This is a genomic window from Endozoicomonas sp. (assembly GCF_051008435.1).
Lineage (GTDB): Bacteria > Pseudomonadota > Gammaproteobacteria > Pseudomonadales > Endozoicomonadaceae > Endozoicomonas_A.
The window spans coordinates 1-41,410 of record NZ_JBPCXO010000358.1; the positions used below are offsets into that span (position 1 = coordinate 1).

Sequence of the window (41,410 nt, forward strand, 5' to 3'; positions counted from 1 at the left end):
GCGTCCCTGTGTAGCACCTTGCAAGTGCATTGTTATTAACACAGGTATTTTGCCTGAACAGCACAGAGGGCGCTCCTTTCAGTTCATTCTGTCTTACTTCTTCAGATCGTTAAGCGGGACTTAAGGGCAAGCCAGCCCGAGACAGACACCTCTATCCAAATCAGCCGGGGAAAGAAACCGGGTATTGTTTTTGAAATATTCCTGGGCTTGCTGCGGGTTCTCTTCGGCTTGGTACGGGCATTCGTTGTCGTCTGAATAGGTTGAACGACCAAAATCAGAGGCTTGCAGAGGCACGTTATGAATCAATACAAAGGCGGTTGCGATCAAGCATTGAAAGAGTAAATTGAAAGAGTCTTTGGAACGCTTTGATTGACTCACAACTTGTTTTCCCTGAAAATTCGAATTGAATCAACGCTTAAAAGTAGTCAGGGAACTCTGGAAAGCAAGGTAGGGTTTTCTCCTGTTATTCTTCCTCTTCCTCTTCCTCTTCCTCTTCCTCTTCTTCGGATCGCTGAAGAGGAATAACGGCCTGATCGATAATCAGCGCCTGTTCTTCTTCCGTCATATTGTTGAAGTCAGGGTTTTCTTTCAGTTGTTGCTGGAAGCGGGCTACCCGGAGCCTTTCAACTTCTTCCATTTCTCTACCCTGATCTTCCAGTCGGTTAGCTAATGCAGTACTCATCTGATCAAGGCTGATCCTGCTGCGTTTGCCAAAGTCTTCTTCCACTCGTTTTGCGGCAGTATCCACAGCCAGGTAGAGCCTTTCGAGAGCGGCAGACGAAATATCCCGCTCCAGGCTGTTGTGAAGTTTACTCATGACACTGTTTTTGACCGTTAATAAGTCATTACGGCTCAGAGGATTCAGAGAAACACTACCATTATCGTCTAAAGCTCTTTTGATTGGCCGGCCCAGAGCCGCCATTCTCAAAAGATAATGACCCCTGATTGTCTGTCTCAGTGTTTCTTCCAGCGTTGACTCAATCGCAGACTGAGTCATCCCGGGATTAGGGGTTCCACAATGACGCGTAATAGCCAGAGGGATCTCAAGTAACTGATCCTGAATGTAGTAGCCGATTCCCCGGCTAATTTCCGGAGGCGTAATCCCCACCTCCTTGAGCTTTCTCTTGAATGTGTTAAAAGTCCTGCGATTTTTAATCAGTGTATCGATTCGGTCTTTATAACTCTGAAAGATCATCAGGGCTTTTTGTTGTTTCAGAATTTCTTCTGCCAGTTCTTTTCTGGATTCAGCAAATTCACTGACCTCCTGTTCAACACCGGCGTTAACAGAGTCGACCAGGTGTTTGTCTTCTTCTGTTTCAAGCCACTGGCTCCATGGTTCCCAGTATGTATTGGCCACTTCTGCGGTGATGGTTTCTCGCAGGTACTGTTTAAAAGGACTCTGGGCCGTCATCTTGGCCATCATTCGCCGAGACGATTCCATGCAATGAGCTTCAATACGGGCTCTTTCATCGGTCCCTTCAGGCAGTAGTCTCTGGTAATACTGATAAACGTCTTTGGCTGAATGGACCAGGGCCTCTGTATGATCTAAATAGTTCAGAAGTCGGCTGATGGCATTGCCAGCTGTCAGTGTGGTGACAATAAAGCCTAAGCTGGACGTGGCTATTGGCCATAATGCTACCGCCAGTAAACCTCCATAGAAGGTGCTGCCTGCAACCAGAGCTCCGGCTGCCGCTGAACCTCCCAGCACAATCAGACATTTTGCACCTTCAACGGCCAGGCGACCAAACGCACCGGCTTCCCGGTTGTTATAGGCACGAATGGCTTCTGTTAATCGGTTATATCGGAACAGAATGGGGTTAAAGCAAACATTAAAGACACTTCTGGCCAGGCCTTCTTTTTTGGCAACGCCTCTGGCAATCAGAGCCAGTTCATCCATGGGGCTGGATGCATGGGCAAAGGCAGGACCATAGTTGATCAACCGGTTCAGGGCTCTAACCGCACGACCATCCAGTTGGTTGACGCCTTCACGAATGGCAATGGCTCCGGTTGCGTTAGCGGTTGCGGTCGCAATGGCTCCCACAAATCCGCCCACGGTCCAGCCCACTGCACCCCCGGCTGGGCCTGCAATCAAGGTTCCGGCCGTTAATCCAATCACGTTGCCCAGTCTGGAGCCGGCGGTATTACTGGACAGATCCATAAAGAAATTCAGGGCAACAGACCCTTTCAGGGCCAGGTCAGAGACATTCAGTAGAAATTGAAACTGTTTCAGCAGTGCTGCCTGATCCGGATTGTTGGCGTAGTCGAACTCTTCTATCAAGGCTTCATCGCCTGCAAAGTAAGAGGCGGCCGACTCAGCCGACAGCCTTGCCTGAAGTTGTGTAACCAATCCAGCATTTCTGGCTCCGACCAGTATTTTTAACTGTTCAATAGTCTGGGCAGAATCGCCTATCAGGCGTCTGAACAAACGGGGGTTTCTGTTGGCAATTTCGAGCACACCCGACAAGGTTTCAGAGGCTTGTCTTTCAAGTTCTGCATAGCTGCCCTGGACTCCGGTCAGAATACTCCAGGCACTGCCTTTACCGCTGTACCAGTCCTGTATCTGACTCGCGGCTGGCTGAACGATGCTGGAAACCCGGTTCATAATCCCTGCCGTGGAGCCAGGAATGGCTTCACAGGTTTTCAGCAGTTCTTCCCTGAACGAGTAACCCACGGCTTTCAAATCTTTCAGATGCTGGAGCTCGGCCAGTTTGTCATTAAGCGGTTTTCTGTCTGGCCAGATAACCTGATACCCGACAGCCATGACAGCTTCTTTACCTGAGTTGACTGGCCTGACAGGCGCTGTTTCCTGAAGTGCCTGATCCATAACTCTCAACAGTTTTATGTTTTCCTGATAAGTACCGGGAGTCATCACGGAGGGCGTGTCAGGTTGCTCTATCCATGCTCTGGTCTCAGCCATCACCTGTTCTTCCTGGGCCAGCCTGAGATCATGATGTTTCTGTTGGTATGCGACTATTGATGAATAGCTTGGATTTTGGTGATAAGCCTTCAAATGATCACTGTAGTGATCAATGGCACGATACAACTTCGTTTCTACATCATCCTTGCCGGCATTCAGCTTTGCCATCAGATGCGAGGTAGAAGGCGGCTTCAGCATAAAAGTTCGTTCTGAGAGTGGCTCGTCCTGCTCCAGTTTCATAAAACGAGTCAACTGAATGGCATGATCGAAATGCCTTAACTGTTTCAGAATCTCGGCACTAAAGTCTGCGGGTAACTCGGTATGCCCTTCCAGAGCCAGCATATAGCCTACTTGCTGCTCTATATCATTGAGTTCGTCAATGGAGAGTTCCGATAGCTCAGTCGCTACAAGGTATTGATAGCGCTGTTTGAAGTAGAGCTTGCGACATTCAACTTCCAGATACTCTCGAACCTCTGCATGATCAGGGTTCTGGATGAACTCAGTCAGGTTTTCCGGTGTGCAAGGCATCACCGCTATGAACTTGAGACGGTTTGATAACGACTGCAGTTGTTGGCGGCTTTGCCATTGCCCGGAGCGCATCTTTTTTCGAGCGTCATTGATATCAGAGCTGCAACGATCCAACAGCAAATCATGAACGATTTGCGGTGTTTTCCAGGTCATTGTCTCTGTTAACTGAGAGCGCTTGTTCCAGTCTCCGGGTGGGGGCAAATAAAGTCCCTCCAGAGCCTGTTGAGAGTTCATTTTTTTCAGCTGAAGGCTTTGAGTCAGGCTCTCGGCGGACGGGTAGGCACCGGCACTCTCTAGTTTGAACGGATCTGTAGTGATGTTCTGTACAAAGCATTCATGAAGAACATGATAAAAAGGCGCTTTGCCATGGAGGGTTTCAAATTCAAGCAACCCTTCCAGCAAAGTGTCGTATTGATGGGTTTCCAGTTGACTGAACAAAGCTTCCAGTTTTTTTCTGGCTTCCGGTTTACTGGAGGTAATGCCCCACCAGTTTTTTTCTACATCAGTCGCCAGGGCCAATAATCGTGCTTTCAAGAGGGCAAAGCCACTTTCAGGGCACTCATCCAGAATCAGTTCCAGGATGCCGTAAGGGTGCATCATGGATATGACTTCTGCATCCATGCCATTTTGTCTGAAAGTATTCAACAGGTCGGGATACTCATTAATCAACGTTTCCCGCTCGTGGCTGGAGAATTGCCAGTGATCTTTTTGAGCGGCTGGATGATGTGCCGCCGCTTCTGCCAATCTGGCATCGTAATCCTGCACCCAGTCTGGATTCTCGTCAGCATCAACAAAGGGATCGTCTTCATCACCCGAGTCACTTTCTGTGACTGGCAGAGGAGTTGTTGTTGTTGTTGTTGTTGTTGTTGAGCTTACAGAGTGGAATTCTATTGAGTCCTCTGGCCGTTCCGAACCTGGGGTCGCGGTATCTGAGCTGGAATCTTTGTTTTCAGCGTGAGTAAAGTCTGTTGTTTTGCCAACAATCACTGCGGGCAATGATTGGGTCACCGCATGTTCAGAGATGGGATTATTTAAGGGGGTCGAGTCACTTCTGGTCTTTTGTCCAGACAAGTAAGTTCGCGCAAGGCCTATAGGGGTTTGCAGAGATTTCAGGCTGCTGTGAGGACTGCCTGTACAATTGTCTGTACATCGGGTACCTGCGGGAAGACTTCCCATCACGACTTCTAACATGCTTGGCCTCCTGCCAATATTGGATATGGGGGTCCTTTGTGGTTTGAGACACTTTCTGGGCTCACAAATTGCCATTTTGGTCAGAATGACTGACTGTCTGGTTAGGTATATAGAAGCAGCGGTCATAAAAACCATGAGCAGTACTGGTTTTCAGGATGAAGCCGCGTATAATTTCGCGGGTTTATCTGAATTATCCGGGGCTTTTCATGTATCAACTGGGCCGAAAGTTGTTATTTTGTCTCTCTGCTGAAAATGCACACGACGTGGCATTAGAGATGATAGGCGCAGGCCAGCGGCTGGGTCTGACCAATGCTTTTGTGCCGACAGTACCTTCTCGTCCCAGAGAAGTGATGGGACTGACATTTGAAAACCCTGTGGGTCTGGCCGCAGGTCTTGATAAAAATGCAGACTGCATTGACGGACTGGGCAGCCTGGGCTTTGGTCATATTGAATTGGGGACAGTGACGCCCCGCCCTCAGCCAGGCAACCCTAAGCCTCGTTCTTTCCGCATTCCGGAACGTCAGGCTCTGATCAACCGCATGGGTTTCAACAACAAAGGCGTTGATCATCTGGTTGAGAATGTTCGCAAGTGCAGTTACCAGGGCATTATCGGTATTAACATTGGCAAGAACATTGATACTCCCGTTGAAGAGGCTGAAAGCGATTACCTGACTTGCTTGAGGAAGGTCTATCCTCATGCCAGTTATATTACGGTTAATCTCTCATCGCCCAATACTCCGGGACTGAGAAAACTGCAGTTTGGTGATGCCCTGAAAAGCCTGCTGGATGCTCTGAAGAAAGAACAGGCTTTGCTGACGGACAAATACGGTCGCAAAGTACCGGTAGCCATCAAGATTGCACCGGATATGAGTGAAGTGGAAATTGCTGACATTGCCCGTGAACTGGTTGCGTATGAACTGGATGGAGTGATTGCTACCAATACCACACTGTCCAGAGATGCGGTGCAGGGGTTGCCAAATGCCGAGGAACAGGGCGGATTAAGTGGTGCGCCATTAAGTGACAGTTCTTCAGAAGTCATTAAATTATTGTCTTCCGAGCTTTCCGGAAAACTGCCTATCATTGGAGTGGGTGGTGTTATGGATGCTAAAACAGCGGCAGATAAAATCAGAGCCGGTGCCAGCCTGATTCAGTTGTATTCAGGCTTTATCTACAAAGGGCCTTCTCTGATTCGTGAGGCAGCAGAAGCGGTTTACTCTTGTGATCATGGCTGAATACTGAGTCTTCTGAGAGACACCATGAGGTGTTCAGACTCAGAATGTTTTGCTCAGCTCATGACCACTTGTGGTAGGAAAGAAGCCCCGGATATCCGGGGCTTATAGGCTCCAATAATAGGATTAGGGTACTCAGAGGAAGGGGGCTTTATTGGCCCGTTGCAGGCCGGAAATACCAATTAAGCCTTCCCAGTTGTCTACTCGACCTTCCCGCCAGCCCGTAAGCCAGGCCTGACGAAGTTGAGGTTCCGTATGAGGGCAGATATCCTTCGAACGTCCAGACGCACCTGTCTGATATCCTTTGGTAAAGGCTCTGTCTGTCATATCCCTTTTTTGTCTTTTCATCATGTGGTACTGCCTCTTGCTGGTTCGTTTATCAATGCCTCCCTGGCACCCTGTTACAGCACTCGGAAAATTCCCTGGTCCGTTCCGGTGTGATAGCTCCGGAAAGCTCCTCGGGTTTCCTGCAACCGGGGAGCTGGGAATAACCCAGAGAGCATACATACAGGGAAAGACTAACGATCTAAGTTCTAACGAAGTTTGATCTGACTGTCGAGAAATCAATCCTAATAAGGATTGAGTTTTTAAATGATTTTGGAATATAGGTTATGAATACGCCTCTTGCTGAGCATTCTCTAGAACTCTTTGCCAGCTGCCCCAAGGGGCTGGAGATATTACTGGCCAGAGAGCTATCCGACATCGGTGCAGAATCTGTCCGGGAAACTGTCGCTGGCGTGAGCTTTACGGGCAGCCTGGAGGTTGCCTATCGCAGTTGTCTTTGGTCTCGGCTGGCCAGCCGGGTTTTGTTGCGGCTCGGTGAAATTAAATCCGATACTAAAGACAACCTTTACCAAGGTGTTGCAACCTTTGAGTGGGATGAACACCTGGATAGCCAGAGCAGCTTCAGAGTTGATTTCACCGGCTCCACACCTGATATAAACCACACGAAATTTGGTGCTCAGGTTGTTAAAGATGCCATTGTTGATCAGCTAAGGAATGAGCATGGCTGGCGGCCTTCAGTGAATGCAGCTAACCCTGATTTGCGCATTAATGTTCATGCCCGTGGGAAAACAGCTTTTGTATCGATTGATCTGTCCGGTCAGAGTCTTCATCAGCGTGGCTATCGTCAGGAGTCTGGTGAGGCGCCATTAAAGGAGAACCTGGCCGCTGCCATTTTGGTGCGTGCAGGATGGCCGGAAATGGCAAAACAGGGCAAGCCCTTGATGGATCCTATGTGTGGAGCAGGTACCCTTCTGATCGAAGGTGCCATGATGGCTGCAGACATTGCGCCGGGATTGCTTCGCGCCCGTTTTGGTTTTGATCGCTGGATGGGTCATGTGCCCAAAGTATGGATGACCGTGCTCGAAGAAGCCCGTGAGCGTCGTCAGCAGGGGCTGGCGGCAATGAACTCTGACATTATTGGCTTTGAAGGTCTCGGATCAGTGACTCATCGTGCCAAGTCGAACTTTGAAAGAGTCGGGCTGGCGAAGCGGATAACCCTACGACAGCAAGAGCTCAAGGATCTGGAAATGGATTCTGCTATAGAGCCTGGTCTGGTGGTTTGTAACCCTCCTTACGGTGAGCGTATGGGAGATGAAGCCAGCCTGGTTTATCTCTACAAACATCTGGGTGAAAAGCTGAAGCAGAGCTGCCCGGGCTGGGAAGCAGGCATTTTTACGGGTACGCCCAATTTAGTGAAAAGTCTCGGCATGGGGCCAAAAAAGAGTTATTCACTCTTTAACGGTGCGCTGCCCTGTAAGCTCTTTCTTTACGAGATACGCAGTCGTGAAGCGAGAGAAGCCGTTTCAGAAAAGCAGGAAAGAAATCAAACAGAGACCCGGTCCGTTACCTTTATCTCTGAAGGCGCCACCATGTTTGCCAATCGCTTGAAGAAAAATCTTAAGCAGATGAGCAAGTGGGCCAGAAAAAACAACATCGAGTGTTATCGACTCTATGATGCGGATATGCCCGAATACGCTGTGGCGGTCGATGTGTATCGTGACTGGGTGCATGTTCAGGAGTATGCAGCCCCCAAAACCATTAATGAAGAGAAAGCTCAGGAAAGGTTAATGGAAGCCCTGGCGGTGACGCCTGAGGTTCTAAGCATACCGGATGAAAATATTGTACTGAAGAGACGTGAGCGTCAATCCGGTTCCAATCAATATGTCAGGCAGGCTGAGCAGCGTCAGATGATGGAAGTCGAGGAAGGCGGCTGTCGTTTATTGGTTAATCTACATGATTATTTGGATACAGGACTGTTCCTGGATCACCGACTGATGAGAATGAGACTTCAGAAAGAGGCTGAGGGTAAGCGCTTCCTCAACCTTTTCTGCTACACCGCGACGGCAACGGTTCATGCTGCCATGGGTGGGGCGGTAACATCCACCAGCGTGGATCTTTCTAATACATACCTGGGTTGGGGGCGAAAAAACCTGGCGTTGAATGGTCTGAGTGAGCGTCGCCACCGTATGGAGCGTGAAGACTGTCTGAAATGGTTGGAAAAGGACACCAACGAGTACGACCTGATCTTTATGGATCCACCTACTTTCTCTAACTCCAAGAAGCTGGAAGGTGTTTTTGATGTCCAGAATGACCATTTTCGGCTGATAGAACTGGCAGTAAAAAGACTGAGTGCAGGCGGTATTCTCTATTTCTCTAACAATTTCCGAAAATTCAAACTGGATGAAAGAGTTGAATCAGAATTTGTTGTGGAAGAGATCACCCGTCAAACCATCGATCGTGATTTTCAGCGCCGCAAAGGTATTCATCGAAGCTGGAAGATTATGCAAAAGTAACTAGCACGATCGTGTAGGTGTTAGGCTTCTGTCGTATTTCGGTATCCCCTTGTCAGAGTGTGCGAATTACAGGTATTGGAACGGCTCTTAATAGGACTTAATAAAAAAGGTCTTTATTTTGACCAACCAAAGAACGAAAGGGAGAGCTCTCAATAAGCTTATGAATAACAGAATATGTTTCTATAAACTTATTGAAATCTCCCCCGCCCTGGGTCTGTCGGACAATTGATTTTGAGTATCAGTCCAACAGATTCCTAAAGATCAGGAAGATCGAAATATACCAGGGATACAGTCATTGACCGTCGCACTCGGAGCAAGGGGATAGCCTTTATATGTCACAATCTTTGAACGTACTAAAACAGCCCAGGCCGTTTTATCTGATTTTCTTTCTTGAGCTATGGGAGCGTTTTGGTTACTACGGACTTCAAGCCATTCTGGCCGTTTATCTGGTGCGTGAGCTGGATATTCCGGAGTCTGAATCATTCATTATCTTTGGTGCCTTCAATGCTCTGGTTTATGGCCTGGTAGCCATTGGTGGCTTCCTGGGGGACAAAGTTCTTGGCACCAAACGAACCATAGTGTTCGGAGCAGTGGTGCTAATGGCCGGTTATGCCATCATGGCCATAGCAGGCAAGGACATCCAGATGGTTTATCTGGCTCTGGGTACGGTTGCTGTGGGTAATGGTCTGTTCAAAGCGAATCCTTCCAGTCTCCTGGCTAAATGCTATGAAGAAGGCGACAGCCGTCTGGATGGAGCCTTCACCATGTACTACATGGCGATCAATATAGGCTCTTTTATTTCCCTGCTGGGTGTTCCTTATGTAGCGGATCATTATGGCTGGAGCGTTGGCTTCATGGTCAGTGCCATTGGTCTGCTGGTGGCTCTGGCTAACTTCTTTATGATTCGTCACTGGGTGGCTGATTACGGTTCTGAGCCAGACTTCAAACCTGTTGCTTTTCAGAAGCTGGCGCTGGTTTTTGTGGGCGTTGTAGCAGCCTGTTTTGCCAGTGCTTTTGTCCTGAATCATCTGGTGATTGCCAATATTCTGCTGGCCATTGTAGGCAGTGGCGTGGTACTGATCTTTCTCAAGGAAATTCTGGCTTCTACCGGTGTTGAGCGTGGCAAGATGATTGTTGCTCTGGTATTGATGCTGGAAGCCATCATCTTCTGGATCATGTACTTTCAGATGCCGACTTCCCTGAACTTTTTCACCATTAACAATGTTGAACATATTGTTTTTGGCTTTGAAATCAATCCGGTCTCTTTCCAGTCCCTGAATCCATTCTGGATCATGGTGGCCAGTCCGTTATTGGCTTACCTCTACAATCGCAGCGGTGTCACCGGTAAAGCCATGAGCATGCCCGTGAAGTTTGCTTTTGGTATGGCTTTGACGTCTATCAGCTTCCTGTTGATTCCTCTGGCAGCTCAATTTGCCAGTGCCCAAGGGATGGTTGCTCCGGGCTGGATCGTGGGTACTTATCTGGCACAGGCTCTGGGTGAGCTGCTGATCAGTGGTCTGGGTCTTGCCATGGTCGCGCAACTGGTGCCCAAGCGTATGCACGGTTTTATCATGGGTGCCTGGTTCCTGACCTCTTCAGCAGCTTCTGTTGTAGCGGGCTATGTGGCAGGTTTCACAACTATTGAGGCTGGTCATGCGGCGACTGCACTGGATACTCTGCCTGTCTACAGTCATTTCTTTGAGACGATGGGGCTGATTGCGGCCGCTGTGGCTTTGGTTATGTTTGTGACGGCGCCCAGGCTGAACAAACTGATGACCTCTGAAGAAGAAGGTCAGGCTGCGCTGGTTACTGCCTGATTGACCTGACCGTTTAGTGATTAGAAAAGGCGACTGTTGAGCACGACAGTCGCCTTTTTTGTTGCCCATTAAAAAGAGTCGTCCTTAATCAACAATCCTCCTCAATTTCTCTGCTCCCAGCCAAAATATGAATAGTCTGTTCTACTCTAATGACTCAACAGCAGAGCCAAAGAAAAGTGGATCCTCCTCTATGTTTGTTCTGCCAATCCAACAGTTAGGTGAACAATGCCCAGATCGTCTCTTCATCTGTCTCTGTTTTTCTGGATTTTGTGCAAATCTGTAGAGGTGCAGGGCACTTCCGTTGAACTTCTGTCTGTTCATTCCGGGGTAATGCAGCATACCCTGGCCATGACATTGCTTGTCGGTCTCGGTGGCTTCTTCCATTCAGACTCTGATGATCCATTCAATGAGAGAGGTGAAGAGACCTTTGGTGAGGACCTGTCCCTGGTCTTGGCTGAACAGGGACATCAATCCATTCAGGTTTCTGTGATAGTTTGTCCCTCTGGTTCACAGACCGGGAGTTCAGAGAAAATTAGGGGAGTGGAGGTATCCTCGGAAGGTTCAAACAGAGGCTCATGCCCTTCCTGTGGTGATGCAGTAGCAGGGCGTTGTTCGGGTATAGCAGGTGCTGGTGGTGAGGAACCTCCTGATGACAATGATAAAGGGGATAAGCCTTTGTCAGCGGATGAGTTCGATGTTCCCGATTTGATCTGTGTTATTTGTGGAGAGGCGTGTCAAAGAAACGGTTTGAGAACCTCTTGCTGCGATCAGCTGGTCTGTGAAAAATGCAGAAATCAATGGCATGAAAGCCGGTGTATGGTCTGCTGCAGCCGGAATAAACCAAAAAGCTATTGTGGTATCAATCGATGTCGTAAAGAGCTTACCGGGTTAGAGCCTGATCAGGTCCAGTCACACCTGTTGCAGGCACATTCACAATCGATTGCCTGTGTGCAGCCATGCTGCCAGCATGTGCTTCCCCTGGGGCAGTCGCTTCCACCTGATCACGCCTTTACTCATCATTCTCATTCGGTGGTGACCGGTCTGGATCATAACAGTGTTGTCTGTAGTTTGAGTTACTGCTGGATGGTGAATGTTCCTGTCAACCAGGTGCAGTCATTACCGGCTGGTGAGCCTTTACCTCAAGGTGCCGTGATGCTTCAGCCTATTGTCGGCATGCTTCAGCCTATTGTCGGCATATTGCCAGTGCAGCACATTGTTTTTGTTTGTGACCTCTGCCAGTTTGTGAGTTATAGCCCTCAGACTCATTCATTTCATATGTACCTGCATATGTTGAATGTCTACAGTCAGGCTTTAGTGATTACCTGTCCCCATGATGACTGCCAATATCAGACTGGGAATATCATGGGGCTGGGTCAGCATTTTCAGAACCACCATATGCTATTTATTTGTCCATTCTATGGTTGTTCCGCTGCTTATAATCAGGAACGTCGTTGTCAGAACCACTTCAATCGATGCCATGGGAAATACGTGGGAGAGGACTAAATCTTTCTGCCTTTGATCCCAGGTGGGCGTTTGTCTTACCCACTTTCTTCTCAGCTATGAGACAGTCCCGGTTTTTTTATCGAACTCTCGGAGCAGCAGGGTGAATACGGTCTTCAGACCCTGCTGATGTGTCTTGTGGCAAGCCGAATGGAACTCATAATTTCATGAGAGTCATCCCTTAACGCTCGCATCGGTGTTCAGTGTCAGTATGCATATAAATATGAACTATTATTTCAGCTCTTTATTCAATAGTTCTGACGTATGAAACCGATTCGCCACTCATTGTTTTCTGCCTGTCTGTTGTTCAGTTGTTGTTTGTTTTTCGCCAGTTCAACACTGGCGGGTCATCTGGAGAGCCTTCAATTCAAGCTTCAAAGAGCCGGGTTGACTGAGCAAGGCAGGAAGATAGGGGAGTTCAAATCTCGATTCCCTGGATTGGTTCTGGTCATCGATCGCTGGTTACCTGCAAGCGTTTCCCCTGAGATCGAAGCTTTACTGGCTAATCTGGTTCTCTATATGGTCTACATGGACAGTCAGCACGGGGTTTTGTCAAGCAATGCGGCCTCACTTGAACAGATTGCCCACGAACAGCTGGTTGCTATTGCGGGAGATAGGGAGTCCAGGCAATTACCAAAAATGACTCAGTTGGAAATATTGTTTGAATTGTTTTTTGTTATCGAATCCTATCGGCTGAGTATTCATAGTCCGGCAGAGAAGGTGGATGACGAGGTATTTAAAGTAGCTTTGGAAAGTTATTTATTGGACAAACCCTACAATCGAGCTCCCTTTGTTGAAATGGAGCAAGAACGCTCTCTGGAACAGATGACGCAACGTTTTAATCTGTTGTCATTGTTGATGATGCTGGCAGGAAGTGGGCGTTCAAGCACCAATGCTCAATTGATTCTTGGTGCTATCAAGTCATTGACTCCTTCGCAGCAGCACACTCTGAGCCAGCGAATTCTGGAGTTGATCATTCTGAGAGGTGATTCCCTTCATGCCTTCCAGCGTTGGCTTGAGTCCCAATTGGAAGCGGGGCGAAGCAGTGGCGATATTTTCTCACAACTACTGGACAACGATGGATCGGTCGAAGGTTTTGAGGCAACCCCGGAAAAAATAATGCCGGATGTCAGGTCTGACTGGCAAGGCCCCAGAACCTATATCCAGCCGTCCTTGATGAAGGATCCCGCCGGTTACGGACGATATCAAAGACCAGCAGAGTCAGGTCGATGGCAAATACCGGATGCTGAAAGTCAGGTTCGTTCCAGAATCCATAAGTTAAAACAGGAGCGTGATGCGCTGATTCAAGGGGCAGATAAAGAAGAACCCGATTGGTTTCCGGGAGCAGTACCCGTATCGAACAGAGCGTTGATGGATGAAATCATAAAAATCTTGAAGTTTCTGGAGAGCGGAGAGGTGAAAGGGGATCCTGGCAAGCTTCATGGTGAGTTGCTGAGTCATTTAGAGCGACTGAATCAGGCCTATCCATCGAAGCAGAAGTTCAGCGACAGAATTAATGCCGTAACAAAAGCGGGAGCTAGAAAGCGTTTTACTGAAAAGCAACAGGTTTATAGCAACAACAAGGACGATGCTAGACAGTCAGCAAGGGATCATTCTGCGCAATATGATTATGAGTTAGCGCTTCTGAGAATAAAGCTGACAGCAATGCGGCTACAGAGAGGGCAAGGTCGTGTGGTGGATCTGAGTGAGACCCAGCTCTATGCCCAGGATTTGAAATCTTTGAGAATGCAGTCGCAGCATCATGGGCGTCGTTTTGGAACATTGACGGCTCAGCAAGAGAGAGAAATCTCGGAGCTGTGTACCCATTGCAGAAATATAATGAGGACAGAAGAGGGTCAATATCTTGATCTTCGAACAGAGCAGTGGGAAACATTACCTGAGCCATACCGTGAAGCTGCAAGCAAGATAATGGACTATATCATTCAGCGTTTTAAACAACTGCCAATGCCTGAACGTTCTGGCCAGGCTGCAGAAGCCCCTTTTCTAGAAGATCAGACAGCAGATAAGTCTGTTTTTACTGAGCCCCATTTGCTCAGTGATGCATTCAACCGGCTTAAACGATCTGATACGCCTAATGAACCATCTTTGTTGCCCGCTGGTGTCTGCCGTTGCCCTGTGGCCAAAGATAACTATTGCTTTTACCAGGCTCTGACAACAGCCATGGAGCTGGGAATAACGGGAGAGGCTCTGTTTCAGCAAATTGTCCTGCTGGCCCAGAATACACTCACTGAATTTCCTCAAACCCTTTCACTACTCAATAGTATTCTGGCTAATAGTATGAGTACTGTGGAGGAGCTGGCGGCCCTCGCATTTGTTGAGTATGCAGGGGTTCAGATGTGGGGGCATACCGGTATGTTACCGTTAATTGCCTGGTGGTTTGGTTCATCTGTGCTGGTCACCACGCCTGCCACCTGGGAAGGTAACGGAGCACTGCTGTTTCTGGCTGATGGTACCTGGGAGTTTGTACAGACTGAAGCGGGAGGGGGATTACACACAGTAGAAATACTTCAGACCATGTTTCCATCCCTGGCTGTGATCGAGAACGCCGACAATCACTGGAGTGTTCTCAGGGTAGAGAATGTAGCCAGATACCGGCGTCGCTGAATTATTGTTTGCTGGTGGAGTCAGCCGCTACAGCAGTTGGCTCTGCCTTTTTGAGGTTAGGATGAACAACGGTTCGGAGCACCGTTTTGTCTTCAAAATAAACTGTCATGTCCTGGTATCTCCATTGGGTGATGACAGGCTTGCCGACAGTTTCAGTCACATCCGGTGCTCCCAGACGATCCTTGACCGATTGCATGCTCTGTCCTCTTTCCGGCAGCAAAACAGTACTTCGCAGCTCAGCCGACTGACTGCCAACGGGCACAGAGAGGGTGTCACCTTCGACGGCAGAAGCTTGCAGGCTGAGGCTTGAGAGACCCACTAAGGTCATGGAAAGGGTCAGAATCGGTGCTGATAATAAACGGTTCATGGCAGTCATACTTTCTTCTTCTCATGGACTTAATGCAGAGCGCTATTCTTGCTCAGGCTCCTGCAGAGTTCAGCTCCGTGGCTCCTGTTATAGTTATTGGAGACTGTGGCTTTTGCAAGAAAATGCAAACAGCCTTATTCGTACCGGGCTGTTGGGGTTATAATAGCGGACTTAGCAACCATTGACTCCTTAAAAATTCTAAATGTTCAGACCATTACCGTTTTTTATCGGCCTGAGATATACCCGGGCTAAACGAAGGAATCACTTTATTTCCTTTATTTCATTAATGTCGATGGTGGGGTTGACCCTGGGCATCTGCGTTCTGATCATTGTCATGTCGGTCATGAATGGTTTTGACCGGGAATTGAAACAGCGAATACTGGGGATGGTTCCCCATGCCACGATTACTTCAGCGTCCGGTGGAATGCAGGATTGGCAGGACATTCTTGATCAGGTTTCTGAGCAAGAAGGTATTGTTGCTGCGGCTCCTTTTGTGGATGGTCAGGGTATGCTGGCCAGTGGCAGTCAGGTTCGGGGTGCCATGGTTTATGGTATTGATCCGGCCTTTGAAGAAAAAGTCTCTATTGTTAACCAGCATATGACTCAGGGATCTCTGGAGAATCTGAAACCCGGAGAGTTCGGCATAGTGCTGGGTGAGCTCATGGCTCAGTATCTCGGAGTCACTGCAGGTGACAAAGTCACCATGGTTCTGCCCGAAGCCAATGTGAATCTGGCTGGCGTTTTCCCCAGACTCAAGCGTTTTACTGTGGTTGGCATCTTCTCCGTTGGAGCTGAAGTGGATGGCAGTCTGGCTTATATCAACATTCAGGATGCCGCTCGGTTTATGCGAGTATCGGAAGGTGTTGAAGGCATTCGCTTGAAAATGGAAAACCTGTTCGAAGCGCCGAAACTGGCCTGGGATGTTGCCACCCAGCTGCCCGGGCGTTACTACGTGCAGGACTGGACCCGTACTCAGGGACAACTGTTTCAGGCTATCCAGATGGAAAAGACCATGGTAGGCCTGTTGCTGACATTAATTGTTGCTGTTGCTGCTTTCAATATTGTTTCTACCCTGGTCATGGTGGTAACCGACAAGCAGTCTGATATTGCTATTTTGAGAACACTGGGAGCCAGTCCAAAAACCATTATGGGCATCTTTATGGTACTGGGCTCTTTGATCGGTGTAGTGGGAACATTATTGGGGGTAGTGCTGGGTATTATTGCCGCCTTGAATGTTTCTGAGATTGTTTCTGGCCTTGAGTCCCTTCTGGGTATCCGGTTCCTAAGCCCGGACGTTTATTTTATCAGTTACCTGCCTTCTGAGTTGCAATGGCGCGATGTTGCTGTCATCAGTATTGCAGGTCTGTCCATGAGTTTCCTGGCGACCCTGTATCCAGCCTGGAGAGCCTCTAAAACCCAGCCAGCAGAGGCGCTTCGTTATGACTGACACCATGAAAGCTGTTTTGGAATGCAAAGCACTTGCCAAGAATTTTGATGAAGGCCCTGAAAAGCTGCAAGTACTGAAAGACGTCAACTTACTGGTTGGGCCCTCGGAAAGGGTGGCGGTTGTTGGCAGTTCCGGTTCAGGAAAAACCACGTTGCTGCAATTGCTGGCAGGTCTGGATAGTCCTTCTTCGGGTGAGATCAGAGTCTGTGGTCATGAGTTGGCAGCAATGAAAGATGCCCATCAGAATGAGCTGAGGAATCGTCATCTTGGATTCGTTTATCAGTTCCATCATCTGTTGCCTGAGTTTACTGCTCTGGAAAATGTCTCCATGCCCCTGTTGCTGAGGAAGAAAACTTCCATCAAGCAGGTCAGGGAAAGAGCCGAGCAACTGCTGGATGCGGTCGGACTGGCGGCAAGAGCTCGACATAAACCGGCAGAATTATCAGGAGGGGAGCGCCAGCGTGTAGCCATAGCCAGAGCCTTGGTTTCAGAGCCTGACCTGGTATTTATGGATGAGCCTACGGGTAACCTGGACCCTACTACTGCAGAAAGGGTGCATGGTTTGATGGAATCCCTAAGTAAAGAGTTAACCACCAGCTTTATTGTGGTGACTCATGATATGAATCTGGCCAGGCAGATGGATCGGGTATTTCGTCTGGAGTCAGGCACACTGATCATCGATTCCTGATTCCTCTGATTACCTCTATCAGCCGTCTTTTACTATAAAGGGCGGCTGTCGTTTTCTGCAGAGTTACTTCCTACTGCGGCTTTTCCAGAAAGTCCTTTTCGATGCTGTCTCCTCTTGAGGTGCTGGAACTTGATTCCAGTACCAGTGGATCGCTCTGACTCCTCTCATGATATGCATGGGTGGAAGTTGAGGGAAGGAGTGGGCACGTCATACCTGGAAGCAGTGGTAACAGTGGCACCGTAGGGCATGTGTCTGTAGAAGGTTCAATGGTATAAACGGTTTGATCCTCTCTTTCCATAGAAAGATCTCTATGTGGGGATCTTCTCAGGCTCCTGTGGGAGTTTTGTGCAATAGCCATTGGGTAGCTAGGTAATACGGCTCCGGTAGGATATTGACGTGCCAATTCATTGAGAGCGGTATCTGACATTGATCGGGAAAACCTTGGGGGGGTGGGATCTGCTTCCAAATGGACGGATGAGCGTTCTGAAGGGGTATTTTCGTTACTGTTTAACCGGATCAGGGTAGCCAGGGCCTGTTCCCAGGTTATTAATGGGTTTTCCGGGGAGTCCGGCTGGCCATCAGGCATCTCCAGCGCCTGCATCAGGTCAATGTTATCTTCTTTAATATCGTAAACCCAGGAAAGGCCCGTTGCTCTCCAGATTCTGTCGGTGCCTTGAACAAACTGGCCCATGACCCAGAGGCCTCCGATGCTGGGTCGCTTCCTGGAAGCAACATCACCCATTGCCCAAGGAGGAGGTGCAAATTCGGGGAAAGGAGACTCATAAATAAAGTCCACTTCAGTTGAACCAATGGTACGACTGAGTAGTAGTCTAACGTCTTCCTGAGACGCAACGGCATGTTCCAGTTCACTCTCAAGATTATTCATTATGAAAGTGTAGGCGTCATTGCCCAATGCCTGGGTGGAGGCGAAGGCAAGGGACTGGGCCAGGGCCGGGTTAGCAGAAAGATAGAGGTCCACATAATCCAGAAAGCCCTGAATCAGTCGGTACTGGGCCACACTGTCCATACTGGTATCAATGCTGTTGGGTCGGGCTTTGGGTTTGCTGTTGAAGCGTAAGCTCTTTGATCTTTCCCGGGTTAATGGCTTGCTGCCAGCTGGGGTTATATCGATCAGGTGAGACCGGATGGAAGAGATGGCCTTCTTGTTGTCATAAAAGACAATAGTCTTGTCTCCAACCGTCACACTGAGAAACAGATTCGATCGAATCAAATCTCTGATGATCTGTCCCTGCACTTTTTTTTGTCTCTCTGTCTGTGCTGCAGATGCCTCTCCTGTCACTGCGAGACTGTGTTCTGGATGAGTCAGGACTCTCAGGTCGTCGGATTTTTCCAGGGTATCCTGCAGAGATGCTCCCAGCGCCCCTGTATCCTGGTGTGGTTTTGCTGCGGTGGGTTCCGATGGTGTCTCAGTGACATCAGAGGAGCACAATAAAACTTTGTCATTTTGTCTTACCATGCAGCGTATGGGTGTTGAGGGGCCGTTATCAGCATGGCTAATAAAAACAGTGACGCCATTCTGTTCCAGTTCTCCCTGTGAGGGGTAGCTCACTCTGTCTGCGGGTGAATGATGGCGGCCGGACTCAGGCTGATTGCTTTTGAGATGCTCGAGAATTTGATCAAAAGTCTCCACTGGCAGGTTTCTGGCCAATTGGGTTACCAGAAGCCCCGGGCGATCTTCGAAGACGGTGTAGTCTATGAGTTGCTTCAAGAGTGCCAGCTTGGCCAGCGCAACTCTGCGATTGAAATCATCCGGAATGGGACCTGCGATGGGTGTGTTGAGCAATTCAAGATAAGCTTCTCGCAAACGCTTTAATGTGGTGAACATGATCAGAGTCTGGCTGGGGACTCTCAGGGAGAATGGAGGTTCGCGTATCGACTGGTGAATGGCCTCGTAGCAGTTTTCAATAAAGGTGCTGAGGCTCTCTGGACCAATGACGTCTACGAGAAAGTGCCTTAACATGCGGTATAAATTATAATTTGGTGTTATGCCCATCAACAATCTGGCCATCTCATAAGTTTCGGGTCTGTGACGGAAAGATTGACGGGGGTCAACCATCACAGCATTTGTGGCTTCTGAGTGGGGTGGTGGAGGCGTGTCCTGGGGATGTTCCTGTCTACGAGCGTTTTCTTCGTCTTTGTCATGTTTGTTGGATTTTTGACTGGATTGTTGACTGGATTGTTGACTGGATTGTTGACTGGTTTTTGTTTTTTTCGTTTCTTGGCTACTGCTGAGTTTGGTGGGTTCTTTTGAATCGTCTTTGTCGGCATCAGAAGGTTCCGGAAAAGACCCTGTCGTAACGGACTGAGAGGAATTAAGAGCATCTGCCAGCACCCTGGCTTCATTCATTTCCAGTGCAGTGGAAAGGATTGTCTGTAACTCTGGAAACGCCTCAACCTGGATCTGTTGGCCTTCTGCAAATGGTTGATTGGGATCAACGACCTCAATGCTATAACCCTCATCTCGTTCCTGAATCCGCAAATATCTGCGGATCAGGTAGTCAGTGCGATCAGCGATAAGGTTTTGTCTTCTGACCTGTTCTATTTCTTCAGGCGTGGGCAGCCTGCCAAATTCTCCAAGATCATCGGCCATCAGGATGGTCACCAAATCTATGAGTATTCTTCGATAGTCGCCTGATGCATTGGCAGCCATGAATTGTAATTGCATCAGTTCTGCATCTCTCTCGGCTTTAGTGGGCTGAGTGTGAATATCAGGCAGCAGATTCAACTGTTCCTGTAGCCAGGGGTCTTCCAGCATGCTCTGGGTCAGATTGCTGATATGGATCTGGTCTTTGATCGAGGTTTCTGCCAGGAAAAAGTGAGCCGCTTGCCCCTCATTTTGAGTGAAATAAATATGAAGGCTAACAGGAGTGCTGACGGGGTGGCTTTCTTCGTCCTCATGTTGTTGGGCAGGGTTTTGCAGAAAAGGAGGCTGTATTGCGACAAGGAAATCCGTCATTAATAAGGCGAAGTTTGAGCGTGGGTTGAGTTTCACTAGGAGTTCATTGGGGAGTTGATAACGCTGAGTTTTGATAGGGTTTTTCCAGATGTTTGGTTTGAGGCGTTTTGGACCGGGGTTGTCAGGTGCATCAGGTCTGCTGCCTGACTTAAATGGCTTTAAATCTTTCGGTGAGGGTTTGAAGTCAGGGCTGACAGGTTTTCGGCTTACCCTGATTGAGTCAGCTTCATTGGATAAATCAGGTCGGAGGGGGTAGGGAGGTGATTTGAGGCACAGCAAGCTGCTTTTGGAGATCAGGTCCATGATCAGAAAAAGCGATCGACCCAGGTAGACTTTCAATGGAGCCGTTTGACGATCAAGGTAGTGTTCTTCTGGCTGGGTCATGAGCAAGCCAGATTTTCGGCATTCATAGTGTTGAGTTTCAAACAGACTTTCACTCAATGCTGAGTGTGCGGGGAAAGAAGCAGTAAATGATAGGCAGGAAAGGAGAACTATAAGAGACCAAACGGCACATAATCTCATGCTGCTTCTTGCCTTAGGTAAAGGTAAGGACTCATTAATATAGCAGTGCTTTCAACGCTTTCTTTTTTCTTGCAGCAGAAACATCCATTTTAAGTATACGGGGGAGGGGAAAGGGTCTTGCAGAAACTGCACTTCCATAGAAGTGCAGTTCTGAAAGTACATATCAAGCGTCGTTCATATACTGGCTTGGATCAATGTAGATTCCCAGCGAGCGCTTATCGATACGCTTTTCTTTACCCTGTTCTTTATAGCGGAAGATGACAGTGTCTCCTTCGCTGACATCGAGCGTCTTGTCGGCGGAGAGATACTTATATTCATCGCCAGATACAGTCAATGTATGAATGTAATAATCGGGCATACCCAGCCAGTCACTGTGTGGGCCTTCGGTGCTGATGTTCTCAAGCTCACCGCGACCTTCCAGCTTTGGCTTGCGCTTTTGGAAGCTTCTTTGCATGGCAGTATTTGGATTACCGAGGATTCTAAAAGAGTTTTTCGAAAGGTGAGCGCTTTAACTCATTCCGACAACTATAGGAAGACCGCGTCCTCCTGTCCATAGCAATAGAATGAAAATGTCGCATTTCGAGTGAATTTCAGTCATTAAACGCTATGAACAGGTTTGTAGTCAAAAAGTTACTGGGTTGGAATAATAAAAATTAATACCCACGTTATGAAAGGTAAGCTTCTCAGTAGTGCTAAGACTTCTTGCAAAGTGAGCGTTTTCGACGCTGCCGCCAGTGATGAATGACATTCCATCGCCAGTAAAGTCTGATCAGCAGATAACCAAGAAAACCGCCAATAACACCGGTAATCAATGACCCTAGATACAGGGGTTTCCAGATTCTTGCCAACTCAACACCAACACCATGCACCGTGAGCTCGAAGGATGTTTCGCTGACAGGAACGTCCAGAATGTAACACCCCACCTTATAGGTGAAGTAAAAGATGGCTGGCATGGTGACCGGGTTGGTGATCCAGACCAGTGCTACGGACAGGGGCAGGTTGCAACGGAATATGACCGCCATAGCCGCAGCGACCACCATTTGAAAAGGAATGGGGATAAAAGCACAGAATACGCCCACAAAAAAAGCGCTGGCTGCTGAACGTCGATTCAGGTGCCAGAGGTTGGCATCATGAATAGCACTGCCTAGAAACCGCAGGTGACGGTTACCCTTGATGGTTCCTGGATCCGGCAGGTAGCGTTGTATCAGTTTCCTCGCCATGTCCCTTAACTGTACTCTTTTCTGATCTGAGACTGATTTCAGTCTGCAGTGTAGAGAGGCCGTTCTACCGATAGTGAAGCCGATGTCATGGTTCACATCTGCAAAAAGGGTCTTCTCCGGTTGTTTTGATCAGGCAATCTTGTGCGCATTTATTATGAAAATGCTGCCAGTTTCCCGTTTGCTGTCAGGCAGCATGCTTTGTTCATGGCTACGTGAGAACAGTGTAGATTGTAATTCTCACTTCACAAATCACTCAGCCTGTCACAGCTCTGCAGGGTCAGCTGGTTGTTAATCATCAAACCAGCCTACCTGCCTGCCAGCATAATCCAAACTTGATGACTATGCTGTGAACCGGCCCTGCGAACCAAACTCACACGAGCCAGGCTTGTTCGCACTCTTTAAAAAGCTTGACATTATGCACTTATAAAATGAAACACACTATTCATCTTCCCACAGGCTACTGTAGCTACTTACTGGGAATAGTGCTGACTGTGCTGTTTCCGGTTATTCCAGGCGAAATGTCTATCAGGGTTATCGGCGTTTTGGGAGTGCTGTTGATTATGACAGGACTGCTGCCAGCCATCATAAAGGCTGAAACTGTCCAAGTCACTGTGTCAGGTGCATTAAAACAGCTCGATAGGTCGTGCAGATTTTTCTACAGCCATGGGAGACACAGTGGTGTTATGCCGGGTGGCAGCATTTTCCAGTGTCGTATTTCCATAATGATCCTGTTTTATCTGGGTCTGGTGCTGGTCGGAATCTTTACAGGACTTTTACATGCTGAAGGGCTTCAGAAAAGCTGGTTAAGTAAAACCTATGAAAGTAGGGCTATCACAGTAACAGGCTACATTTCTGATCTGCCTGGTTATCACCAGTATCTCACGCGCTTTGATCTCAATGTGAAAACATTGGAGGGAGGCCATCCAGGTCATCTGAAAAAGATTCGATTGAGCTGGTATCAGGCACCAGATATCCAGGCCGGGGAATTATGGCAGTTTCAGATTCGGATTAAACACCCCCAGGGGAATCGAAGTCCCGGTGCTTTTGATAGAGAGGCCTGGGCGGCACGGGAGCATATTCAGGCCACAGGCTATGTTAAAGCCGGTGAAAAAATAGCAGCGGCTGAAGGGGGCAGCTATTTCAGAAGTCGTTTCAGGGAGACTGTGCGGCAATGGCTCTATGAGCATTGCAGTGAGAACTCAGCTGGCTTGTTATCGGCATTACTGATAGGTGATAAATCTGGAATTTCTCAGCAGCAGTGGCAATGGTTGAATCAGTCAGGAACCACTCATCTGATGGTGATTTCCGGTCTGCATATTGGCCTTATGGCGGCATTGGGTTTCTGGTTGGTGATGTTGTTGGCGCGAGCTGGAGTGGTGCCGCTGCGAAAGATTATTTTACCCCGGTATGCTGCCGCTGCAGGATTGCTGTTTGCTTTTGCTTATGCCTTTACGGCGGGTTTTTCAGTGCCGGTTCAAAGAGCGCTGGTTATGACGGGCCTGACATTGTCAGGACCACTGCTGGGCATCAAGGCACGACCGCTTACTTTGTTTTTACTGGCTCTCTGTGTCGTATTGTCTATTGAACCTCTGGCAATTACCAGTGCCGGTTTCTGGTATTCCTTTTCGGCTGTGGGCATTTTGCTTTACGGTTGTTGTGGACGAGTTTTCATGAGAGCAGAAGACGAAGTCTGGATTGGAGATAAACAAAGGTTCTGGCTTAGACCTCAATGGCTGGTCTTTCTGATGCTGGCTCCGATGTTGTTATTCAATCAGCAATCGGTATCCCTGCTTTCTCCGCTGATTAATTTAGTCGCTATTCCAATAATGGGTCTGTTGGTAGTGCCTGCTGCATTTCTTGCCCTGGTGTTGCAGCCGCTGTACAGCCCAGCTTCTGCGGGGATACTTCATTTACTGGATGCAGCCTTCAGGTTCTGGGATCTGGGGCTGGCTGCCGTCTCGTCGGTGCCTGTCTTTATACCTGTTGTGAACATCGGGCTGATACCACTCATTCTTATAGCTTGTGCTGTATTGATTCTGGCCGCGCCTATAGCGCTTGGGTTAAGGATTCTCGTACCTTTTCTACTACTGCCTCTGTTTTTTCCGGTTAACTCTGATCTTGAAACGGGCGAAGTTAAAGTGGCCGTACTGGATGTCGGTCAAGGTGTGGCCGTTCTGCTGCAAACTCGTCAAAACACGTTGTTGTACGATACCGGGGTGGGCTCCAGGGGCCGTTTCAATTCGGCGAACGGGATCATTGTTCCTTATCTTAATCGTTCAGGGATTAATCAAGTTGATCGGGTCATGATTTCTCATGGGGACAGCGATCATTCCGGTGGGCTTGAAGAGATTCATCAGCGATATCCAGCGGCTGATGTTATAGCGGGTTCCAGTGTCGCAGGTTTTGAGGGACCAATGAGTCCATGTCTGCCTGGAATGAGATGGTATTGGGATGGTGTGGAGTTTGCTGTTTTGTCAGGCAGCCGGCTGGCTGTCTCTAATAATGAGCGTTCCTGTGTGTTGAGAGTGACGGCAGGTAATCAGAAGCTGCTTTTGACCGGTGATATTGGAAAAAAGACCGAATCCTATTTACTCAATCAGTCCATCAATCTTGAGGCTGATTATCTGTTGCTTTCTCACCATGGTAGCCGTTTTTCTGGCTCTGAGCGTTTTCTGGCTCAGGTGAATCCCTCGCAGGTTATTGTTTCAACAGGGTATCAAAATCCATTTGGGCACCCTGCACGGGAAACGGTTGATCGTATTGAGAATCTTGGGGCAGCATTTTATGACACGGCGACATCCGGCACGCTGAGTTTTGTTCTGGGGAGAGGGTTTAAGGGTGTGGAAAGGTATAAAAATCAACAGGCTAGATACTGGTGGCGCTGAGTTGTGATCAACAGCTCAATATTTGCACCAATCCCGATTGTTTTTGTATCGTTGTCAGCAATATTGCGGTTGATACGCATGTGTCCGTGGTCAAAAACCGATGCACTATGATACAGTCATTCCATCAAACAGCCTTAGGGGCTGTTGAGGTTTTTTTTGCGGCTCAGTGCTACCGAAAAGCGGTCATGTACAAGGCAAACCGAGGAAGGCGTAGTTTATCTACGTCAACGAGGTTTAACGTTGTACGATTGCATGGATGCAGGAGTTAGAGCAACGCAGGAGCAGTTGCCGGGAAGGCCGCTTTTCGGAGCATCCGGAGGACAGTTCCTGGAGCATCCATGACTGCGTTCCAGTAGTTTGAAAGACGTTAAGTATTCCCTCACTACTGCGCCTGGTCCTGAATGCTCCAGGAACTGCTGAGCGCGAAACAAAACCACAGCAGCCCCTAACAGAAGTACTCTGTACTGATCAGTTTTTCAGGCTTGGTACTCTCATAGAAACTTGGAAGGGAAGGTGCTGTGTTCGAGTTGGTGAAATCCGGTGGTTGGCTGATGCTGCCAATCCTGCTTAGTTCTGTCATTGCCTTGGCGATTATTTTTGAGCGTCTCTGGACACTCAGGCCGTCGCGTATTGCACCCAGAAATACTTTGTCTCAGGTCTGGAAGTGGATCAAGAATAATGATCTGGACAGCAAGAAAGTCAGTGGCCTGAAAGATGGCTCACCTTTGGGTGAAATCCTGGCGGCAGGTATCAGTAATGCCCGCTATGGGCGCGATATCATGAAAGAAAGTATTGAGGAGCAGGCCGGCAGAGTCATTCATGAGCTGGAACGTTATCTCAATACTCTGGGAACCGTTGCTGCCATTGCCCCTTTAATGGGTCTGTTGGGTACCGTTATTGGTATGATCGATGTGTTTACTGTGATCATGCTGGAAGGCACCGGTAATGCCGGAGTGCTGGCAGGTGGCATATCCAAGGCTTTGATTACCACTGCAGCCGGTCTGACGGTTGCAATTCCGACTTTGATCTTTCACCGTTACTTTACCCGTCGTGTGGATGAACTGGTTGTGACCATGGAGCAGGAAGCCACCAAGCTGGTGGAAGTGCTTCAGGGAGAGCGAAAGCTTAAAGACCGCGAGGGCAAGTGATGAAGTTTCGTCGCCAGTCCCGTGAAGAGGTCTCGCTGAACCTGACGCCGCTGATTGATGTGGTCTTTCTGTTGCTGATCTTCTTTATGGTCTCGACTACCTTCACCAAGGAGACCCAGCTGGCCATCGACTTGCCAGAAGCCAGTGGTGAACAGCGAGAGTCTGTAGAGAAAACACAGGTAGAAATTACCATCAGCCGAGAAGGCGATTTTGCGGTGAACGGCAAATCTCTGGTGAACAGTAGTCTGGATACCCTTAAGAATGCACTGGCCAAAGTCAGTGAAGGTGACTCCGCTTTGCCGCTGATTATCACTGCTGATGCCAAGACGCCTTATCAGTCGGTAGTGACTGCTATGGATGCTGCGGGTCAGCTGGGCTTTGCCAATTTGAGTATGACGACCCGAAAACCTGTAGAATCAGAACAGTAATGGTAAGCTAGCCTGTATAGCTTGTTACCTGAATCATGAAAATGACTACAGAGCCCGAAATGGCGGCATTTTCATAGTAAAATAAACGCAGTCTCTTTAGGCTGCGTTTGCCATTATATTACTGAGAGAGTGACTTACCCCTCATGGAAAGCAAGGAATCTCGTCGTTGGCAGACAGTACTCAGCGACTCGGTTCTCAACTCATGGTACGGCAGTGGGTTCTGGACCCGTATGCTGCTTCCCCTATCTTTCTTGTATGCCCGAATTGCCCGAAATCGTCGGGTAAAACTGGAGTGTTCAGAGCGCTGGCAATCTCCTGTACCCATCATTATTGTTGGAAATATTACGGTTGGTGGAACGGGAAAGACGCCTTTTGTTGCTAGTCTGGTCGCCCGATTACAGCAACAGGGCTTCAAGCCAGGTATTGCCAGCCGTGGCTTTGGGGCTGGAAAAGACATCCACTTGCCTGCCCAGGTGTTACCTGAATCGGATCCGGCTCTGGTCGGGGATGAGCCGGTGATGCTGGCTCAGCAGCTGAATATTCCGATTATGGTGGACCCGGATCGGGTTTCTGCGGCCAAAGCGCTGATTGAGCAGAAAGGCTGTGATCTGGTGATCGCTGACGACGGCCTTCAGCATTATAATCTTGATCGGCATATTGAGCTGGTGGTTATTGATGGCCAGAGAATGCTGGGCAATGAGCTCAGCCTGCCAGCAGGACCTTTGCGGGAGCCTCCTCAAAGGCTGCGCGAGGTGGATCAGGTATTAATAAACGGTGAGCCTTCCAGAAGGCTGGATTGCGATTTCGATAGTTTTTCCCTTAAGCCTGATGTGCTTAAACCTGTCAGTGGCCAGAATATCGGTCAGCCTCCAGCCTCAGGAAAAGTGCATGCCGTGGCAGGCATAGGCAATCCCGGTCGCTTTTTCAGAACGCTGGAAGGACTTGGATACGAAGTTATTCCACATCCTTTTCCCGATCATTATGCGTTTGGAGAAGAGGATTTTCAGTTTCGGGATGATCTACCCATTATCATGACGGCTAAGGATGCAGTAAAATGCTCTTCTTTCGCAGAATCCCGCTTCTGGTTTCTGCCGGTTCAGGCCAGAGTGCCTGAGGCGGTATTTGAACGAATTCTGAAACTGATTGAAACTAAAGGGCCGCAAAGTCGGTCAGATAAGGATACCCATGGACAAGAAGCTGTTTGAGATTCTGGCCTGTCCCCACTGCAAGGGCGATCTGAAATACGATAAGTCAGCGGCTGAGCTGATTTGTCGCCCCTGTGGTATGGCCTATCCAATTCGTGATGGTATTCCTGTCATGCTGGAAAACGAAGCTCGTACCCTGACTGCCGATGAGCGATTAGAGGGAGGCGAGGCGGCACCTTCCCAAGAGGAACCTTCTGCCTGATGAGTGTTTCCACAGCCCCGTTTACTGTTGTTATACCTGCTCGTTTCAGCTCCAGTCGTCTGCCAGGCAAGCCTCTGGCTGATATTTGTGGCAAACCCATGATTCAGCATGTGTATGAACGTGCCTGTGAAAGTCAGGCGACCCGCGTCATTATCGCTACTGATGATGAGCGTATCATCAAGATGGCTGAAAGTTTTGGAGCTGAGGCCTGTATGACTCTGGCGGGTCATCCCTCTGGAACCGATCGCCTTCAGGAAGTCACACGCCTTTATGACATGGGTGATAACGAAGTCATTGTTAATGTTCAGGGTGACGAACCTCTGATCCCGGCAAAAGTGATTGACCAGGTGGCCAGCAATCTTATGCAGGCAGAGTCAGCCGGTGCAGCAACACTTTCTGAGCCAGTTCGCAACCGGGAAGATCTGTTTAATCCCAGTGTGGTGAAAGTAGTGACGGATCGTGAAGGTTTTGCCCTTTACTTCAGTCGTGCTCCGATGCCCTGGGCCAGAAATGAGTTTTCCGCAGGTGGAGGTTCACTGCCGGAAGTTGATATTTTCAGGCGCCACATTGGTATCTACGCCTACCGTGTCAGTCTGTTGAATCAATATGTGCAATGGGATCAGAGCCCGATTGAATCGATAGAGTCGCTTGAACAGTTGAGACTGCTTTGGAACGGGCATCGTATTCATGTAGCTGATGCCATGGAAACACCGCCGCATGGGGTTGATACCGAAGAGGATCTCAACGCTGTCAGGGCCCTCATGGAAAGCAGACTAGCTGATATTTCCTGAGTGACAGTCAAACAAGGGTGAAAATGGAATGATTAAAGTACTCTTTGTCTGTCTGGGTAATATTTGCCGTTCTCCTACGGCTCACGGTGTTTTTGTCCATCAGGTTGAGCTGGCTGGCTTATCAGATCGGATCGAGGTGGACTCGGCAGGAACCAGTGGCTGGCATAAGGAAGCAGAGCCCGATGGGCGTTCCATGAAGGAAGCCGCCCGCCTCGGCTATGACTTGTCTTTTATTCGATCCCGCCAGGTTGATATCTCCGACTTTGATGAGTTCGATTATGTGCTTGCCATGGATGAGAGTAATCTCAGTGATCTGCTGGCTATGTGTCCGCCTGAGCACCGTCATAAAGTGCAACTCTTTCTGTCCTTCAGTAATGTTTCCGAGAGTGAAGTCCCTGACCCCTACTATGGTGGAGCGCAGGGTTTTTCGGATGTACTCTCCCTGGTTGAGCAGGGCGGGCAGGCATTGCTGGAGCACATTCAAAATCATGCCCAGAGTGAATTGCGGTAGTTCATGAGAATGCTTGAAAATTATTCCCTCGAAGCCCTGAATACGTTTGGTTTCAGGGTCAGTGCCCGCTATTTTGTTGAAGCTAATTCGGTTGAAGATCTTCGGGAGGCTATTCGCTTTGCCGCTGAGAAACAGGTTCCGATTGTACCTCTGGGTGGGGGCAGTAATCTGGTGCTAAGTGGTGATCAGGATGCTTTGTTTGTTCATGTGAATATCCATGGCAAAAAGATCACCTCTAGAAATGATGATCTTGTCTCTATAACCGCAGGAGCGGGTGAGAACTGGCATGAGTTTGTTCGTTGGACTCTGGGTGAGCAGGCTTATGGACTTGAGAACCTTTCCCTGATTCCGGGTAATGTCGGTGCAGCTCCCATTCAGAATATTGGTGCCTATGGTGTTGAGATCAAGGATTACTTCCACAGCCTGGAGGCTCTGGACCTTCAATCGGGAGCATTGAAAACCTTCACCCTTGAAGACTGTCAGTTTGGCTACCGGGATTCGGTGTTCAAACATTCAGTCCGAGATCGCTTTATTATTACTTCTGTCACGTTTTCGCTGGCGGAAAAACTGTCGCCAAAGCTCGATTATGGCCGTTTAAAGCAGGAAGTTGAGCAGCGCTCAGGTGAGTGTTCTGACGCTTTTACGATCAGTGAATCTGTCTGTGATATCCGCATGGAGAAACTGCCCGATCCGCTGGTGTTGGGTAATGCGGGAAGCTTCTTTAAAAATCCTGTTGTGGATGAGTGTCTGTTGAGAAAATTACAGACAGATTATCCGGATGTTGTGGCTTATCCCTTTGAGGGGCGCTGGAAGCTGGCAGCGGGATGGTTGATAGACCGTGCAGGTCTTAAGGGCTTCCGTCAGGGGGCTGTAGGTACCTTTAATAAGCAGGCGCTGGTACTGGTTAATCATGGTGGTGCCAGCCCGGATGATCTGCTGGGGTTGGCGCATCACATACAGAATGTGGTTCATAATCGGTTTGGTGTCGAGCTGGAAATCGAGCCACGAGTCTACTGACTTCCTTTTTACCTTCAAATGATCAGCAGAGTGCCGGTTTTCTGGCATTCTGTTTCCCTTCTTTTTGTAAAGAATTGACCTGTTTCAGGCTGTCTACTCTTAAGAAAGTACGAGATGTTTCCTGTTCGATGAAAGCCTGTCATGCAGTTAGGCTTGTACTGTATACGGAGTTTTCATGCGCTGTTCCCGGTTATCTTCCAGTGAAAAGCAGTTTGCCAGGTTATTTTTTACCGTGAAAAATGTTTTTCTTCGCATAGGGCCGTTTATGCCTGTGCGGGGCGTAAACTATTTTTCTTCACTCATGACGGTTTTGTCCTTCCTGTCAGTCAGCGTGTTGGCTACGGCAGTGTCTGCTGAAGACTGGCTTGCTGTTCCTTCTGAGCCCAGTTCCAGTGTGCAAATCAAAAGTGAAGGGCATTCTGAAGCGGCCTCAAGCCAGCAGTTAATCAGCTGGATGTCTACAGCTTCTCAGCACGGTATTGATATTCCCCAGAGTCAGTGGTTGCAGCTGGCCACGGATCCATCTGAACAGAATGTCCGAAAAGTGGCGTCAGAATTCGCTTCTTACCTGGATACCGGGCGGCTGGATAGAAAGGTTTATCAGCCTGGCTGGAGAATCGCAGACCGGCCTGCATTACCGGTGTTGCAGGAGCATATGGATTCCAATTCGCTGGATCTGATTGAGCCCAGATTACCTCAATATGAATTGTTCAAGAAAACACTGCAACGATTTAATACCCAGTTAGAGAAGGCCGGTGATCGTTTTCCGGCGGATATGGTGCTGGAAGAGGGGGATCGACATCCTTCGATTTTAATTCTGAATCAATGGCTGATTGATCTGGATCTGGCCGATCGTTTGCCGGCAGGACAGTACAGCCGAGCTCATATGTCGGTGGTCAAGAAGCTCCAAAAGCAGTACCGGATTCGTGCAGACGGATACTTTGGACAGCGAACTCGTCAGGCATTGGTGGCGCTGACCCTTGATCGAATCAAGGTGCTGAAGGTCAATATGGAGCGAATGAGGTGGATGCCTCGGTCGTTGCCCTATCCTCATGTGTTAGTGGATATAGCGGGCTTTAATGTTGCCTGGGTGACAGGGGAGGGAAGGCAGAAAGTTTATCGGGCTATTGTTGGTAAACCGTCCCGTCAAACCCCGGTTTTTCAGGAAAGTATTGAAAGTATTACCGTCAATCCTTATTGGCGGGTACCCAGCTCTATTTCTTCTACTTCGTTATTGAGAAAGGCTCAGAAAAATCCTGAGTTTCTGAAGCGGGAAGGTTTTACTGTTTATGCCAGTTGGAAGTCTGGAGCAAGAAAACTGGACCCTGACTCAATCAACTGGAAAAAATACAGTCGCAGAACACTTCCCTATCGGCTCGAGCAAAAGCCGGGGAAAGTGAATCGTCTGGGGAAGTACAAACTGGACTCTCCCAATGCCTATAGCATTTATCTTCACGATACGGATAAGCCCGAGCTGTTCAAGCGATCAGTAAGAACCTTCAGTTCTGGCTGTACCCGTGTAGAAAATATTGATCATTTGATTGGCAATATCCTGAAACATCAGGGAATGGGAGATGAGGTCAGAGCGTTGAAGACCACCCGTGAAACAGGCAAGTTAAAACTTAGAAAGGCGGTGCCTCTCTATTTTGTTTATTTCACCGCCTGGCCTGACAGTAACGGTCGTATACGTTTCAGAAAAGATGTCTACAAGTTGGATGATGCGCTACTGGCCAAGTTGTAATGGCCTTTTGAGTCTTCCTCAATGGGTGTTCGAAATTTCTTCGCTATGGGCAATTGAAGTTGGTATCCTGACTGAATTGATTGGAAAATCTCCATAGATTGAGTGCTCTGCCAGGCGCAGGGCTTTCTCACTGACAAGAGTTTTCGGATGACTGCCAAGACAGCCGCTGTATCTTCTATACCCCAGACCCATCGTCAGGAATTGATTGTTGAACTGATTCGTCAGCATGGTTTTATGACGACGGATGAGTTGGTGCAACATTTTAAAGTGACTGCCCAGACGATCCGTAGAGATTTAAATGAGCTTGATAAGCAGAATCTGATTTCGCGTCATCATGGTGGCGCGGGCATGCCGTCGAGCAGTACCGTGAATACCGCTTATTCTGAACGCAAGATGAGTCTGAGTGAAGAAAAGGATCGGATTGCGGCCGAGCTGGTCAAGAGAATACCCGATGGTTCTTCGCTGTTTATCAATATAGGTACTTCAACGGAAGCGGTGGCCAGAGCGTTACTGAATCATAAAGCCTTGAGAGTGGTGACCAATAACCTTTTTGTGGCCTCGATTCTATTACAGCGTGAGGATTTTACTGTTGTAATAGCGGGTGGTGAGGTCAGAAACAGGGACGGTGGCATTGTTGGTCAGGCTACCAGGGATTTTATTGAGCAATTCAGAGTTGACTATGCCGTTATGGGTATCAGTGGTATTGATATGGACGGCTCATTGATGGATTTTGATTATCATGAAGTCAGAGTGGCGCAGGCGATGATCGGTAATGCCAAACAGTGCCTTCTGGCAGCAGACCATAGTAAATACGGTCGAAGCGCTATGGTCAGGCTGGGGCGTCTTGAACAGATTGATGTATTGTTTACTGATGTCGAGCCACCTGAGCCTCTTAAAGAGGTCATGGCCGGTTCAGCGGTAGAAATTGTAATTTGTGAGTAGGTATTGTTGTTGATAATAAAAAAGGAGAGGCTGAGCCTCTCCTTTTTTATTGTGCCCATTATTTCAGTTCAAAGGAACTGAAATAATGGGCTTGATCACTGAAAAATAAGCGCCTGGTGAAGGCTCACCGGGACGGGTTCTTAATTTTCCTGTGATGTGGAGGCAGCGGGTTGCTGGTCTCCAGATGGCTTTTCATCCGTTTTCTCGGCAGCCGCAGCTGCTTTCTGCTGTTCCAGGCGTCGCTTCATCCGAGGGTCGTTATGAGCCCTGTTGCGTCGACGGCGTGGTTCAGCTGCTTCTGAAGCGTTCTCTTCTTTCTTGCTGATCTCAACAATATTTGAAGAGGTTTCTGCTGCAGCTTTAGGCGCAGCGGCTTCTGGTGCGTCTTGCTTGGCTGTGGCTTTAGCGACAGGAGCAGGCGCTTCCGGTTGTGCAGGAGCAGGTGCAGGCTCTTTCTTGCTGACCTCTACCGCAGGGGTAGCAGGCTTGGCAGGTTCATCGGCTTTTGCTGCTGGCTCGGCACTGGGCTGAGCAGGAGCATTAGACTGCTGCAGAGGCGCTGCTTCTCTATGACTGCTGGCAGCAACTGCCTTGGCCATTTCGGTCATGCGAGGTGCTGCCGCATTAGGGGCTTCAACGACAGGTTCTGTCGTTGCCTTCTCCTGAGATTCTTCAGCCTGAGGCTTCTGATCAACAGCAGGAGCAGGTTTGTTCACCACTTTCTCATCAGACTTGGCTGCAGGAGCTTCTGCAACAGACTCAGTCTTTTCTGGCTGGCGGGCAGCTCTCTGTTCAGGTTGTCTGGCTGCAGCCTTTTCAACCGGAGCTTCCTGCTTTGCTCTTGTTTCCTGCTGAGTTGCAGCAGGTTTGGGGCTCTGCTTCTGAGAGACTTGCTCAACAGGTTCTGGAGTCGCTACAGGCTGAGTTGCTTCCGTCTTGCTTTCTTCTGGCTGAGACAGGGAAGGCAGAACAGGTTGTTGTTCCTGCTGATTGCGATCTCTCTGAGAAGGACGGTTGTTTCTTCTGCGTTGTGCAGAGCCTGGACGACGGCGACGACGGTTGTCTTCCTGTTGCTCAGGAGTTGCAGCTGTCTGTTCCGGTTGTTTCTGCTCTGCTGCAGGTTCACGACGATCTCTTCTTTCCTGCTGGCGGCGTGAGTTACGCTCTTCCTGCTGGCGAGCACCACGTTCCTGTCTTTCTGATCTTTCAGGTCTTTCTGCTTTTTCCGGTCTTTCTGTTCTTTCGGGCCTTTCTGTTCTTTCAGGCCTTTCTGTTCTTTCCTGACGAGAGGTGTTGTCTTTTCTTTCGTCCTGCTGGCGTCCGCCACGGCGACGTTCGTTGCGGGCTGGGCGCTCTTCAGAGTGCTCTTTGCGCTGCTGTGGCTTGTTACGCTGTGAGCGCTGGCCGCGATTATCTCGCTGCTGATTGTCCCGGTCTCTGGGCTGACGCTGTTGGCGTGCAGGTTTAGAGGCTTCAGTCTGAGCAGGCTTCTCTGGGGTTTCTTCTGCTGCGAAGAGACCGCCGATGGCTTTGACAAAAGACTTCAGCAGGCCGCCCTGTTTTTCAGACTGTGCAGGTGCAGGTTGTGCAGGAGCAACATTTTTCACAGCGGCTTCCTGACGAGGAGTAGCCTTGGTCTGGGAAATGGGTGCTTCTTCTTCCTGGGGCTCTTCCGTCGTGATGATCTCGTAGCTGCTCTCAGAGCCTTCTACAACATGGTCATCTCTCAGGCGCTGGACGTCGTAGTGAGGTGTTTCCAGGTTAGGGTTGGGAACAGCAACAATGCGAACTTTATGACGTTGCTCAATTTTGGCAATGGTCTGGCGCTTTTCATTCAGCAGGAATGCAGCAACGGTGACCGGTACCTGTGCGCGGATTTCGGAAGTTTTGTCTTTCAGAGCTTCCTCTTCCATCAGGCGCAGGATAGACAGAGCCAGAGATTCGATATCACGAATGGTGCCCTGACCAGAACATCTTGGGCAGACAACGCCACTGGTTTCACCCAGAGATGGGCGCAAGCGCTGGCGTGACATTTCCAGCAGGCCGAAGCGGGAGATGCGTCCGGTTTGTACTCGGGCACGGTCCATGGACAGAGCTTCTCGGATGCGATTCTCAACTTCACGCTGGTTGCGGTTGTGACTCATATCAATGAAATCAATGACAATCAGACCGCCGATATCACGGAGTCTGAGTTGACGGGCGATTTCATCCGCTGCTTCCAGGTTGGTGTTCAGTGCCGTCTCTTCAATATCGCCGCCACGGGTTGCACGGGCAGAGTTAATATCGATGGAAACCAGAGCTTCAGTTGGATCAATAACAATAGAACCACCGGAAGGCAGCTTAACTTCGCGCTGGAAGGCTGTCTCAATCTGGGATTCGATCTGGAAGCGGTTGAACAGCGGAATGCTATCTTTATACAGCTTGATCTTGTGCTGATACTGAGGCATGACCTGCTTGATAAAATCCAGGGCTTCGTCGCATACGCTGGCTTTGTCGATCAGTACTTCGCCGATGTCCTGACGCAGGTAGTCCCGGATAGCACGGATGATAACGTTGCTTTCCTGGTAAATCAGCAAAGGAGCAGGCTTTTGCGCAGCGTCTTTGATGGAGTTCCAGAGCTGAAGCAGGTAGTCGAGATCCCACTGCAGTTCTTCCTTGGAGCGACCCAGTCCCGCAGTACGGACAATAACGCCCATTTCTGAGGGGATGTTGAGGTTGCTCAGGATTTCACGGAGTTCTGCTCGCTCATCACCTTCGATTCGACGGGAAATGCCGCCGGCTCTGGGGTTGTTGGGCATCAGTACCAGGTAACGACCAGCCAGGCTGACCAGAGTAGTGAGGGCAGCACCTTTATTGCCGCGCTCTTCTTTATCTACCTGAACGATGACTTCCTGACCTTCCTTGATGACGTCCTTGATATTAGGGCGTCCACCGTGGTGAGGAGAGGAAAAATATTCGCGGGAGATTTCCTTCAGAGGAAGGAATCCATGCCGCTCTGCACCAAAGTCCACAAAAGCAGCTTCCAGGCTAGGTTCAACCCGGGTGATCTTGCCTTTATAGATGTTGGCTTTTTTCTGTTCACGAGCGCCGGATTCAATATCCAGATCGTAAAGACGCTGGCCATCAACCAGCGCAACGCGCAACTCTTCAGACTGAGTTGCGTTGATCAACATTCTCTTCATAGAGTACCGATACATTCAGAGGCTAACCTCTCAAGCCGGCACTGCCCGTTTTCTTGTCTTCCGGTCCGTCACTGATGCGGAACTGCCGGTTTTTATCTGTGCTAACAGAGTTACTTCCCAGTACTTCTTTAACCTGCTTTGTAACGATGTAGCATCAAACTGGTGACCAGGTCTTGGTTCAGACGGGCCACCTTGGGCGGGGAATTCGGTTCTGCCGGGAATCTTCGGCGCTTATCGATATTTATAGGCTCGATAAAAAAATAGGCCGATGGTTGTTTCTGTTTCCCGGAATTTTCCTCACGCCCGGAATCCGGGGGTGCACTGCTTGACAGAGGGTAGCGCTGTTTATCTTACACGGCTTAGCCGTGATGGTGTTTCATCTGTCCTGAGTGTCATCGGCTCTGGTTCAGGGGGCTTTATGGCTCTTTTATGCTCGCCATTCCCGCTGCCGGCCGCTCTCAGGCTTCGTAAATCGAACTGCCTTTTCGGATATTCACAAGGCAGTGTCACAACTATATCAGTAATCAGTAAGTGCTTCAAATGAGGTAAAGCTGATATTATATCGCTATGGATAGACATCAGAACGACTCCCGACAATCCGGGGAACCCCGCCCAGCAGTAAAAATGATCAATATTGATAGTGAAGACGCCGGGCAACGGGTAGATAATTATCTGGTACGGATTCTTAAAGGTGTACCCAAAACCCGGGTGTACAGGATTATCCGGAAAGGTGAAGTGCGTGTTAACAAGAAGCGTGTGACAGCAGATTACCGCCTGCAGGATGGTGACCTGTTAAGAGTTCCACCGGTAAGGGTGGCAGAAAGAGCTCCCAAGGCGAGTCCCAGTGTGGCCATTAGCCAGAAGCTGGAAGAGTCCATTCTGTACGAAGACAAGTCTCTGATCATTATTAACAAACCGGCCGGTATTGCTGTTCATGGTGGCAGTGGTATTTCTTACGGTGTTATTGAAACACTGCGTAATATCCGGCCGCAGGAGCGAAGCCTGGAATTAGTGCATCGGCTGGATCGAGATACATCGGGCTGTCTGATGATAGCCAAGAAGCGAAGCATGCTTCGTTATCTTCATGCCCAGCTGAAAGAAGACAAGGTCAGTAAAATCTATAACGCTTTGGTTATGGGGCGCTGGCCAAGCAGGAAAGTTCTGGTAAACGCGCCTCTAATGAAGAATACCCTTCGCTCCGGTGAGAGAGTGGTGACTGTCGATATAGAAGGTAAGCGTTCAAAAACGCTGTATAAGGTGCTTGAGCGTTTTAATCATGCCAATGAAGCCGCCACTCTGATCGAAGCCAGTCCGGTAACGGGTAGGACGCATCAGATCAGGGTTCATTGTCTTCATGCCGGATATTCGATTTTAGGTGATGATAAATACACGTCGGATGACGATAATAAGAGGTTCAGAGAGTTTGGTCTGAAGCGGTTATTTCTGCATGCGGCCAGGCTGAAACTGGTGTTGCCTGAAGGTCAGGCTTTGACCGTGGATGCTCCTTTGCCAGAAGATCTTGACGGTGTGCTTGAAACACTAAGAGATTAGGTTTTTTGTGATGTGGTTCGCGGCTTGTTTCCAGGAGTCTGACCGAGAATAGACAGGCTCCTGGCGCTATGGGTATCGGATAAAGCAGTAGTAGATTGATCAGGTATGATGGAAAGAAAAGAGTATTCGCTGGTTGTATTTGACTGGGATGGCACTTTAATTGATTCTGTGCCCAACATTGTGACAGCTTTGGTGAAAGCAGCGCAAAGCATGGGATTGCCGGTTCTTGCAGACGAGGCCTATAAAGGCATTATTGGTTTAAGTCTGGGGGAGGCCATCGCAACACTTTATCCCGCGTTGGATAATGAGCAGGTCGTCGTTTATCGTGAAGCTTATCGGGATTTTCATCTGGAGCTCGAACAGCAGCCTTCGCGACCCTATCCGGGTGTTACCCAGGGGCTGGAACATCTCAAAGGAAGCGGAGTCAAGATGGCGGTAGCAACAGGGAAAAGAAGAGCAGGTCTGGACCGCTCTATGACCGCCAATGACTATCAGTCTTATTTTGAGGCTAGTCGTACGGCCGATGATGCGCATTCCAAGCCACACCCAATGATGCTCGAGCAATTACTGGATGAGTTTGATGTTACGGCTGATCAGGCGCTGATGGTTGGGGATTCCGAGTTTGATCTGGCTATGGCGGTGAATGCGGGAATGGATAGCGTGGCAGTCACCTATGGAGCTCAGAACGAAAGCAAGCTGAAACAGCATCAACCGGTTCACATGGTGGATTCCTTTGATGAGTTGATTGACTGGTTAGGCAGGCACTGACAGTCAGAAATAAAAAACTATTTTGTTCTCCTGTCAGGCTGGATGGGGTGCAGAAGAGGTTATTTAAAATAACAGGAGTGAGTTGAGTGAGAAGTTCATGGAATGAGAGTGATGACTATGAACAGTCGGATGAGAAAGAGGGGCGTGCCTGGAAGTTGGTGGAAGACCTGGCTCAAGGGGCATTGAAAGAGCAGCGTCGTGCACGTCGCTGGGGTATTTTCTTCAAACTGCTGACTTTTACCTGGCTGTTTGTATCCATTGGTGTCGTCTATAACGCTATGCAGGTGGATGCATCGGGTGCGCCTACCAGCACTTCACATACTGCCCTGGTCGAGCTGAATGGTGTTATCGGAACCGATGATGTCAATGCAGACAGTGTTGTCACAGGGTTGCGCGCGGCTTTTGAAGATAAAGGTACCAAGGGCGTCATCCTTCGTATCAACAGTCCTGGTGGTAGCCCGGTTCAATCGGGTTATATCTATGATGAAATCAGACGCCTGAGGGATCTGTATCCTGAAACTCCTCTTTATGCAGTTGTTATGGATATCGGTGCTTCTGGTGGTTACTACGTGGCTGCTGCGGCTGACAAAATTTATGCAGATAAGGCGAGTCTGGTCGGTTCCATTGGTGTGATCTCTTCAGGCTTTGGGTTTGTTGAGGCCATGAAAAAGCTGGGTGTTACTCGTCGTACCTATACGGCAGGTGAATTTAAAGCCTTTAATGATCCGTTCCAGCCGCAGGATTCTGAAGCGACACAACGCTGGCAGCAATCTTTGGATACGATCCATAATCAATTTATCAATGTGGTGAAGCAGGGTCGTGGTGACCGGTTGGCCGAAGACAGTGATATTTTTTCCGGTATGGTCTGGACTGGCGAGCAAGCTGTAGAGCTGGGTTTGTTGGATGGGCTTGGCAGTTCAGGGTATGTTGCCCGCGAAGTGATCGGGGAAGAGGAAATTGTCGATTTTTCTCTGCGTTTGACACCGTTTGAGCGTTTTGCCAGAGACTTTGGTGTTGGCGTGGCTTCAACGGCAGTTAAAGTGCTTGGACTGGACTCCTTGTCATTGAAGTGATCATTTTTTCGCACATTTAATATCAAAAAAGGCCAGCGTTTGCTGGCCTTTTTTGTAGCTGATCCAGCAGGATCAGAAGTAGTAACGGGCCTGCAGGGACAGTGTGTTGTCTGCGTCTTTTTTACCCACTTCATTTTTGCTGTCGTTCTTGGCGTATTCAACCGCGAATTGCATTGGGCCGGTTTCGTAGATAGCGCCGACCATGGTTTCTTTAAAGGTGGCTTCGGTCTGATCGGCTGCAGCTTTGCTGTCGTCTTTCAGTTCATTGTATCCGGCTTCTACTGATAAACCCTGAAAGACGTTGTTCAGTGCTAGTCTGCCATAGAGTTCCAGTCCATTAGATTTTGCGTTCAGTTTGTCGCCCAGTTCGGTTTTGTTGTGGAACTCACCGTAAACAGCCGCCAGATAGAGGCCTTCGTTTTCATACTTCAGGCCGGCTGTTGCCGATTTGGATTTATCCTGGCCTGCGTATTTGGCAATGTCTTCGTATTGGGTTTCGTTGTAAGTAGCGCCCACAGACAGACCCAAAGGCAGTTCATAGCTTATGGCAATACCGTAGCCGTGATCCCGCTGGACGTTGTCGTCACTGTCATTATTGGCATCATTTTGAGTGGCGGTGTCACTCTTCAGCTGGTATTGCAGGCCGATGTTCAAACCGCCAAAGCTATTGCGGTACTGAAGGGCGTCATCAGCACGGGCGGTACCGTCATAATCACCGCCGTTACGGCCTTCATAAACCCCCATTGCGTTACCGCCCAGGATGGCGTAGCTATCAGTCCAGCCGGAGACGTCGTAAGTCACGCTCCAGTTCTTACCTGCTACGAAAGAACCGTAATCGTCGTGACTCAGTCCAACAAAGCCCAGACGGTTGGAGATAAAGTCTTTCTTTTCTCCATCGGATTCGTACTCATCAACAGTACGAACTCGCCATTCCATAACGCCTTGTCCAGTCCAGCCGCTTGCAAATTTGTGGGCGTATTCAAAGTTGATTCGATTGCAGTCGTTGTTTAGCTCTTCATCATGATCTTTGTTTTGAACATAAAAACCAATTTTGCCGCCAATACTTAAACTGTCTGTACCATCACCGTATACCTCAAGTGCCATTGCTGGACCTGCCAAAGTTGTGGCTACTGCTATGGCCAGAATTTTCTTATGCACGATATTAGACTCTCACTCATGTGTGTGGTTATTGTGTTGCGCTTAAATTTTTATTTAATAAAGCATTAGTAATCAATAGGGTGGTTTAATGATTTTCTCAAAAACCTCTTTTCAATTAATTGTTTTTCAAATCTTAATTGGGAGATTTTTGTTTTTTTATTTTAAATTAAGATAGTAGTCTTATTATGGTTTTTTTCGTTTGTTTTTTGTGTTGAAGGTAGATTGAATTGCCGGCATTTGTTCTGGCTGGTTTTTCCTGTGGGTCTTGCTATATAAGAGTTTTGAGTTTTCTTGGGAGGGTTTTTTTATGGGCGGCTTGGATGTGTGGGTGGAGTCTTTGGGTTTTTGATGCTTGGTGCCTTATCTCTTGTTTTTTGATTTTTTTCGAAAATTTTTTGATGATTTTTATCGGGTTTTTTATTCGATATTTATATTTTTTATGAGGGAGATAAAATCTTTCTATGACCATTTTTATTAAATATTTTTCCTTTTTAAATTTCTTTTAGTTTACGGTATGTATAGATATCTTTACTGATTAAAAATATTAGGTGTTGCGAGGTTTTTCTTGTTTTGAAAGGCTTTGAGTTCCTTATTGTTGGTTAAGCTGAGGGGAATATAGAAAGGTTGGACGTTTTTTTATAAAAAAAGACCGGCTAAAAAGCCGCAATGCTGTTCACTTAATGTTTGAAATTAACTGATCAGCTACCAAAATCCGACTGAGAACCCTCAGTCGGATTTTTTTGTGTCTATTCAACAACTCTTACTTTCAATGGATGAGCTTCAGACGTTTTCTGAATGCTCCACTTTTACTCAAAACATTCCTATCGAGTGGGTAGAGTCCGCCTTAACCCTTTTATCAAAAGCCACTATACGTCGTCGACGTTTGCCTGAAGATCAAGTGCTATGGCTTGTACTAGGCATGGCTCTATTTCGAAATGAGCCGATTGAAGAAGTCGCCAGACGACTCAACATCTGTTCAGAA

Annotated in this window: 30 protein-coding genes; 21 read left to right on the forward strand and 9 right to left on the reverse strand. The window is 48.6% G+C overall.

Annotated elements, in window-relative coordinates; genetic code table 11:
- Positions 1-120: 120 nt before the first annotated feature.
- Together ACR2PX_RS17995 and ACR2PX_RS18000 are read right to left on the reverse strand one after the other, a co-directional pair.
- Positions 121-378 carry a hypothetical protein gene (locus ACR2PX_RS17995; protein WP_434000743.1) on the reverse strand — a complete coding sequence of 86 codons (258 nt, stop codon included), beginning with the start codon at positions 376-378 and terminating at the stop codon, positions 121-123.
- An 85-nt stretch (positions 379-463) separates the two neighbouring features.
- Positions 464-4,636: a hypothetical protein gene (locus ACR2PX_RS18000; protein ID WP_434000744.1), complete on the reverse strand. Its 4,173-nt coding sequence runs from the start codon at positions 4,634-4,636 to the stop codon at positions 464-466.
- 155 nt (positions 4,637-4,791) lie between these two features.
- Between ACR2PX_RS18000 and ACR2PX_RS18005 the strand changes: the two genes are divergently transcribed.
- On the forward strand, positions 4,792-5,868 hold the full coding sequence (locus ACR2PX_RS18005; RefSeq protein WP_434000745.1) for a quinone-dependent dihydroorotate dehydrogenase: 1,077 nt from the start codon (positions 4,792-4,794) through the stop codon (positions 5,866-5,868).
- Between the two features lie 132 nt (positions 5,869-6,000).
- Here the strand turns inward: ACR2PX_RS18005 and rmf are convergent, their stop codons facing one another.
- Positions 6,001-6,216 carry a ribosome modulation factor gene (rmf, locus tag ACR2PX_RS18010; protein WP_434000746.1) on the reverse strand — a complete coding sequence of 72 codons (216 nt, stop codon included), beginning with the start codon at positions 6,214-6,216 and terminating at the stop codon, positions 6,001-6,003.
- Positions 6,217-6,476: 260 nt separating this feature from the next.
- Here rmf and rlmKL point away from each other — a divergent pair, with 260 nt between their 5' ends.
- The 4 genes from rlmKL (at position 6,477) to ACR2PX_RS18030 (ending at position 14,605) form a co-directional block, all read left to right on the forward strand.
- Complete coding sequence (rlmKL, locus tag ACR2PX_RS18015) at positions 6,477-8,663, forward strand: bifunctional 23S rRNA (guanine(2069)-N(7))-methyltransferase RlmK/23S rRNA (guanine(2445)-N(2))-methyltransferase RlmL (RefSeq protein WP_434000747.1); 2,187 nt, start codon at positions 6,477-6,479, stop codon at positions 8,661-8,663.
- A 332-nt stretch (positions 8,664-8,995) separates the two neighbouring features.
- Positions 8,996-10,480 carry an oligopeptide:H+ symporter gene (locus tag ACR2PX_RS18020; protein ID WP_434000748.1) on the forward strand — a complete coding sequence of 495 codons (1,485 nt, stop codon included), beginning with the start codon at positions 8,996-8,998 and terminating at the stop codon, positions 10,478-10,480.
- A 225-nt stretch (positions 10,481-10,705) separates the two neighbouring features.
- The gene (locus ACR2PX_RS18025; RefSeq protein WP_434000749.1) at positions 10,706-11,983 is read left to right on the forward strand and encodes a hypothetical protein; all 1,278 of its coding nucleotides are present in this window, start codon (positions 10,706-10,708) and stop codon (positions 11,981-11,983) included.
- A gap of 261 nt (positions 11,984-12,244) precedes the next feature.
- Complete coding sequence (locus ACR2PX_RS18030) at positions 12,245-14,605, forward strand: hypothetical protein (RefSeq protein ID WP_434000750.1); 2,361 nt, start codon at positions 12,245-12,247, stop codon at positions 14,603-14,605.
- Position 14,606: 1 nt separating this feature from the next.
- On the opposite strand, the gene ACR2PX_RS18035 is transcribed toward ACR2PX_RS18030, so the two are convergent.
- A complete protein-coding gene (locus ACR2PX_RS18035; protein WP_434000751.1) occupies positions 14,607-14,972 on the reverse strand; it encodes a hypothetical protein in 366 nt (121 codons plus the stop codon).
- Positions 14,973-15,174: 202 nt separating this feature from the next.
- Between ACR2PX_RS18035 and ACR2PX_RS18040 the strand changes: the two genes are divergently transcribed.
- Positions 15,175-16,419 carry a lipoprotein-releasing ABC transporter permease subunit gene (locus tag ACR2PX_RS18040; RefSeq protein WP_434000752.1) on the forward strand — a complete coding sequence of 415 codons (1,245 nt, stop codon included), beginning with the start codon at positions 15,175-15,177 and terminating at the stop codon, positions 16,417-16,419.
- Positions 16,412-17,107, forward strand: coding sequence for an ABC transporter ATP-binding protein (locus ACR2PX_RS18045; protein ID WP_434000753.1), 696 nt, complete (start codon positions 16,412-16,414; stop codon positions 17,105-17,107). The genes ACR2PX_RS18040 and ACR2PX_RS18045 overlap by 8 nt, the downstream gene beginning before the upstream one ends.
- Before the next feature lie 70 nt (positions 17,108-17,177).
- On the opposite strand, the gene ACR2PX_RS18050 is transcribed toward ACR2PX_RS18045, so the two are convergent.
- The 3 genes from ACR2PX_RS18050 to ACR2PX_RS18060 form a co-directional block, all read right to left on the reverse strand.
- Entirely contained in the window at positions 17,178-20,468 is a 3,291-nt protein-coding gene (locus ACR2PX_RS18050) for a hypothetical protein (RefSeq protein ID WP_434000754.1), read from the reverse strand.
- A gap of 301 nt (positions 20,469-20,769) precedes the next feature.
- Positions 20,770-21,060 carry a hypothetical protein gene (locus tag ACR2PX_RS18055; RefSeq protein ID WP_434000755.1) on the reverse strand — a complete coding sequence of 97 codons (291 nt, stop codon included), beginning with the start codon at positions 21,058-21,060 and terminating at the stop codon, positions 20,770-20,772.
- Between the two features lie 238 nt (positions 21,061-21,298).
- Positions 21,299-21,826 (reverse strand): DUF2062 domain-containing protein, encoded by a 528-nt coding sequence (locus tag ACR2PX_RS18060; protein WP_434000756.1) that lies wholly within the window; start codon positions 21,824-21,826, stop codon positions 21,299-21,301.
- 428 nt (positions 21,827-22,254) lie between these two features.
- Here ACR2PX_RS18060 and ACR2PX_RS18065 point away from each other — a divergent pair, with 428 nt between their 5' ends.
- The 10 genes from ACR2PX_RS18065 to ACR2PX_RS18110 all read left to right on the forward strand — a co-directional run bounded on the left by ACR2PX_RS18065 (position 22,255) and on the right by ACR2PX_RS18110 (position 32,696).
- Positions 22,255-24,711: a DNA internalization-related competence protein ComEC/Rec2 gene (locus ACR2PX_RS18065; RefSeq protein ID WP_434000757.1), complete on the forward strand. Its 2,457-nt coding sequence runs from the start codon at positions 22,255-22,257 to the stop codon at positions 24,709-24,711.
- A 518-nt stretch (positions 24,712-25,229) separates the two neighbouring features.
- The gene (locus tag ACR2PX_RS18070; protein WP_434000758.1) at positions 25,230-25,859 is read left to right on the forward strand and encodes a MotA/TolQ/ExbB proton channel family protein; all 630 of its coding nucleotides are present in this window, start codon (positions 25,230-25,232) and stop codon (positions 25,857-25,859) included.
- On the forward strand, positions 25,859-26,287 hold the full coding sequence (locus tag ACR2PX_RS18075) for an ExbD/TolR family protein (RefSeq protein WP_034842461.1): 429 nt from the start codon (positions 25,859-25,861) through the stop codon (positions 26,285-26,287). Before ACR2PX_RS18070 ends, ACR2PX_RS18075 begins: the two co-directional genes overlap by 1 nt.
- A gap of 143 nt (positions 26,288-26,430) precedes the next feature.
- Entirely contained in the window at positions 26,431-27,492 is a 1,062-nt protein-coding gene (lpxK, locus tag ACR2PX_RS18080; protein WP_434000759.1) for a tetraacyldisaccharide 4'-kinase, read from the forward strand.
- The gene (locus ACR2PX_RS18085) at positions 27,473-27,694 is read left to right on the forward strand and encodes a Trm112 family protein (RefSeq protein ID WP_434000760.1); all 222 of its coding nucleotides are present in this window, start codon (positions 27,473-27,475) and stop codon (positions 27,692-27,694) included. The genes lpxK and ACR2PX_RS18085 overlap by 20 nt, the downstream gene beginning before the upstream one ends.
- Positions 27,694-28,485 (forward strand): 3-deoxy-manno-octulosonate cytidylyltransferase, encoded by a 792-nt coding sequence (gene kdsB / locus ACR2PX_RS18090; protein ID WP_434000761.1) that lies wholly within the window; start codon positions 27,694-27,696, stop codon positions 28,483-28,485. Before ACR2PX_RS18085 ends, kdsB begins: the two co-directional genes overlap by 1 nt.
- Positions 28,486-28,513: 28 nt before the next feature.
- Complete coding sequence (locus ACR2PX_RS18095; RefSeq protein WP_434000762.1) at positions 28,514-28,996, forward strand: low molecular weight protein-tyrosine-phosphatase; 483 nt, start codon at positions 28,514-28,516, stop codon at positions 28,994-28,996.
- 3 nt (positions 28,997-28,999) lie between these two features.
- Positions 29,000-30,013 carry a UDP-N-acetylmuramate dehydrogenase gene (gene murB, locus ACR2PX_RS18100; RefSeq protein ID WP_434000763.1) on the forward strand — a complete coding sequence of 338 codons (1,014 nt, stop codon included), beginning with the start codon at positions 29,000-29,002 and terminating at the stop codon, positions 30,011-30,013.
- 175 nt (positions 30,014-30,188) lie between these two features.
- Entirely contained in the window at positions 30,189-31,754 is a 1,566-nt protein-coding gene (locus ACR2PX_RS18105; RefSeq protein WP_434000764.1) for a L,D-transpeptidase family protein, read from the forward strand.
- A 177-nt stretch (positions 31,755-31,931) separates the two neighbouring features.
- On the forward strand, positions 31,932-32,696 hold the full coding sequence (locus ACR2PX_RS18110) for a DeoR/GlpR family transcriptional regulator (protein WP_434000769.1): 765 nt from the start codon (positions 31,932-31,934) through the stop codon (positions 32,694-32,696).
- A 140-nt stretch (positions 32,697-32,836) separates the two neighbouring features.
- Here the strand turns inward: ACR2PX_RS18110 and rne are convergent, their stop codons facing one another.
- The gene (rne, locus tag ACR2PX_RS18115) at positions 32,837-35,878 is read right to left on the reverse strand and encodes a ribonuclease E (RefSeq protein ID WP_434000770.1); all 3,042 of its coding nucleotides are present in this window, start codon (positions 35,876-35,878) and stop codon (positions 32,837-32,839) included.
- A gap of 624 nt (positions 35,879-36,502) precedes the next feature.
- Between rne and rluC the strand changes: the two genes are divergently transcribed.
- From rluC to ACR2PX_RS18130, 3 genes are all read left to right on the forward strand, one after another.
- Entirely contained in the window at positions 36,503-37,429 is a 927-nt protein-coding gene (gene rluC, locus ACR2PX_RS18120; protein WP_434000765.1) for a 23S rRNA pseudouridine(955/2504/2580) synthase RluC, read from the forward strand.
- Between the two features lie 105 nt (positions 37,430-37,534).
- Positions 37,535-38,197, forward strand: coding sequence for an HAD family hydrolase (locus ACR2PX_RS18125; RefSeq protein ID WP_434000766.1), 663 nt, complete (start codon positions 37,535-37,537; stop codon positions 38,195-38,197).
- Positions 38,198-38,283: 86 nt separating this feature from the next.
- Positions 38,284-39,270 carry a S49 family peptidase gene (locus ACR2PX_RS18130; protein WP_434000767.1) on the forward strand — a complete coding sequence of 329 codons (987 nt, stop codon included), beginning with the start codon at positions 38,284-38,286 and terminating at the stop codon, positions 39,268-39,270.
- A gap of 72 nt (positions 39,271-39,342) precedes the next feature.
- Here ACR2PX_RS18130 and ACR2PX_RS18135 read toward each other — a convergent pair whose 3' ends face one another.
- The gene (locus ACR2PX_RS18135; protein ID WP_434000768.1) at positions 39,343-40,428 is read right to left on the reverse strand and encodes a porin; all 1,086 of its coding nucleotides are present in this window, start codon (positions 40,426-40,428) and stop codon (positions 39,343-39,345) included.
- A 769-nt stretch (positions 40,429-41,197) separates the two neighbouring features.
- Here ACR2PX_RS18135 and ACR2PX_RS18140 point away from each other — a divergent pair.
- The coding region (locus ACR2PX_RS18140) for a transposase domain-containing protein (protein WP_434000771.1) at positions 41,198-41,410 on the forward strand (213 nt) is incomplete at its 3' end.

Excerpts from the sequence above, each read along its gene's own strand:
- ACR2PX_RS18105 (WP_434000764.1), top strand. The coding sequence starts at position 30,189 with ATGCGCTGTTCCCGGTTATCTTCCAGTGAAAAGCAGTTTGCCAGGTTA.
- ACR2PX_RS18050 (WP_434000754.1), bottom strand. The coding sequence starts at position 20,468 with ATGACCCAGCCAGAAGAACACTACCTTGATCGTCAAACGGCTCCATTG.
- ACR2PX_RS18065 (WP_434000757.1), top strand. The coding sequence starts at position 22,255 with ATGAAACACACTATTCATCTTCCCACAGGCTACTGTAGCTACTTACTG.
- lpxK (WP_434000759.1), top strand. The coding sequence starts at position 26,431 with ATGGAAAGCAAGGAATCTCGTCGTTGGCAGACAGTACTCAGCGACTCG.
- ACR2PX_RS18025 (WP_434000749.1), top strand. The coding sequence starts at position 10,706 with ATGCCCAGATCGTCTCTTCATCTGTCTCTGTTTTTCTGGATTTTGTGC.
- ACR2PX_RS18060 (WP_434000756.1), bottom strand. The coding sequence starts at position 21,826 with ATGGCGAGGAAACTGATACAACGCTACCTGCCGGATCCAGGAACCATC.
- rluC (WP_434000765.1), top strand. The coding sequence starts at position 36,503 with ATGATCAATATTGATAGTGAAGACGCCGGGCAACGGGTAGATAATTAT.
- ACR2PX_RS18040 (WP_434000752.1), top strand. The coding sequence starts at position 15,175 with ATGTTCAGACCATTACCGTTTTTTATCGGCCTGAGATATACCCGGGCT.
- rlmKL (WP_434000747.1), top strand. The coding sequence starts at position 6,477 with ATGAATACGCCTCTTGCTGAGCATTCTCTAGAACTCTTTGCCAGCTGC.
- ACR2PX_RS18035 (WP_434000751.1), bottom strand. The coding sequence starts at position 14,972 with ATGAACCGTTTATTATCAGCACCGATTCTGACCCTTTCCATGACCTTA.
- ACR2PX_RS18045 (WP_434000753.1), top strand. The coding sequence starts at position 16,412 with ATGACTGACACCATGAAAGCTGTTTTGGAATGCAAAGCACTTGCCAAG.
- ACR2PX_RS18125 (WP_434000766.1), top strand. The coding sequence starts at position 37,535 with ATGATGGAAAGAAAAGAGTATTCGCTGGTTGTATTTGACTGGGATGGC.
- ACR2PX_RS18020 (WP_434000748.1), top strand. The coding sequence starts at position 8,996 with ATGTCACAATCTTTGAACGTACTAAAACAGCCCAGGCCGTTTTATCTG.
- ACR2PX_RS18005 (WP_434000745.1), top strand. The coding sequence starts at position 4,792 with ATGAAGCCGCGTATAATTTCGCGGGTTTATCTGAATTATCCGGGGCTT.
- kdsB (WP_434000761.1), top strand. The coding sequence starts at position 27,694 with ATGAGTGTTTCCACAGCCCCGTTTACTGTTGTTATACCTGCTCGTTTC.
- murB (WP_434000763.1), top strand. The coding sequence starts at position 29,000 with ATGAGAATGCTTGAAAATTATTCCCTCGAAGCCCTGAATACGTTTGGT.
- ACR2PX_RS18055 (WP_434000755.1), bottom strand. The coding sequence starts at position 21,060 with ATGCAAAGAAGCTTCCAAAAGCGCAAGCCAAAGCTGGAAGGTCGCGGT.
- ACR2PX_RS18000 (WP_434000744.1), bottom strand. The coding sequence starts at position 4,636 with ATGTTAGAAGTCGTGATGGGAAGTCTTCCCGCAGGTACCCGATGTACA.
- ACR2PX_RS18095 (WP_434000762.1), top strand. The coding sequence starts at position 28,514 with ATGATTAAAGTACTCTTTGTCTGTCTGGGTAATATTTGCCGTTCTCCT.
- ACR2PX_RS18075 (WP_034842461.1), top strand. The coding sequence starts at position 25,859 with ATGAAGTTTCGTCGCCAGTCCCGTGAAGAGGTCTCGCTGAACCTGACG.
- ACR2PX_RS18085 (WP_434000760.1), top strand. The coding sequence starts at position 27,473 with ATGGACAAGAAGCTGTTTGAGATTCTGGCCTGTCCCCACTGCAAGGGC.
- rmf (WP_434000746.1), bottom strand. The coding sequence starts at position 6,216 with ATGATGAAAAGACAAAAAAGGGATATGACAGACAGAGCCTTTACCAAA.
- rne (WP_434000770.1), bottom strand. The coding sequence starts at position 35,878 with ATGAAGAGAATGTTGATCAACGCAACTCAGTCTGAAGAGTTGCGCGTT.
- ACR2PX_RS18030 (WP_434000750.1), top strand. The coding sequence starts at position 12,245 with ATGAAACCGATTCGCCACTCATTGTTTTCTGCCTGTCTGTTGTTCAGT.